This is a genomic window from Noviherbaspirillum aerium, from assembly GCF_008929045.1.
Lineage (GTDB): Bacteria > Pseudomonadota > Gammaproteobacteria > Burkholderiales > Burkholderiaceae_D > Noviherbaspirillum > Noviherbaspirillum aerium.
Window position 1 is genome coordinate 57,672 of sequence record NZ_VFAH01000004.1, and the last position, 56,746, is coordinate 114,417.

General features: G+C 58.9%; 55 protein-coding genes and 1 pseudogene (1 of these 56 running past the window's edge). 22 read left to right on the forward strand and 34 right to left on the reverse strand.

Features of this window, described 5'->3' with window-relative positions:
* Positions 1–135 precede the first annotated feature (135 nt).
* The gene (locus FH061_RS07845) at positions 136–858 is read right to left on the reverse strand and encodes a pseudouridine synthase (RefSeq protein ID WP_151634718.1); all 723 of its coding nucleotides are present in this window, start codon (positions 856–858) and stop codon (positions 136–138) included.
* A gap of 178 nt (positions 859–1,036) precedes the next feature.
* Between FH061_RS07845 and FH061_RS07850 the strand changes: the two genes are divergently transcribed.
* The 6 genes from FH061_RS07850 to FH061_RS07870 all read left to right on the forward strand — a co-directional run bounded on the left by FH061_RS07850 (position 1,037) and on the right by FH061_RS07870 (position 5,491).
* Entirely contained in the window at positions 1,037–1,531 is a 495-nt protein-coding gene (locus tag FH061_RS07850) for a hypothetical protein (RefSeq protein ID WP_151634720.1), read from the forward strand.
* Positions 1,528–2,610, forward strand: coding sequence for a GAF domain-containing protein (locus FH061_RS07855; protein ID WP_225984535.1), 1,083 nt, complete (start codon positions 1,528–1,530; stop codon positions 2,608–2,610). Before FH061_RS07850 ends, FH061_RS07855 begins: the two co-directional genes overlap by 4 nt.
* On the forward strand, positions 2,559–2,867 hold the full coding sequence (locus FH061_RS30905; protein WP_225984536.1) for a hypothetical protein: 309 nt from the start codon (positions 2,559–2,561) through the stop codon (positions 2,865–2,867). The genes FH061_RS07855 and FH061_RS30905 overlap by 52 nt, the downstream gene beginning before the upstream one ends.
* A gap of 143 nt (positions 2,868–3,010) precedes the next feature.
* Positions 3,011–3,973: a thiamine pyrophosphate-dependent dehydrogenase E1 component subunit alpha gene (locus FH061_RS07860; RefSeq protein ID WP_151634722.1), complete on the forward strand. Its 963-nt coding sequence runs from the start codon at positions 3,011–3,013 to the stop codon at positions 3,971–3,973.
* A 10-nt stretch (positions 3,974–3,983) separates the two neighbouring features.
* Positions 3,984–4,991 (forward strand): alpha-ketoacid dehydrogenase subunit beta, encoded by a 1,008-nt coding sequence (locus FH061_RS07865; RefSeq protein ID WP_151634724.1) that lies wholly within the window; start codon positions 3,984–3,986, stop codon positions 4,989–4,991.
* Between the two features lie 71 nt (positions 4,992–5,062).
* Positions 5,063–5,491: a heme-copper oxidase family protein gene (locus FH061_RS07870; protein ID WP_151634726.1), complete on the forward strand. Its 429-nt coding sequence runs from the start codon at positions 5,063–5,065 to the stop codon at positions 5,489–5,491.
* 120 nt (positions 5,492–5,611) lie between these two features.
* Here FH061_RS07870 and FH061_RS07875 read toward each other — a convergent pair whose 3' ends face one another.
* Positions 5,612–5,968 carry a hypothetical protein gene (locus FH061_RS07875; RefSeq protein ID WP_151634728.1) on the reverse strand — a complete coding sequence of 119 codons (357 nt, stop codon included), beginning with the start codon at positions 5,966–5,968 and terminating at the stop codon, positions 5,612–5,614.
* A 517-nt stretch (positions 5,969–6,485) separates the two neighbouring features.
* Between FH061_RS07875 and fnr the strand changes: the two genes are divergently transcribed.
* Positions 6,486–7,250, forward strand: coding sequence for a fumarate/nitrate reduction transcriptional regulator Fnr (gene fnr, locus FH061_RS07880; RefSeq protein ID WP_151634730.1), 765 nt, complete (start codon positions 6,486–6,488; stop codon positions 7,248–7,250).
* A gap of 89 nt (positions 7,251–7,339) precedes the next feature.
* Here fnr and FH061_RS07885 read toward each other — a convergent pair whose 3' ends face one another.
* The 12 genes and pseudogenes from FH061_RS07885 to FH061_RS07940 all read right to left on the reverse strand — a co-directional run bounded on the left by FH061_RS07885 (position 7,340) and on the right by FH061_RS07940 (position 19,954).
* Complete coding sequence (locus FH061_RS07885) at positions 7,340–7,585, reverse strand: hypothetical protein (protein ID WP_151634732.1); 246 nt, start codon at positions 7,583–7,585, stop codon at positions 7,340–7,342.
* A 185-nt stretch (positions 7,586–7,770) separates the two neighbouring features.
* Positions 7,771–8,325 carry a FixH family protein gene (locus tag FH061_RS07890; protein ID WP_151634734.1) on the reverse strand — a complete coding sequence of 185 codons (555 nt, stop codon included), beginning with the start codon at positions 8,323–8,325 and terminating at the stop codon, positions 7,771–7,773.
* 22 nt (positions 8,326–8,347) lie between these two features.
* The gene (ccoG, locus tag FH061_RS07895) at positions 8,348–9,742 is read right to left on the reverse strand and encodes a cytochrome c oxidase accessory protein CcoG (RefSeq protein ID WP_151634736.1); all 1,395 of its coding nucleotides are present in this window, start codon (positions 9,740–9,742) and stop codon (positions 8,348–8,350) included.
* A gap of 150 nt (positions 9,743–9,892) precedes the next feature.
* A complete protein-coding gene (gene ccoP / locus FH061_RS07900) occupies positions 9,893–10,825 on the reverse strand; it encodes a cytochrome-c oxidase, cbb3-type subunit III (RefSeq protein WP_151634738.1) in 933 nt (310 codons plus the stop codon).
* On the reverse strand, positions 10,818–11,000 hold the full coding sequence (locus tag FH061_RS07905; protein WP_151634740.1) for a cbb3-type cytochrome oxidase subunit 3: 183 nt from the start codon (positions 10,998–11,000) through the stop codon (positions 10,818–10,820). The genes ccoP and FH061_RS07905 overlap by 8 nt, the downstream gene beginning before the upstream one ends.
* A 2-nt stretch (positions 11,001–11,002) precedes the next feature.
* Positions 11,003–11,620 carry a cytochrome-c oxidase, cbb3-type subunit II gene (ccoO, locus tag FH061_RS07910; protein WP_151634742.1) on the reverse strand — a complete coding sequence of 206 codons (618 nt, stop codon included), beginning with the start codon at positions 11,618–11,620 and terminating at the stop codon, positions 11,003–11,005.
* Positions 11,621–11,648: 28 nt separating this feature from the next.
* Positions 11,649–13,076 carry a cytochrome-c oxidase, cbb3-type subunit I gene (gene ccoN / locus FH061_RS07915; RefSeq protein WP_151634744.1) on the reverse strand — a complete coding sequence of 476 codons (1,428 nt, stop codon included), beginning with the start codon at positions 13,074–13,076 and terminating at the stop codon, positions 11,649–11,651.
* A 336-nt stretch (positions 13,077–13,412) separates the two neighbouring features.
* A pseudogene (ccoS, locus tag FH061_RS30910) lies at positions 13,413–13,553 on the reverse strand (cbb3-type cytochrome oxidase assembly protein CcoS); the annotation flags it as partial.
* Between the two features lie 44 nt (positions 13,554–13,597).
* Positions 13,598–16,192, reverse strand: coding sequence for a heavy metal translocating P-type ATPase (locus FH061_RS07925; RefSeq protein WP_404822431.1), 2,595 nt, complete (start codon positions 16,190–16,192; stop codon positions 13,598–13,600).
* Positions 16,183–16,983, reverse strand: coding sequence for a sulfite exporter TauE/SafE family protein (locus tag FH061_RS07930; protein ID WP_151634750.1), 801 nt, complete (start codon positions 16,981–16,983; stop codon positions 16,183–16,185). The genes FH061_RS07925 and FH061_RS07930 overlap by 10 nt, the downstream gene beginning before the upstream one ends.
* 66 nt (positions 16,984–17,049) lie before the next feature.
* A complete protein-coding gene (gene hemN, locus FH061_RS07935) occupies positions 17,050–18,480 on the reverse strand; it encodes an oxygen-independent coproporphyrinogen III oxidase (RefSeq protein ID WP_151634752.1) in 1,431 nt (476 codons plus the stop codon).
* 295 nt (positions 18,481–18,775) lie between these two features.
* Complete coding sequence (locus FH061_RS07940; RefSeq protein ID WP_225984537.1) at positions 18,776–19,954, reverse strand: NAD(P)H-dependent flavin oxidoreductase; 1,179 nt, start codon at positions 19,952–19,954, stop codon at positions 18,776–18,778.
* Positions 19,955–20,338: 384 nt separating this feature from the next.
* Here FH061_RS07940 and FH061_RS07945 point away from each other — a divergent pair, with 384 nt between their 5' ends.
* Complete coding sequence (locus FH061_RS07945; protein WP_151634754.1) at positions 20,339–21,679, forward strand: NAD(P)/FAD-dependent oxidoreductase; 1,341 nt, start codon at positions 20,339–20,341, stop codon at positions 21,677–21,679.
* A gap of 101 nt (positions 21,680–21,780) precedes the next feature.
* On the opposite strand, the gene FH061_RS07950 is transcribed toward FH061_RS07945, so the two are convergent.
* Positions 21,781–22,263: a Spy/CpxP family protein refolding chaperone gene (locus FH061_RS07950; RefSeq protein ID WP_151634756.1), complete on the reverse strand. Its 483-nt coding sequence runs from the start codon at positions 22,261–22,263 to the stop codon at positions 21,781–21,783.
* Between the two features lie 206 nt (positions 22,264–22,469).
* Between FH061_RS07950 and FH061_RS07955 the strand changes: the two genes are divergently transcribed.
* From FH061_RS07955 to FH061_RS07965, 3 genes are read left to right on the forward strand one after another with little or no spacing between them, the layout of a single operon-like run.
* Positions 22,470–23,189, forward strand: a complete 720-nt coding sequence (locus FH061_RS07955; protein ID WP_151634758.1) for a response regulator — start codon at positions 22,470–22,472, stop codon at positions 23,187–23,189.
* Positions 23,186–24,547, forward strand: coding sequence for an ATP-binding protein (locus tag FH061_RS07960; protein ID WP_151634760.1), 1,362 nt, complete (start codon positions 23,186–23,188; stop codon positions 24,545–24,547). Before FH061_RS07955 ends, FH061_RS07960 begins: the two co-directional genes overlap by 4 nt.
* Before the next feature lie 17 nt (positions 24,548–24,564).
* A complete protein-coding gene (locus tag FH061_RS07965; protein ID WP_151634762.1) occupies positions 24,565–24,795 on the forward strand; it encodes a hypothetical protein in 231 nt (76 codons plus the stop codon).
* A 93-nt stretch (positions 24,796–24,888) separates the two neighbouring features.
* Here the strand turns inward: FH061_RS07965 and FH061_RS07970 are convergent, their stop codons facing one another.
* The gene (locus FH061_RS07970) at positions 24,889–25,893 is read right to left on the reverse strand and encodes a hypothetical protein (protein ID WP_151634764.1); all 1,005 of its coding nucleotides are present in this window, start codon (positions 25,891–25,893) and stop codon (positions 24,889–24,891) included.
* 97 nt (positions 25,894–25,990) lie between these two features.
* On the opposite strand from FH061_RS07970, the gene FH061_RS07975 reads away from it, so the two are divergent.
* The 5 genes from FH061_RS07975 to FH061_RS07995 all read left to right on the forward strand — a co-directional run bounded on the left by FH061_RS07975 (position 25,991) and on the right by FH061_RS07995 (position 33,288).
* Positions 25,991–26,833 (forward strand): M15 family metallopeptidase, encoded by an 843-nt coding sequence (locus FH061_RS07975; protein ID WP_225984538.1) that lies wholly within the window; start codon positions 25,991–25,993, stop codon positions 26,831–26,833.
* 15 nt (positions 26,834–26,848) lie between these two features.
* On the forward strand, positions 26,849–27,094 hold the full coding sequence (locus FH061_RS07980) for a hypothetical protein (protein ID WP_151634766.1): 246 nt from the start codon (positions 26,849–26,851) through the stop codon (positions 27,092–27,094).
* The gene (gene tssM, locus FH061_RS07985) at positions 27,070–30,822 is read left to right on the forward strand and encodes a type VI secretion system membrane subunit TssM (protein ID WP_151634768.1); all 3,753 of its coding nucleotides are present in this window, start codon (positions 27,070–27,072) and stop codon (positions 30,820–30,822) included. The genes FH061_RS07980 and tssM overlap by 25 nt, the downstream gene beginning before the upstream one ends.
* A gap of 29 nt (positions 30,823–30,851) precedes the next feature.
* On the forward strand, positions 30,852–31,847 hold the full coding sequence (gene tagF / locus FH061_RS07990; protein ID WP_192804961.1) for a type VI secretion system-associated protein TagF: 996 nt from the start codon (positions 30,852–30,854) through the stop codon (positions 31,845–31,847).
* Between the two features lie 589 nt (positions 31,848–32,436).
* Positions 32,437–33,288 carry an OmpA family protein gene (locus FH061_RS07995; protein ID WP_151634772.1) on the forward strand — a complete coding sequence of 284 codons (852 nt, stop codon included), beginning with the start codon at positions 32,437–32,439 and terminating at the stop codon, positions 33,286–33,288.
* A gap of 209 nt (positions 33,289–33,497) precedes the next feature.
* Here FH061_RS07995 and tssA read toward each other — a convergent pair whose 3' ends face one another.
* The 9 genes from tssA to FH061_RS08040 form a co-directional block, all read right to left on the reverse strand.
* Complete coding sequence (gene tssA / locus FH061_RS08000) at positions 33,498–34,634, reverse strand: type VI secretion system protein TssA (RefSeq protein WP_151634774.1); 1,137 nt, start codon at positions 34,632–34,634, stop codon at positions 33,498–33,500.
* Positions 34,634–37,414 carry a type VI secretion system ATPase TssH gene (gene tssH / locus FH061_RS08005; protein ID WP_151634776.1) on the reverse strand — a complete coding sequence of 927 codons (2,781 nt, stop codon included), beginning with the start codon at positions 37,412–37,414 and terminating at the stop codon, positions 34,634–34,636. The genes tssA and tssH overlap by 1 nt, the downstream gene beginning before the upstream one ends.
* 54 nt (positions 37,415–37,468) lie before the next feature.
* Positions 37,469–38,653 carry a type VI secretion system baseplate subunit TssG gene (tssG, locus tag FH061_RS08010; protein WP_151634778.1) on the reverse strand — a complete coding sequence of 395 codons (1,185 nt, stop codon included), beginning with the start codon at positions 38,651–38,653 and terminating at the stop codon, positions 37,469–37,471.
* The gene (tssF, locus tag FH061_RS08015; RefSeq protein ID WP_151634780.1) at positions 38,617–40,449 is read right to left on the reverse strand and encodes a type VI secretion system baseplate subunit TssF; all 1,833 of its coding nucleotides are present in this window, start codon (positions 40,447–40,449) and stop codon (positions 38,617–38,619) included. Before tssF ends, tssG begins: the two co-directional genes overlap by 37 nt.
* A 3-nt stretch (positions 40,450–40,452) precedes the next feature.
* Positions 40,453–40,962: a type VI secretion system baseplate subunit TssE gene (gene tssE, locus FH061_RS08020; protein ID WP_151634782.1), complete on the reverse strand. Its 510-nt coding sequence runs from the start codon at positions 40,960–40,962 to the stop codon at positions 40,453–40,455.
* 244 nt (positions 40,963–41,206) lie between these two features.
* Positions 41,207–41,713: an Hcp family type VI secretion system effector gene (locus FH061_RS08025; protein ID WP_151634784.1), complete on the reverse strand. Its 507-nt coding sequence runs from the start codon at positions 41,711–41,713 to the stop codon at positions 41,207–41,209.
* A 697-nt stretch (positions 41,714–42,410) separates the two neighbouring features.
* A complete protein-coding gene (gene tssC, locus FH061_RS08030) occupies positions 42,411–43,895 on the reverse strand; it encodes a type VI secretion system contractile sheath large subunit (protein WP_151634786.1) in 1,485 nt (494 codons plus the stop codon).
* A gap of 1 nt (position 43,896) precedes the next feature.
* Positions 43,897–44,406 carry a type VI secretion system contractile sheath small subunit gene (tssB, locus tag FH061_RS08035; protein WP_151634788.1) on the reverse strand — a complete coding sequence of 170 codons (510 nt, stop codon included), beginning with the start codon at positions 44,404–44,406 and terminating at the stop codon, positions 43,897–43,899.
* Positions 44,407–44,448: 42 nt separating this feature from the next.
* Positions 44,449–45,108: a tetratricopeptide repeat protein gene (locus FH061_RS08040; protein WP_151634790.1), complete on the reverse strand. Its 660-nt coding sequence runs from the start codon at positions 45,106–45,108 to the stop codon at positions 44,449–44,451.
* Positions 45,109–45,407: 299 nt separating this feature from the next.
* On the opposite strand from FH061_RS08040, the gene tssJ reads away from it, so the two are divergent.
* Genes tssJ through icmH form a run of 3 tightly spaced genes read left to right on the forward strand, consistent with a single transcriptional unit; the run spans position 45,408 to position 48,282 of the window.
* On the forward strand, positions 45,408–46,103 hold the full coding sequence (tssJ, locus tag FH061_RS08045; RefSeq protein WP_151634792.1) for a type VI secretion system lipoprotein TssJ: 696 nt from the start codon (positions 45,408–45,410) through the stop codon (positions 46,101–46,103).
* Positions 46,104–46,139: 36 nt separating this feature from the next.
* Positions 46,140–47,489, forward strand: coding sequence for a type VI secretion system baseplate subunit TssK (gene tssK, locus FH061_RS08050; RefSeq protein WP_151634794.1), 1,350 nt, complete (start codon positions 46,140–46,142; stop codon positions 47,487–47,489).
* A gap of 19 nt (positions 47,490–47,508) precedes the next feature.
* Positions 47,509–48,282 carry a type IVB secretion system protein IcmH/DotU gene (icmH, locus tag FH061_RS08055; protein WP_192804962.1) on the forward strand — a complete coding sequence of 258 codons (774 nt, stop codon included), beginning with the start codon at positions 47,509–47,511 and terminating at the stop codon, positions 48,280–48,282.
* Between the two features lie 204 nt (positions 48,283–48,486).
* On the opposite strand, the gene FH061_RS08060 is transcribed toward icmH, so the two are convergent.
* From FH061_RS08060 to mltG, 7 genes are all read right to left on the reverse strand, one after another.
* Positions 48,487–49,200: an ankyrin repeat domain-containing protein gene (locus FH061_RS08060; protein ID WP_225984539.1), complete on the reverse strand. Its 714-nt coding sequence runs from the start codon at positions 49,198–49,200 to the stop codon at positions 48,487–48,489.
* Complete coding sequence (locus tag FH061_RS08065; protein WP_151634797.1) at positions 49,200–49,979, reverse strand: TatD family hydrolase; 780 nt, start codon at positions 49,977–49,979, stop codon at positions 49,200–49,202. Before FH061_RS08065 ends, FH061_RS08060 begins: the two co-directional genes overlap by 1 nt.
* Positions 49,980–50,110: 131 nt before the next feature.
* Positions 50,111–50,626: a GNAT family N-acetyltransferase gene (locus FH061_RS08070; RefSeq protein ID WP_151634799.1), complete on the reverse strand. Its 516-nt coding sequence runs from the start codon at positions 50,624–50,626 to the stop codon at positions 50,111–50,113.
* A 27-nt stretch (positions 50,627–50,653) separates the two neighbouring features.
* The gene (locus tag FH061_RS08075; RefSeq protein ID WP_151634801.1) at positions 50,654–51,037 is read right to left on the reverse strand and encodes a PilZ domain-containing protein; all 384 of its coding nucleotides are present in this window, start codon (positions 51,035–51,037) and stop codon (positions 50,654–50,656) included.
* Positions 51,038–51,085: 48 nt separating this feature from the next.
* Entirely contained in the window at positions 51,086–52,129 is a 1,044-nt protein-coding gene (locus FH061_RS08080; protein WP_151634803.1) for a DNA polymerase III subunit delta', read from the reverse strand.
* 28 nt (positions 52,130–52,157) lie between these two features.
* Complete coding sequence (tmk, locus tag FH061_RS08085) at positions 52,158–52,766, reverse strand: dTMP kinase (protein ID WP_151634805.1); 609 nt, start codon at positions 52,764–52,766, stop codon at positions 52,158–52,160.
* Between the two features lie 31 nt (positions 52,767–52,797).
* Positions 52,798–53,808, reverse strand: coding sequence for an endolytic transglycosylase MltG (gene mltG, locus FH061_RS08090; protein WP_192804963.1), 1,011 nt, complete (start codon positions 53,806–53,808; stop codon positions 52,798–52,800).
* A gap of 145 nt (positions 53,809–53,953) precedes the next feature.
* On the opposite strand from mltG, the gene ygfZ reads away from it, so the two are divergent.
* From ygfZ to FH061_RS08105, 3 genes are read left to right on the forward strand one after another with little or no spacing between them, the layout of a single operon-like run.
* Positions 53,954–54,988 carry a CAF17-like 4Fe-4S cluster assembly/insertion protein YgfZ gene (ygfZ, locus tag FH061_RS08095; RefSeq protein ID WP_151634807.1) on the forward strand — a complete coding sequence of 345 codons (1,035 nt, stop codon included), beginning with the start codon at positions 53,954–53,956 and terminating at the stop codon, positions 54,986–54,988.
* Positions 54,989–55,010: 22 nt separating this feature from the next.
* Positions 55,011–55,304 carry a DUF4936 family protein gene (locus tag FH061_RS08100; RefSeq protein ID WP_151634809.1) on the forward strand — a complete coding sequence of 98 codons (294 nt, stop codon included), beginning with the start codon at positions 55,011–55,013 and terminating at the stop codon, positions 55,302–55,304.
* Positions 55,295–56,020 carry an NRDE family protein gene (locus tag FH061_RS08105; RefSeq protein ID WP_151634810.1) on the forward strand — a complete coding sequence of 242 codons (726 nt, stop codon included), beginning with the start codon at positions 55,295–55,297 and terminating at the stop codon, positions 56,018–56,020. The genes FH061_RS08100 and FH061_RS08105 overlap by 10 nt, the downstream gene beginning before the upstream one ends.
* Before the next feature lie 81 nt (positions 56,021–56,101).
* Here FH061_RS08105 and FH061_RS08110 read toward each other — a convergent pair whose 3' ends face one another.
* Together FH061_RS08110 and FH061_RS08115 are read right to left on the reverse strand one after the other, a co-directional pair.
* Positions 56,102–56,545: an acyl-CoA thioesterase gene (locus tag FH061_RS08110; protein ID WP_151634812.1), complete on the reverse strand. Its 444-nt coding sequence runs from the start codon at positions 56,543–56,545 to the stop codon at positions 56,102–56,104.
* A gap of 24 nt (positions 56,546–56,569) precedes the next feature.
* Positions 56,570–56,746 carry the final stretch of an alpha/beta fold hydrolase gene (locus FH061_RS08115; protein ID WP_151634814.1) on the reverse strand. Its footprint extends 720 nt past the window's final position, so the window shows 177 of its 897 coding nt (coding positions 721–897); its start codon lies beyond the right edge, outside the window; it ends in the stop codon at positions 56,570–56,572.

Sequence of the window (56,746 nt, forward strand, 5' to 3'; positions counted from 1 at the left end):
ATCCCGGACAGGTTGGTATTGGCATTGGCGCTGCGTTGTGACTTCTTGTCATGACTTGGTCATGTTGCGTCGTCCCGCCCCGCTCCACCAGCAATCCGCCTCGGCCTCGACCAGGCCGGTCATGGCGAAACCGTTCTAAGCGCCGGCAGGCGCGAGCAGTGAGAGCTTCTCTTCGTCGAGATAGCACCATTCGCCCTCGTCCAGGCTGAGACTGTCGAGCTCCAGCCTGCCGACCATCGTGCGGCGCAGGGCTTGGCAATGGTTTCCGGCGGCTGCCAGCATGCGCTTGACCTGATGGTACTTGCCCTGCTCCAGAACGATCTCGAGGCGGTGCTCGTCGAGCCTGCGGCAGGATTGCGCAGCCAGCGGCGCGGGCTCGTCATGAAGTTTCACGCCTGACAACAACTTTTCGATCAGCTCGTCCGTGACGGGAGCATCGGTCGTGGCCACGTACAACTTCGGCACATGACGCTTGGGGGAAGACTGGGCATGGATGAAGGCGCCGTCGTCGGACATCAGCAGCAGGCCGGTCGTATCATGATCGAGCCGGCCGACCGGCTGCACTTCGCGCCAGGTAAATTGCTCGGGCAACAGCGTCAGCACGCCGGGATGATGGCTTGGCTTGCGGGAACATTCATAGCCCGGCGGCTTGTTGAGCGCGATGTAGACATGCTGCCTGTATTCCCAGGTTTCGTCGAAAATGGTGAATGACAGGCCATCTGTCTCAAGGGAGGCACGGTAATCGGTGATGGTTTCGCCGTTGACGGCGACTTCGCCGTCGGAAATCAGCTCGCGGCACCATTTCCGGGTGCCGAATCCCTGCGATTGCAGGATACGGTCAAGGCTTTGTTTACTCATGGCGGAACTGTACCAGAAGCTTGGCCGCTTTCCCTCGCCCACCGCGGCCGGAGCTACGCCGAAAGCGCTAGAAAGATGGCGCTCTGGTGACTTGCGGCCTTGCCATGGGTATCATCCGATAACGGGACCCACGCGGTCTTCACTGCGCATACCAAGCGATCCACGAGCAGACTACGATATGTCAGCAAACCCTCCACTGATCGATCCCCAGCATGCCGACTTCCTGCAGAGCGGCGTGTCGCTCTCCGTCGGCGCCTGCGACAACCAGCGTATGCCGACGCTGGCCCGGGCCACGGGTTGCCGTCTTTCCCCGGACCGCAGGCAGGTGACGATATTCATTTCCGCCACCCAGGGCGCGCCGGTGCTACGCTGCGTACGCGAAAACGGCGCCATCACGGTCGTTTTCAGCCGGCCGTCAACCCACAGGACGGTACAGATCAAGGGCAAGGATGCGGTGGTTGGCGGCCTGCTGGCCGGCGACCTGGATATCGTGGAGCGCTACCGCAGCAGCTTTGCGCGGGAACTCGATCCGCTCGGATTCGATGAAATCCTGATCCGCACCCTGCTCGCCGCACCGCCGGCCGACCTGGTCGCCGTGACGTTCACACCCCTCGAAGCCTATTCCCAGACACCCGGGCCGAACGCCGGCGAGCCTCTGAAAGCGCAAGCATGATCATCCAGCTCGACGCCATACGCGGTTGCCTGGAGGGCGTGATCCCGGGCACGATGGCCACCGTCTCCGCCGACGGCATGCCGAACGTGGCCTACCTGTCGCAGGTGCAATTCGTAGACAGCCGGCATGTCGCCATGTCCTACCAGTTCTTCAACAAGACGCGCCAGAACATCATGGTCAATCCGCGCGCGACGCTGGTGGTGACGCATCCGGCGACCGCAGCGCAATACCGGCTGGCCATCGAGTACCTCCGCACCGAGACTTCCGGCCCGCTGTTTGAAAGCATGAAAGCCAAGCTGGCCGGCATCGCCTCGCAAACCGGCATGACTGGCATATTCCGGCTACTCGGCTCGGATGTGTTCCGTGTGCATGACATCCAGCAGGTGCCGGGCGAGACCGTGCCCATGCCGCCGCCGCAGCGCAACCTGCTGTCCGCCCTGCGCAATGCCAGCGAGCGGCTGTCCGCCTGCAGCGACCTCGACGGCCTGCTGTCGGAAACCCTGGCTTGCCTGCAGCAGCAGTTCGCCATCGACCACACCATGATTCTCATGCTCGACCAGCCCGGCGAGAGGTTGTATACAGTCGCCAGCCATGGCTACGAATCCTCCGGCATTGGTTCTGAAATTCCCATGGGGCAAGGCGTGATCGGCGTCGCCGCCCGCGAATGCGCGCCGATCCGCATCAGCCACATGACGACTGAATACGCCTACAGCCGGGCAATCCGCGAAAGCGCCGAGGGCAGCGACTGGGCTTCCGCGCTGGAGACGGAGATACCGCTACCCGGACTCTGCTCGCCGCGCAGCCAGCTGGCCGTGCCGATCGCCGCCGGACAGCGCACGCTCGGCGTGCTGTATGTGGAAAGTCCGCAGGACTTGCGCTTTACCTATGATGATGAGGATGCCCTGGTCAGCCTGGCGCGGCAGCTGGGAATGACGATTACCCATCTGCAGAGCGCTGCCGACTGCAGCGACGAAACGCCCGCGCCCGCCGAGGTGCCCGCGCCGCGCGACGGGGGACACCGCTGCCGGTGCGGCATTTCGCCGGAAATGATTCGGTATTTCTCGGCGACGATTACCTGATCAAGGGGGTGGCCGGCTCGATTTTCTGGACCTTGCTGCGCGACTATGCCGACAAGGGCCGTACCGAATTCACCAACCGCGAGCTGCGGCTCGATTCGCGCATACGCTTGCCGGACGTCAGCGACAATCTCGAAGCGCGCCTCCTGCTGCTCGGCAAGCGCCTGGTCGAACGCGACGCTGCGATGCGTATTGAAAAAACCGGCCGAGGCCGCTTCCGCCTGCGCGTCGACCGGGCGATTTCATTGCTCCAGGAATAGACAATTCATCCCTCAGGCTGCGGCTTTCTTAAAACTTCATTCAATAATTCTTAAAAAAACCTTAAGCCCCGCCAGCACCGATTCTGCCGCCGCTGCCTGCAGTAGACTTCGTCCCCATCCCGCGTTTGAAAGGAAGGACGAACATGAATCGGACGACAGCAAGCCGCAGCCCTGCATCCATGCTCGAATGCATGATGCTGATCCGCGCCTATGAAGAAAAGACCGCCGAGATACAGGCCTCCGGCGCCGCCGCCGGCACCTGCACCTCGGTCGGCCAGGAAGCCTCGGCGGTGGGCGTGGTATCGGCCCTGCGCAACGAAGACCGCATCCTGACCAATCATCGCAGCGCCGGCCATCTGATCGCCCGTGGCGCCGATACCGGGCGCATGCTGGCCGAAGTCATGGGCCGAAGCACCGGTTACTGCAAGGGCAAGAGCGGCTCCCTGCACATATCGGCGAAAGAACTCGGCGTGGTGCTGACTTCCACCATCGTCGGCGGCGAACTCTCGCTGGCCACCGGCGTCGCGCTGTCGAAGACCATGCTCGGCGAAGCCGGCATTGTCGCCTGCTTCTTTGGCGACGGCGCCGCCGGCGAAGGCATCTTTCATGAATCGCTCAACCTGGCGATGGTCTGGAACCTGCCCATTCTCTACGTCTGCGAAAACAACCAGTGGCAAGCCTACGTCCACCGCGAGGAAACCATGACCGGCGACCATGTGAGCGCTTGGGCGAAAGGCTACGGCATGGAAAGCCGCACCGTCGACGGCAACGATGTCGAAGCCGTGCATGCCGCAGCGCTCGAAGCGGCAGCGTATATCCGCGAAACCGGCAAGCCCTATCTGCTGGAGACCTACACCTACCGCCTGCGCGGACATTTCGAGCCGGATGATCAGGCTTATGTCGACGCACAGGAGCTTGCCCGCTGGCGCGAAAAGGATCCGCTGGCTTTGATGCGGCAGCGCCTGCTTGCACAAGACATACTGGGCACGGCCGACATCGCCGCCATCGAGGAGCGCGTGCGGGCGCAGGTCGAACAGGCCGCGCGATTCGCGGCCGCCTCGCCCTTCCCCGAACTTTCCGAACTCGCCACCGACGTCTACGCCTGAGGAGCCTTGCATGAACAAGTTGACCGTGAATGATGCCATCGGCCAGGCGCTGGCCGAGGAAATGCGGCGCGATGCGCGCGTGATGATGTTCGGCGAGGGAGTGGCCACCAAGCGGCCCGAGCTGGTGAAGGAATTCGGCGGGAAACGGGTGCGCAACACGCCGCTGGCCGAAGGCATCATCGCCGGCACCGCCGCGGGCGCCGCCGCCACCGGCTTGCGCCCGGTAGTCGATTTGCTGTTCGCGCCCTTTCTGTGCTTCGCAATGGACGAGATCGTCAACAGTGCCGGCAAGCTGCGCTATCTCTCCGGCGGACAGTTCGAGTTTCCGATGGTCGTGATGGCGATGACCGGCGCCGGCTGGACCGTCGGCGCGCAGCATAACCACAATCTCGAAGCCTGGTTCGTGCATAGTCCCGGCCTGAAAGTCGTGATGCCCTCCAACGCCGCCGACTTCAAGGGACTGCTCAAGGCCGCCATCCGCGACGACAACCCGGTCCTGTTTTTCGTCGATCTCGCCCTCGGCTACGCGCCGGGGGATGTCCCGGAAGATGAGCATGTCATCCCGCTGGGCAAGGCTGCCGTCGCCCGCGAAGGCAGCGATGTCACCATCGTGAGCTATGCCAAGATGGTCGGCAGCTGTCTCCAGGCGGGCGCCGAGCTGGCCGCGCAAGGCATCTCGGCCGAAGTGATCGACCTGCGCAGTCTCAAACCGCTGGACGAAGAAGCGATCCTGCGCTCCGTGCGCAAGACGGGTCGACTGCTGGTTGTGCATGAAGCGAGCCGCTTGTGCGGCGTCGGAGCGGAAGTCAGCGCCATCGTGGCGGAACACGCCTTCGATGCATTGAAGGCGCCGGTCGCGCGCCTCACCGGCCCCGATGCGCCGGCGGCTTCAAGCTATCCGCTGGAACAGGCATTCCTGCCGCGGCCGGACGCCATCGCCGCGGCCGCGCGCAAGCTGGCCGGCCATGCGCGCTCGCACGCACTGCACATAGGCGAGCCGGAGATTCTGAGCATCTGAGCATCTGAGCATCTGAGCATCAATGCGTCAAAACCATCACTGCCACTCCCCCAACCCCGGAAGGAAATACCATGAATACCACCGCATCATCACTTCACACCGACCATGGCGGCACCCGCGCTTTCTCGCCGGTCGGCATCATCTGGCTCAAGCTGGCAGTCGTTTATCTGATCATCGGCGTCGGCATGGGAATCATGATGGGCGCGAGCCGCGACTTCACCATGCGCCCGGTTCATGCGCACATCAATCTGCTCGGCTGGGCGACCATGGCCCTTGCCGGCCTAATCTACAGCGTATTTCCGGAGGCGGGCCTGAGCAAGCTGGCCCGCTTGCATTTCTGGCTGGCCAACCTCTCGCTGCCAGTCATGGCGGTTGCCCTCGGCCTCGTCATTACCGGTACGACGGCGCTGGTGCCGGTGCTGGCCGCGTCGGAGATCGTCGCCGCGCTAGGCATCCTGGTGTTCGCGGCGAATCTGTTCATCAATCTGAAGGCACGCTGATTGCGCCGCCGACCGAACCGGCTTCCGGCTTTCCGTTGCATGCCCTTGTCTGACCAAGGGCAAGGGCTTCAATCAAAATACCGATAGCCAGTCACGCTGACATAGCCGGTTTTCAACTTTCTACAGCTGGGAAGCCATGTCGAAAACGAACCTCCCGGCCGACAAAAGCTGGTCCAGCGGAATCTGGGAAATCTTGTCGCCCTTTAACATGCTGGAAAAAGCACTGTATGCCTTGTCATCCATTCCGAAGGCACTCTTCATCTGGTCCTTCATTGCATCGACTATGTCATCCTTCATTTTGTCCGGCATGCCCTTAAACAGATTCTTGAATCCATCGACCAGACCGGGTTTGCCATTTTTTCCCAGGAGATCCGCTTCGTTTTTTCCATTCTTGAAAAAATTTGAAACCTGGTCGAGAACTTCTCCGCCCGCCTTCTTAGCCGCCGGGCTGTTTGCGGCATTGGGAAGGTGGGACACCGCTGCGCGTCCGAGTGCTCCGAGTGCTAATGGGAGGGCCATTTTTAATCTCCTTTAGTTAAAACGGCGTGATTCAAGATATCTCAGAATTAAGTGGCATGGCGATCAATCCGGTTCCCGCAATGCCACGCAAGATCTGGGGCGGGCTGCTATCCCGCCCTGACCTGCAACCAGCATCGATGCCAATCCGGCGCCAGCAATCCCGGTTTCTCCGTAAGCTCCGACGCCTCTGTTCCCGGATATCGACTCCCGCGCCCAGGACGACATGATCACGCCGTCCACATGAAAGGCCGGACCGAGTCCACTGGACGCATTCCCGCTTGCGAGAATGCATGCCGACCTCGGAACGACCCCGCAAAGCCGGCAAGTGCGGGAAAACCCGCCCGTGAATTGGAGCGCGCGTGAATCTGCTTTTTCACCGCCAACATGGCACAGCGCTTGCTTTACAGGTGGCAGACAACTCGGCCGCGACGGAAAACCCCTCCTGCAGCGGCCAGCATCCAAGGATCAAGCCACCATGACACAAGCACAAGCCCTCGTCCGCCAGCCTGCCGCCGCTTCCCGCTCCCGCGAGATCAGCGCCCGTTGCTCCGCCTGCAGCATGCATCAGATCTGCCTGCCGATGGGCTTGCAGGAAAAGGACATGGACCGGCTCGACCAGATCATCGGACGCCGCCGCAGGATTCCTCGCGACAGCCATCTGTACCGGGTCGGCGACCCCTTCACCAACCTGTATGCGATCCGCCTCGGCCACTTCAAGACCCACCAGGTCAATCCCAGCGGCGACCAGCAGGTCACCGGTTTCCAGATGGCTGGCGAATTGCTCGGGATGGACGCCATCAGCACCGAACGGCACCACTGCGACGCCATCGCGCTGGAAGACAGCGAAGTCTGCGAAATCCCGTTTTCACGTCTTGAAGGCTTGTTCGGCGAGATGCCGCAGCTGCTGCACCACTTCCACCGGATGATGAGCCAGGAAATCACGCGTGAGCAAAGCGTCATGCTCCTGCTGGGCAACATGCGCGCCGAACAGCGCTTCGCCGCCTTCCTGACCAATCTGTCATCGCGCTACTCGATCCGCGGCTATTCCTCGACCAGCTTCCAGTTGCGCATGACCCGTGAGGAAATCGGCAACTATCTGGGCCTGACCATTGAAAGCATCAGCCGCCTGCTGTCGAAATTCAAGAAACGCGGCTGGATCAAGGTAAGCAACCGCAACCTCGAACTGGTCGACCCTGCCATCCTCAAGGCGGTTGCCGCCGGCACCCAGACCTGCGCCTGACGCGGAACGCGGCCGGGTCAAGAAGGACTCGGTCGCACGGCATGGTACGGCGCAGGATCGGTATTAGGCCTTTCCCTGCGGGCGCGGGCTCAGATCCTCACGCGCCGGTTCCTGTCGTTGGGAACATTGAGCAGATAGCAGGTCAGCATGCTGGCCAGGCTGCAAAACATCCAGAAACAAAAAAATCCCAGGGTGTAGATTCCGAGCGGGCTCATTTCCACATGGGCGCCGCCCAATGCCATGTCGCGCGGGTCGAATAAAGAAAAGAAAAAACCCTCGGCCACAATAGCGACCAGAAACGACGGCCACAGCACTGCCATGATCAGTCTTGCCATTGTCACCTCCTCCACCGGCCTGCCCATGCAACATGGACAAGCCTTGTCATTCATTAACTGATCCGGCCTGTCGAGTCCGGTTCATTTTCGCCGCGAATTCCCGGATTCGGGAATCCGCGCTTGGAACACTCGCAAAATCGGGAATGGCGCAGCCGCTCTTCCGACTCCGACAACCCCGTTTCCCGTCAATCCGCGTGATACGCGGTCAGGCTGACCGAGCGCTGCACCGGCCAGTCCCACACATCATGCACGCGCCAGTTGCGCTCCGCGCCTTCCAGCGAGACCTGCCAGCGAGCCCGATCCAGCATCGGCAGCGCGGCGCTGAAATTGCCCTCGGCATCCGGCCGCACTTGCAACAAGACATCCTTTTGCGGCTGGGTGGAGTGCACCAGCTTGATGGTGAGCGGTCCGCCAACCGGCTGGCCGAGACTGCGCACGCTGCCGAGCAACTGGCCGGACGACGCGTCATAGCGCATGGTGGCCTGAAGCTTCATGCTGGCAGCCACCCGGTCGCGGCTCAGGTCCTGGTTGATGGCCTTGCCCTGCTTGTAATAGTCGTCGACCACCAGCGCATCCTGCCTGGTGAATGCGATCCAGGTGGTATGAATGCCCGCGATCACGACGATGATCGGACCCAGCATCAGCAGCCAGGGCCAGCGATGGGCGTACCAGGGGGCGGCGGATGTTGCGGATGCTGCCGTTCTTGCCGGCGCCGGCCGGCGCGAATGTTTCGATTGCATGACTTGCTCCTTCACTGATTCATTAACGCGGCACGATGAATACCGCTTGTTCTTCCACCTGCAGACGCTCGTCGTCGGCCGCCTTGAGCTCGAACCAGATCTTGTTCGAGCCCTTTTCGCCCTTGCCGTGGGCAATGCGCACGCGCACCGGCACCGCACGTGAAGCGGTCGGCTCCAGCGTGACCTCGTCTTCGGTGACCAGCGCGATGCTGTCGATGCCCTTGACCGAAATGCGATAACGGTGCGTCCGTTCATCGGTGTTCATGATCTGCAGGCGGTAGACGTTTTCGATCATGCCGTCTTCCACCTCCCGGCCCATGGAGCCGCGGTCGCGGATCACGTCCAGCTTGACCAGGTCGCGGCTGATCAGCGACCCGAAGGAAAACGACATCACCAGCAAGAGGATGGCACTATAGATCAGCACGCGCGGACGCAGCACACGCTTGCGGATATCGGCGCTGCCAAGCCCCTTCTCCATCGCATTCTCGGTGGCATAGCGGATCAGTCCGCGCGGGGCTCCGGTCTTGTCCATCACCATGTTGCAGGCATCGATGCAGGCGGCGCAGCCGATGCAGTCCGACTGCAGTCCATCGCGGATATCAATGCCGGTCGGGCACACCTGCACGCACATCGAGCAATCGATGCAGTCGCCCAGCGCCGCCTTGCTGGCATTCCTGCCGCGCGCGCCGCGCGGTTCGCCGCGCTTCTGATCATAGGTGACGATCAGCGTGTCCTTGTCGAACATCGAACTCTGGAAACGGGCATAGGGGCACATGTACTTGCACACCTGCTCGCGCATCCAGCCGGCATTGCCGTAGGTGGCAAATCCGTAGAACAGGATCCAGAAGCTTTCCCAGGGGCCGAGATTCAAGGTCAGGACTTCATTGCCGAGCGTGTGCACCGGCGTGAAATAGCCGACGAAGGTGAAACCGGTCCATAGCGCCAGCAAGCCCCAGGCGACATGCTTGGCCGACTTGCGCGCAATCTTTTCGACGCCCCATGGCTGCCTGTCGAGACGCATGCGCGTACTGCGGTTGCCTTCGATCTTGCGCTCTATCCACATGAAGATCTCGGTATAGACCGTCTGCGGACAGGAATAGCCGCACCATACGCGGCCGGCCACCGCAGTGAACAGGAACAGCGAGAAGGCGCAGACGATCAGCAGCAGCGCGAGATAAATGAAGTCCTGCGGCCACAACACCAGGCCGAACAGATAAAACTTGCGGGCGGCGAGATCGAACAGCACCGCCTGCCTGCCGTTCCACGACATCCACGGCAATCCGTAAAACACCAGCTGGGTCAGCCAGACGCACACCCAGCGCCAATTGGCGTACAGGCCCTTGACTTCGCGAGGATAGATTTCCTGGCGGGCCTCGTACATCCTGATTACCGAAACCTTCACAGCAGGTTCGCCCATGGCTTCAACTCTTTGACTTTTCAACGTTTCAATGACCAGCTTGCCGCTTGCCATTTGCTTCTTGCTTCCTGAAGCCGGCGCGTCTGCGCCGGCCGTAGCTCGCATCGAAGGTGCGGATCAAGACGGCATGCCGGGATCCGCACCACCCGATCATTTTTTCGCGGTAACGATCGAGGTGTCGTTCGACAGGCTCCAGACATAGGCGGCGAGCAGATGGACCTTGCCTTCGCCGAGGAATTCGTTGAAGGCCGGCATGCTGTTGGTACGCCCCTTGCGGATGGTCTCCATCACGGTTTCCGCGCTGCCGCCGTAGAGCCAGACCTTGTCGGTCAGATTGGGCGCCCCTAGAGCCTGGTTGCCCGCGCCGGTCGAGGTATGGCAGGCGGCGCAGGCGGCGAACTTGTCCTTGCCGAATGCGACCTTGATCGGATCCGAAGTGGCGCCGGACAGGCTGAGAACATAATGCGCAACATTCTCCACGTCCTTGTCCGAACCGAGGGCCGCCCCCATCGGCGGCATGTTGCCATTGCGGCCGTGCATGATCGTTGTCTTGATCACGTCCGGATCGCCGCCGTACAACCAGTCCTTGTCGGCCAGGTTTGGAAAGCCCTTGTTGCCGCGGGCGTCCGAGCCGTGGCACTGCGCGCAATAGGTGAGGAACAGGCGTTCGCCGATGGCATGGGCCTGCGGATCGGCAGCCACGGTTTTCAAGTCCTGCTGCTGATACTTCTCGAAGATCGGACCGTAGTCGGCGTCGGCTTTTTGCAGCTCTTCCTTGTAGGCGCCGACCGATTCCCAGCCAAGCTTGCCCTTGAAGGAACCCAGGCCCGGATACAGCACCAGGTAAATCACGCCGAACACGATGGTCAGGTAGAACATCCACATCCACCAGCGCGGCATGGGATTGTTCAGTTCGGTCAGTCCGTCATCCCAGCTGTGGCCGGTGGTATCGGCTTCCTCGCCCTCGCGGATGACGATCTTCACCTTGGCCTGCGACCATAGCAGGATGGCGCAGCCGGCGATGCCGAGGACGGTGAGCACCGCGACATAGATGCTCCAGAATTCGCTTGTAAAGTCAGCCATGTTGCTTCTCCGATGCAGCGGTGTCGTTATCGTCCGCAAACGGCAGTTGTGCCGCCGTGTCAAAATCCGCGCCGCGATGCGCGCCGTAGGTCCACCACACGATCCCGATGAAGCTCAGGAAACTGAGCACCGTGATCAGATTGCGCGCATCGAAAATGAATTGTTCGAAAGTCATGATTACCTCTTTGCCTTGATCTGGATGCCGAGGCCTTGCAGATAGGCGACCAGCGCATCCTGTTCGGTCTTGCCGTCCACTTCCTTGGCCGCATTCGCGATTTCCTCATCGCTGTACGGATGGCCCAGGCGGCGCAGCGCCACCATCTTCGGCGCCACCGACTGCGGGTCGAGCTTGGTCGTTGCCAGCCATGGATAGGAAGGCATGTTCGATTCGGGCACCACGTCGCGCGGATTCATCAGGTGGGTGCGATGCCATTCATCGCTGTAGCGTCCGCCGACGCGCGCCAGGTCCGGGCCGGTGCGCTTGGAGCCCCACTGGAACGGATGGTCATAGACGAACTCGGAAGCAACCGAGTAATGGCCATAACGTTCGGTCTCGGCGCGGAACGGACGGATCATCTGCGAGTGGCAGTTGTAGCAACCCTCGCGCACGTACACGTCGCGCCCGGCGAGGCGCAGCGCCGAGTAAGGCTTGAGTCCGGCGATCGGTTCGGTGGTTGATTTCTGGAAAAACAGCGGAACGATCTCGACCAGACCGCCAACGCTCACGACGAGAACCACCAGCGCAATCAGCAGCCAGGGATTCTTTTCAATCCATTCATGAGAAAACTTTTTCATTGCTTACTGCTCCTGTTTCAAACCTGGTTCAGGCGTGTACCGCGAGGGTGGAAGGAATACCGGCTGTCACTTCCTTGCTGTCGCGGACGGTCATGAAGGTGTTGTAGGCCATCATGATCATGCCGGTGAGGTACAGCAGACCGCCGCCGAAGCGAATCACGTAGTAGGGATAGGTTGCCTTGACCGATTCGACGAAGGTGTAGGTCAGCGTGCCGTCGGCGTTCACCGCGCGCCACATCAATCCCTGCATCACGCCGGCAATCCACATCGCGGCGATGTACAGAACGATGCCGATGGTGGCGACCCAGAAATGCGCATCGATCAGGCGCACGCTCCACATCTGTGTCTTGCCCGAGAGGCGCGGCAGCAGGTAGTAGATCGAACCCATGGTGATGAAACCGACCCAGCCGAGCGCGCCGGCATGCACGTGGCCGACGGTCCAGTCGGTGTAGTGCGACAGCGCATTGACGGTCTTGATGGACATCATCGGGCCTTCGAAGGTCGACATGCCGTAGAAGGACAGCGACACGATCAGGAACTTCAGGATGGGATCGGAACGCAGCTTGTCCCATGCGCCGGACAGCGTCATCACGCCGTTGATCATGCCGCCCCAGCTCGGAGCCAGCAGGATCAGGGAGAACACCATGCCGATCGACTGTGTCCAGTCAGGCAATGCGGTGTAATGCAGATGGTGCGGGCCCGCCCACATGTAGGTAAAGATCAGCGCCCAGAAGTGCACGATCGACAGGCGATACGAGAAGACCGGCTTGTCGGCCTGCTTCGGAATGAAGTAGTACATCATGCCGAGGAAGCCCGCGGTCAGGAAGAAGCCCACCGCATTGTGGCCGTACCACCACTGGATCATGGCATCCTGCACGCCGGCATAGGCGGAGTAGGACTTGCCCATGCTCACGGGGATGGCCGCGCTGTTGACCAGGTGCAGCAGCGCGACAGCCAGGATGAAGGCACCGAAGAACCAGTTGGCGACGTAGATGTGCGGCACCTTGCGCTTGACCAGCGTGCCGAAGAACACAACCGCGTACGAAACCCAGACCGCCGTGATCAGGATGTCGATCGGCCATTCGAGCTCGGCGTATTCCTTGCCGGAGGTATAACCCAGCGGCAGGGAAATGGCGGCGGCGACGATCACTGCCTGCCAGCCCCAGAAGGTGAAGGCTGCGAGTCCGTCGGAAAACAGCCGGACCTGCGATGTGCGCTGCACCACATAGTAGGACGTGGCGAACAGCGCGCAACCGCCGAAGGCGAAAATCACGGCATTGGTGTGCAGCGGTCGCAGGCGACCGTAGCTCAGCCATGCCGTGTCGAAGTTAAGAGCCGGCCAGGCAAGCTGCGCGGCGATGAAAACGCCCACCAGCATGCCGACCACTCCCCACACTACCGTCGCGATCGCGAATTGCTTCACGACTTTGTAGTTGTAGTTTTGTGATGTATCCACGTACGATCTCCAAGGTTGCTAACACGATGGACGCAGAGTACGAGTTCGCCCCCCCAAAAACCTTGACCTGAGTCAAATTGGTCCGGATGGCCGAAAATAGTTGGAAGGCGTTGCGGGGATGCAGCGGAAACGTCGTTCTCGCCTTGCGAACAAAGGCGAAAACGACAAGAAGGGGAAGCCTGAGGCAGGCTTGGGGAAGGCTTGATGTGCCGATTATTTAGGCAATGCGGTGCCTGCCATGTTGCCCGGCGACGTTGCCGCGCCATCTCGCAGGGTGTCTTCCCTGGCGGGCTTGTTGTCTCTGTTGCCAATGCTGTTGCCAATGCCGTTGCCGGTGCTGTCGTCATCCTGCAGGATGCGCATGCCAGGACCGACGAGGTCGTCGAATTGCCCGCCGTCGGAAGCATTGAAAAAAAGCCAGATGGTGAAGAACACCACCAAGACACTCATCGGAACGAGCAGGTATAAAGCTTCCATGGTGTTTCTCCTTCAGGTTGCTGCAAGGCTTGCGATAGTGGCATTCATGCATTCGCCACGGCGGCAGGCGCCGCCACTGCGGTTTCCGCAGCACGGGTTTCACGAGCCGGCACCGGCACTGGCTTCGGCACGCGCCGCAGCCGCAATGCATTGATGATCACCACCGCCGAGCTGAGCGACATGCCGATCCCTGACAGCCAGGGATTGAGCACGCCGACGGCCGCTGCAGGAATCGCCAGCGCATTGTAGATGCTGGCCCAGGCCAGGTTCTGGCGGATGACTGCCATCGTCTGCGATGCCGCGCGCATGGCATCGCCTACCGCGTCGAGCTGCGCGGAAAGCAATACTGCATCCGCGTGCGTCTGTGCGAGCACCGCACCGCCGCCCATGGCGAAGGAGACATCCGCCGCGCGCAGTACCGCCGCATCATTGACGCCGTCGCCCACCATGGCGACGACCGCGCCCTCCTGCTGCAGCGCTTGCACAAATGCCAGCTTCTGTTCCGGCAACTGTTCTCCAAGGGCCTGATCGATGCCCAGCCTGAAAGCGACCGCATCCGCGGCATCCTGCCTGTCGCCGCTGAGCAGGATCACCTGCTTGCCGAGCGACTGGAATTGCCGCACGACCCGCGCCGCATCCTCGCGCAATGCATCGGCAAGGTCGAACCGCGCCAGCCAGCCATCGCCGCACCCAAGGTAGACCGGCGTGACATGCGCTGCCGGCGGCGCTGCTTTACTCCCCGGCATGGTTGCCGCCGTTGGCAGCTCGCCTGCCAGTTCTTCAACATAAGACAGGCTGCCAAGGCGAAAACACCTGCCGGCAAGCACGCCTTCCACGCCCTTTCCAGCGGCGTTGCGCAGATCTTGCGCCGTGGGCATCGGCGGGCTTGTGCCGTTCGCAGTTTCCAATCCTGCGGCGTCGATGAGTGCCTGCGCCAATGGGTGGGTGCTGCCCGCCTCCAATGCCGCCGCCAGCTGGAGACAGCGAGCGGTATCTTGAGTGCCAAGCATGACGCTGCCGGCGAGCGCAGGCTTGCCCCTGGTCAGGGTGCCGGTCTTGTCGAATACCACATGCGTGGTTCGATGCAGCGTCTCCAGCACATGCGGCTGCAAAACCAGCACGCCCTGGGAAACCAGCCTGTCGGTGGCCGCCGCGAGAGCGCTTGGCGTCGCCAGCGACAAGGCGCAGGGACAGGAAACCACGAGAACGGCAATCGCAATCGGCCACGCACGGGCCGGATCAAGGGTTTGCCAGGCAACGAACACCACGACCGCCAGCAGGAGAAGCGCCGCGACGAACCATGCCGCCACCTTGTCGGCCCAGAGGGAAAGCCGCGGCTTTTCCTGCCCTGCCCTTTCCACCAGCTTGACCAGCCGCGACAGGGTGCTTTCTCGCGCCGCTTTCGTGACCTTCACAATTACCGGCTGGCTGGCGTTCACCGCGCCGCCCGGCAATGCATCGCCGGCCTGCTTCGGCTGCGCATCGCTTTCGCCGGTGAGCAGGGAGACGTCGATCGCGGTCGCACCTTCGACAAGGACCGCGTCCGCCGGAAAGGCTTCGCCCGGTTTGACCAGAACGAATTCGCCCTCGGACAAGCGTGCGGCCGGCACGACTTCCACCGTGCGGTCTTCGGGATATGCCGGCATGCGGGCCGCCGACGCCGGCAGCGCCGACTGCAGTCTTTCCAGCCCGGAGGCGGCCTTGCGGCGAGCAATGAATTCCAGATAACGGCTGCACAGGAGCAGGAAAACGAACATCGTTACCGAGTCGAAGTAGACATCGCCGCCGCCTTCCAGCGTCGCCGCCACGCTGCCGGCAAATGCCGCGCCGATGCCGAGCGCGACCGGCACATCCATGCCGAGCACGCGGTTCTTCAAATTGGTCCAGGCGCCGCGGAAGAACGGCAGCGCGGAATAGCACACTGCCGGAATCGTGAGGAAGAGGCTCGCCCAGCGCATCAGGGCTTCCATGTCGGCATCGAGCGTGCCGTCGGTGGCGAGGTAGACCGGCACCGCATACATCATCACCTGCATCATCGACAGGCCGGCGATGAACAACTGCCGGAACAGGGTCTTGCCGGCGCGCTGCATCTGCTCTTCATGCCGGTCGGCATCGAAGGGATACGCCATGTAACCGACTTCCCGCACCGCCAGCAGGATCGCGCTCGGCTTGCATGCCGCGGGATTCCAGCGCACGTGCAGCTTTGCCGTGGCGACATTCAGGTTGAACGAAGCCACGCCCGGCAGGCGCGCCAGGCGGCGTTCGATCAGCCAGACGCAGGCGGCGCAGCGAATGCCCTCCACCGAAAAAACGGCCTCGCATGCCTGTGCACCTTCGTCCTCGGCGGCGAACTGCGCGACGATTTCCGGAGCATCGTAAAGCCGCAGCTCATCGGGCACCAGAGACGCATCGGCCGCGTTCGGCGAATAGCCCTGGCGATTGAGATAGTAGTCGGACAAGCCGTTTTCGACGATCGTCCGTGCCACCGTTTCGCAGCCTGGACAGCACATTGCGCGTTCGACATCGGCGATGCGCACGGTCCAGTGAGCAGATGCAGGAATCGATTGGCCGCAATGAAAACAGGCATTTGCCTCGACCGGCGCATAGTCGGGTTTTGCAGCTGAGGCCGTCATTTCCATCCTCCCGAATGCATGCCATGTCCGGTGCTTGCGGCCGGCGTAATGCACACCGCATCGAGCCAGCCGGACGGCAAGCCGTGCACGGCGCGCGCCAGACCGAGCAGGCCGAAGGCGAGCACCAGCAAGCCGCTTGCCATGCGCACGCGGGACGAACGGGTCCACTGCTGAAGCCGCGCCCCGAGGAGTCCGATGCCCAGCAGCATCGGCAGCGTTCCGGTACCGAATGCCAGCATGATGGACGCGCCATTGGCAGCCGATCCGCTCAGCATGGCGCTCAGCAGGACGCTGTACACCATGCCGCAGGGAACCCAGCCCCACAAGCCGCCGAGCGCGAACGCCTTTCCCGCGCTGTCTACCGGCAGCAGCTTGCCGGTCAGCGGCTGGATCCGGCGCCAGACGACCTGCCCGGCGGATTCCAGGCGTGCCAGTCCGCTCCAGCTTCCCATCAGGTAAAGTCCGAGAGCCACCAGCATCAGGTTGGCAAGCCAGTAAAGAATGATCTGCAGCGATGACATGACGGCGAGCGTACGCGCCCCCTGGGCGATGCCGCCGGCGATGGCGCCGGCCAGCGCGTAGGAGGACAGGCGGCCGGCGTTATAGGACAGCATGCGCAGGCCGTCTTCCAGCATCGCCGGGCGGGCGAGCACCGCACCCTGCGCATTGGCGATTGGAATGACGCGACGTCCGGAGCCGGCGGAAAAGGCGCTGACGATGCCGCCGCACATGCCGATGCAGTGAACGCTGCCCATCAGGCCGACGACGAAAAAGGAAATCAAGGAAAGCTCGTTCACTGTGTACTCATTGCCCCGTGGCTGAAATGGCCCTGTAGCTGAAGCTGAAATCCGCGTCCTGCGGCATCAGATGGTCTTGGAATAGCGCAGGCGATCCGGCTTCACTTCCTGCTTCCGGTTCAGATGGGCATCAAACACCATGCAGATGTTGCGGATCAGCAGCCGCCCCTTCGGGCTGACGGTCAGCCAGTCGTTATCGATGCTCAGCAGGCCGTCTGCCTCCATCACGCGCAGCTGCTCCAGCTCGTTCTGGAAATAGCTTGCGAAGCTGATCGGATACGCAAGCTCCAGAGATCGGATCGACAGTTCAAAATTGCACATCAGCATCTGGATGATGACTCGGCGCAGCAGGTCGTCCACGGTCAGCCGGGTACCGCGCGCAATAGGCAGTTCGCCCTGCTCGATGCGCTCGTAATAGGCATCGAGCGTTTTTTCATTCTGGCTGTAGGTCGAGCCGACGGCGCTGATGGCCGACACGCCGACCGAGATCATCTCGGCTTCCGCATGGGTGGAATATCCCTGGAAGTTGCGATGCAGCCTGCCCTGGCGCTGGGCGATCGCGAGATCGTCGTCGGGCTTGGCGAAATGGTCCATGCCGATGTAGACGTAACCCGCCGAGGTCAGCCGCCGGATGCACAATGACAGCATGTCAAGCTTGGTTTCGGCGCTGGGCAGCTCGTCTTCATTGATGCGGCGCTGGGGCTTGAACAGCGCCGGCATGTGCGCATAGTTGTAGACCGAAATACGGTCGGGGTTGGCGGCGATCACCTTGTTGAGCGTCTGGTCCATCGTCATCAGCGTCTGCTTCGGCAGGCCGTAGATGAGGTCGATGCTGATCGAACGGAAACCGGCCTCGCGCGCTGCGTTCATGACGGCCAGCGTCACTTCTTCCGGCTGGATGCGGTTGACGGCCTTCTGCACCTCGGCGTCGAAATCCTGGACGCCGAAACTGATGCGGTTGAAACCCTGATTGCGCAAGGCGCGCACGCGTTCCGGCGTGACGGTGCGCGGATCGATTTCGATGGAATATTCGCCATCGTCATCGTTGGCAAAACGGAAACGGCTGCGCAGATGGGTCAGCAGCTCGCCCATCTGTTCGTCGGAAAGATAAGTCGGCGTGCCGCCGCCAAAATGCAGCTGGGTGACGACATTGAGGTCGCCGACGAGCTTGCCCTGCATGTCGATCTCCCGCTTCAGGTAGGTCAGGTAGACCTCGGCCTTGCTGCGGTTCTTGGTGATGACCTTGTTGCAGGCGCAGTAGTAGCAGAGCTTGTCGCAGAACGGGATGTGCACATACAGCGACAGCGGATTGCGCGCGCCAAGCGCGCGCACCTGGTTGACCGCCTGCAGGTAATCGCCCATGCCGAAGGTATCGGCGAAACGGTCGGCGGTCGGATAGGACGTATAACGCGGACCCTGCCGGCTCAGCTTGCGGATCAGCGCTGCGTCGAACTGGACGTTGGGAACTTGGGGGATTGCTGTTGCAGGAACTGCCATGTCGGACTCCGGCTATCGCGCACCCAAACAATTGGGCGCACCTAGAATGGCTGGCAGTGTACGAGTCCAGGGTCGTTCGCAACATTGATCCAGGTCAAAACGCTCCGGATTGGCGAAACGGGCTGCGGCGGCGTGAAGACTTGGCGTCAAGATTTGCCTGCATTGCGCTCCTGGCAATCGCCGTCATGAAACGACATGCCAATGCGGCAATGCAAAGACGAGAGAAGGCCCGGATGCGCCGCGGGCAGATCCGGCGGCGCCTGGTGGTGCATCGGATATCGCTTGTCGCCCGGCTTTATGCGGCGGCACGCTCCGTCGATACTGCTGAAGAATCGCTGCCGTTCAGCAAGAATTCCATCAGTTCACGCACCGAACGGATCTCGCTGCCGAAGGGCAGCCGCTCGGAGCCGCGGAAGAACAGGCCGCGCTTGACATCGCCCTCCAGCGCGAACGCCAGTCGGGTGTCGATGCAGAATTGCCCCGACTTGGCGATGCCGTCGCGCAGCCCGCACTGGTGCAGGCAGTCGAAGCCGACCGTGCATTCCTTCGGTCCCGCCTTGCGCTGCAGTTTCTCTTCCTTCTCCAGGTAATTGGCGAGCCAGGGCGTGCGCACCCCGCGCGCCGGCAGTCCTGCCACGCTCATGAAGGTGACGATGTCTTCCGGCTTGGCTTCGGCCAGCACTTTCTTGAAGTTGACATGCGCATCGCCTTCCGTCGTGACGGCGAATGCAGTACCCAATTGCACGGCGCTTGCTCCCATCGCGAGCAGCGCACGCACCTGTTCATGACTGTTGATGCCGCCGGCCGCGACCAGCGGAATGGATTCGCGCTCCAGTCCGAGTTCGCGCAGGACTTGCTGGGAAGCTTCGAGCACGGCGGGAAAGGCGAAATGCGGCTGGTCGACATCCTCCATGCGGGCCGCGCCGAGATGTCCTGCCGCATGCCGCGGGTTTTCAATCACGATGGCATCCGGCAGACGGTTCTTGCGCATCCATTTCTTCAGCACCAGCGCCACGCCCCGGGCATCGGAAAGAATGGGCATGAGCGCCACGTCGGGATGGTCCGCGGCGAGTTCCGGCAAGTCCAGCGGCAGTCCGGCGCCGACCACGACGGCTTGCGCTCCGCTCTCGCAAGCTTGCCTGACATAGGCAGCGTATTCGGCCACTGCGCGCATGATGTTGACGCCCACCATGCCCTGGCCGCCGGCGAGTTGCAGCGCGGCCTTGATTTCCCGGTCCAGCGCCGTCAGATTCGCCTTATCGATCAGGGTCTTGTCGCGGCTCTTGCCCGTGCCGGCCATCAGGTCGGGATGATGCCGCCGCAGGTCCACGCTGGAAATCGTGCCGACGCCGCCTAGCGCCGCCACGCTGCCGGCGAGACGGTGCGCGGAAACACCCACTCCCATGCCTCCCTGTACGATGGGAAGCAGGCTTCTTCCCTTGATATGAAGCGGTTTCAATGTGGTCTGTAACACGGCGTTTTCCCAGTCAAAGCGGTCTAAAGGACGAGCGAATGTAGCAAACGGGAAATGCAATGTATTTGATCTCAGTCAATTATTTCCAAGCGCTCATCAGGACGCGCGCATGAAGGCTGGTTCATGCGGATTGCGCGCTACGACATGCGGTCGCGTCAAGGTCCGGGCCGAAGCCGCGAACTCCACGGCTGCATCGATGTCACTTTAATCAATCGCAATATTATTAACTTCACAAGCTGCGGCTTGAAATCGGCCGCCAGCGAGCGCGTCCGAACGGACAGCGGCGGGTTCGAACAGACGGCGTGTCTGAACAGACAACGGAACAGGACGAGGCGCAAGGACAAGCCACAATATTCCGGCGGCATGCCGCCGCTGGATTACTTCATGGAGGACAGTTTGAGTCAGACAGGAAACGCAGCGCTTCATCGCATCACGATCGTCGGCGGCGGCGCCGGGGGGCTTGAGCTCGCGGTGCGCCTGGGCAAGAAGCTGGGAAAGAAAAAACGGGCGGAGATCACGCTGGTCGATGCTTCCCGCACCCATCTGTGGAAACCACTGCTTCACCAGGTCGCGGCCGGTACGCTCGACACGCATTCGGATGAACTCGAATATCTTGCCCTTGCCCGGAACTATCATTTCAATTTCCGGCTGGGACGCATGGATGGCCTCGATCGCGCCGGCAAGGAGATATTCCTTGCCCCGATCTATGACGAAAACGGCGAAGAGATCCTGCCGCGCCAGTCCATTCCCTACGATACGCTGGTGCTGGCACTCGGGAGCCAGACCAATGACTTCAACACGCCCGGCGTGCATGAACACAGCATCATGCTGGACTCGCCCGAAGCCGCCGAGCGCTTCCATACCCGCCTCATCAATTCCTGTATCCGGGCGCAGGCCAGGCCCAAGACATCAGGCCAGGAACGCTTCACCGTCACCATCATCGGCGGCGGCGCGACCGGCGTGGAATTGTCCGCCGAGCTGCACATGACGGCAAAGATCATCACCAGCTACGGCCTTGCCAACTTCGATCCGGAAAAGGATCTGAAGATCGTGATCGTTGATGCGGGACCTCGAATCCTGCAGGCTCTGCCGGAGCGCCTGTCGTCTGCCGTCACGCATGAACTCAAGGAACTCGATATCGAGGTGCATACCAGCGAGCGCGTGACTGAAGTGACGAAGGAAGGCGTGCGGATGGCGAGCGGCAGGTTCATCCCGAGCAGCATCGTCGTATGGGCCGCCGGCATCAAGATCGCCGATTTCATGAAGGAGCTCGGCGGGCTGGAAACCAACAGGATCAATCAGCTCGTCGTGCACCGGAACATGCAGACGACGCGCGACCCGTCCATCTTTGCCATCGGCGACTGTGCGGCTTGCCCGATGGAGGACGGCAAGTCCACCGTTCCGCCGCGCGCGCAGTCAGCCCATCAGCAGGCCAATACCCTCGCCAAATCGCTAGTGCGCATGCTGCAGGGAAAATCCCTTCTCGATTTTCATTACCGGGACCATGGCTCGCTGGTCTCGCTGGGCAACTACAGCACGGTCGGCAGCCTGATGGGAGCGATTGCACGCGGCTCCGTGTTCATCGAAGGCAGCATTGCCAAGTGGATGTACTGGTGGCTGCACAAGAACCATCAGATCACCGTCAACGGCTGGTTCCGCACCTGGCTGCAGACCTGGGCCGAAACCATCAATTGGGCGCGCAATCCGCGCATCAAGCTCCATTGAAGGGACGCGGGAGCGGCGATTCGCCTCTCCCGCTGCCGGGCTGCCCGCCCCCTCCGACCGTGCGGGTGAAGGCGACACCGCTCAGGCAAGACGCCAAACGATCAGCGGGCGCCGCCATGATGGCCGTCAGGGCCATGATGGCGCGAGCGGCCATGAAACTTGAATTCCTCGTTGAAAATCTTTTGCTGGTCTGGCGACAGCACTGCATAGAATTCCCTTGTGGCGGCGAGCCGCTCGGTCATTCTCTGTTCCGCCTGCTTCATGAACGCCAGCCTCTTTTCCATGCGGTCCGGCACGCTCAGTTTTTCCATTTCCGCGCGGTCGGGACGCTGCGGCATATCGCCGGGGCGCATCCTGGCGACATAGGCGTTCCAGGCGATTTCCTGGTTCGCGTTCAGAGCGAGTTTCGCACGCAGCTCGGCCTGCCGCTTCTCCATGCGTTCACGCATCTTCTCGGGTGAACGTTCATGATGGCCGGCTGCCTGCCCGCCGGGAGAGGGCTGTGCCTGCACTGCCAGCGCGCCGGTGCCGATGCCAGCGGCAAGCAAGGTGGAAACAAGGGTTTTATGGATGCGTTTCATCATGATTTCTTCCTGAAGTGATCAGTGCCTTATGCACGGGATCCATCGTGACGCCGGCGTGTATCGGCAGCATGTCGGTGTTGGCCATTGTTGTAGCGGCAAGTACGCAGCGTCGGAGAGTTTGTATCGTTCTGTATCGGGTATTGCAGGGGAAACACCGCGATACAATTGCGGTACCCCGACCCGTTCGAACTTGCCATAATCCGCTCATGGAACATCCACAAAAAATTCTGATTGTCGACGACGACCGCGAGATCAGCACCCTTCTGGCGGAGTATCTGGAAAAGAACGGCTACCGCGCCGTGACTGCCGGCGACGGCAAGGCCATGCAGAAAGCCTTGCAGGAGCACCGTGTCGATCTGATTGTCCTGGATCTCAACCTTCCCGGCGAGGACGGCCTGACCCTGTGCCGCAACCTGCGCAGCCATTCCGCCATTCCAGTCATCATGCTGACGGCGCGCGGCGAACCCGTCGATCGCATCCTCGGCCTGGAAATGGGGGCCGACGACTATGTACCCAAGCCTTTCGAGCCGCGTGAGCTGTTCGCCCGCATACGCAGCGTGCTGCGACGCACCCAGGCCCTGCCGCCGCATATGCAGACCAGCGAGTCCCAGCAGATCAAGTTCGCCGGCTGGACCATGGATGTCACCGCGCGCCATCTGATCAATCCGGCGGGCGTCGTGGTCGCGCTTTCCGGCGCCGAATACCGCCTGCTGAAAATCTTCCTTGATCACGCCAACCGCGTGCTGAGCCGCGACCATCTGCTCAACCTGACACAAGGCCGCGACGCCGATCCTTTCGATCGATCGATCGACCTGCAGATCAGCCGGCTGCGGCAAAAACTCGGCGACGACGCGCGTTCGCCCCAGATCATCAAGACGGTGCGTAATGAAGGTTATGTGCTGGCCACGCAGGTCGCCAAGGAATGAAAACACTGTTGCAGTCGATGACGACCAGGGTATTCCTGATGCTGTTCATCGGTGTCGTGCTGAGCACCCTGCTGTCGTTCGGACTGGCGGCCAGGGAGCGGCAGCGGATGATCGGCCAGTTCCGGGACTTTCATGCGGTGGAAAGGATTGCCCAGTTCGTGCTGTCGCTGGAAACCGTGCCCGCCCACCTGCGTGAGCCGTTTTTCACGGCGGCCACCGGCGTCGGCATGCGCGCCGAAATTGCCAGCGGCCAGGAAGCCGTCAAGGAACCGCGCTCCACCCTCGCCGGCATGCTTGACAAGCGACTGCCGGAAGACTATCGGATCGTATCCACGCCGGCCACAGCGGCGGACTGCGCATCGACCGGGCGCGGCATGCGCCGCCCGCCCGAGCAGCGGGTCAGCTGCGAAGCCATGCTGATCACGTTGCACGACGGATCCAGATTGCGGATATCGGTCCTGCCGCCGCGCCCGCCTCCCATGGCTCCCGGAATCGATTTGCAGACCTATGCGGCACTGCTGCTGGCAAGCATAGCGGTCGTCGCCGCAGTGGTGGCCCGTACGGCGATGCGTCCTCTCAAGCAGCTGGCCGAAGCGGCGACCGAACTCGGACATGACATCGAACGTCCGCCGCTGCCGGAGCGCGGGGCGACGGAACTGCGCCAGGCGGCGGCCGCCTTCAATGCGATGCAGTCGAGGATTCGCAGCCATATCCGGCAGCGCGCCCACATACTTGCCGCCATCACCCACGATCTGCAGACACCGCTGACACGCCTGCGGCTGCGTCTCGAAAAGGTGGATGACGCCGAATTGCGGGACAAGCTGATCAGCGACCTGTCTGCCATGCAGGGCATGGTGCGCGAAGGCCTCGATCTCGCGCGCAGCATGGACTCGGCTGAAGCCATGCAGCGTCTCGATCTCGATTCGCTGATCGATAGCGTCTGCGCCGATGCCACGGATGCCGGACAGCTGGTCCATGTCAATGGCGTCACCGGGGCGTCGTTGATGGCCAGGCCGATCGCGTTGCGGCGCTGCCTCACCAATCTGCTCGATAATGCGGTGAAATACGGATACGAAGCACAGGTCAAGGTTACGCGAGAAGGGGGAAACGCCGTCATCTCGATCCGCGACAAGGGCCCCGGCATTCCGCCCGGCGAGTTCGAGAAGGTGTTCGAGCCCTTCTACCGGCTCGAGAGTTCACGCTCCCGCCATACCGGCGGAACAGGCATCGGACTGACCATTGCCAGAAACATCGCCGAACAGCACGGCGGCGGCATCTCGATGCGCAATCATGAGGAAGGCGGTCTGGTGGTGACCTTGTTTCTTCCGCTCGGGCATGCCGCGCCTGTGCAAGGCTGAATGTTCGTGGTTTGGGCGTGATGGTCAAAGTCCAAAGCCAGAAGCGTTTTGACATCGCCCAGGCTGCGTTTGATAAGCATTGCGAGCAGTTCAGGTTGGCGCCGAGGAGCGCACGCGTACGCAAGGTACGCCGAGCACCGCAGGCGCCAACCCGGATCGCGCAGCAGCTTATCGACACAGCCTGGAGCGTTTTCGCCTTGACCGGGCTGGTCGAGGCCGAGGCAAATTGTCGCTGGAACAAGGCGTGACGGCACGACATGGCCAGGCCATGGCAAGGAGTCACAACGCCGTGCCGGCGGCAATGCATCCGGGATCTGCATGCAGATCAGGAGGAAACCGATCTAATGCGAGTTTGCCGCATTACTGATCGGGCATGCGGCGTCCCTGCCCCAGAGTCCGGAACATATCCGGGCGCGGCAGAGGTGGCCTTCGATCAGCCCAAGCGTCCCGCAACGCTTCACCAAGGATTCCGTTGTGTCCCCCTGAGTACGAATCACCACATCCGAATTCGCCCCGGATGCGCCCAAGCCTGGATTCGCTTCGCGTGCACGCGAGCTCATACGCGTGGCGGTATCCGCAGTCCTGTCGCTTCCATTCGTCTGCCCCTGCTTATTCGGGACCCGTGACAGGAGGGCCGCGATCAGATCCACATCCGTATCCTTGCTTCTTGCCTTTTCCGATGCGCTTGCGCTTCTTTTCATAGCTATCCGGGTCGGGCGTTGACCCGACTGGCTTGCCCTTAGGTTCCGGTCCCGCAGCCGTGACACTTCATGCGGTTTCACGGTCTTTACCGCAGGCTTGCGTGCCAACTGCTGCGCGGCGGCACGCTGCGGGTCAATGACATTGCGGTGGACGTTTTCCTTGCCTGGGGCATAGGAAGATGCCGGCGCAGGCGAAACCTCGGTGGCGGGCGGCTGCGCTGTATTGAGCGCAAGCGACTGATGGAACGCAGAAGTACCGGACATATCCAGGTCACCGAATCCCGGGGCCGCCATATTCGCAGCAGCGCCGTCCGGTGCAGTCGCCGCGACGCCCTCTCCTTTCTCTCCACCTGTTTTTTCGCTGCTCTTTTCTGCCGTGTCCTTCGCCGAAACTTCATGGATGACCTGCTCCTGCCGCGGACGCTTCTCTTCCTGGTAACGGCTGAGCAGCAGCCCCACCGCTACCAGAAGGAATGTTCCAGCCAGGAAGATGAGTCCGCCTTGCAGCAGCCGCTGCTTACCCGCTGGCGGCTCCAGCGCATCAAGAACGTGAAAGACCGCATTCGTATCGCGCAGGGTTTGATCAGCTTCATACAGCGCATGACGCTCTTTCGGGTCGGGTCTGGCGGAATGGGGCTGGTTCATATCGTTAATCGGGACAGACATAGAAATCATTTTTAATGACGAAAATGCAATATTACCAATACAATATTGTCTTGTTTGCAATTATTAAGAACTTTGTGTGAATACTGCCACGCCGCTCCTTTTGCTCGCTTTTACCTACATGATCACGATCGCCGCGACAGGCTGGCATGTGCTTGACAGAAAGCGCCGCACGTCCATCCGTGCATGGTTGCGTGATCATGCGACATACAGCGGGGTATGGCTCGGATACCAGATCAGGCGGTTTACCAATCTGCCACGCGCTGCCTGGCGCACGACAGTTGCCGCTTCCGATACCGCGGTCACAGGAATGCGGCCACATCGACGCATGCTGGGCTTATGCATGGTGTTGGTCCTGGCGCCGGCCGGCCTGCTACTCATCTTCGCCAATTTCACCCATCTGCATTCCTATGACGACGCCACACTTCATCGCGATCCGGTAGTCGCCTCGCTCCTCGACGGCGAACAACTTGTGCCTCCGGCTGCGCTTCCACCCGCAGTATTCATCACGCCGGAAGCAGGCGCAGACCGAACGGAGCTCGCGACGGCGAGCCGCGAATGGATGCTGCTTGATCCGGATTTCCGACAGCGGCTCCTGCTTGTGTTCCGGGCGCTGGAGCGCCATGGCTATCGGATGGTCCTGCTTGAAGGTTATCGCAGTCCGGAGCGGCAGCAAATGCTGGCGCAACTCGGCCCGCATGTGACCAATGCGAAGGCTTTCCAGAGCTATCACCAGTTCGGGCTAGCGGCCGACAGCGCCTTCTATCGCAGTGGACGGCTCGTGATTAGCGAAAAAGATCCCTGGGCAATGGAGGGTTACCGCCTGTATGGCGAATATGCCGAATCATTCGGTCTCGTCTGGGGTGGACGCTGGCAGATGCGTGATTTCGGACACGTGGAACTGAGGCGCGGCCGCTCATGACATTGATATTAAAACGTGGTCGTCGCCATTCAACAACGCAATGTTGTCATCGTGCCATCATCTAAGTTACCATTCTTGCAATTATTAATTTTACAACTTTGCCCAGGCGACAATTTTGCCGAGGTTGAGCCTGTCCCTGCCAAAGACTTTTTTGCCGTTGCCCGGGTGTCTGAAGGCTTCATCAAGTTTGCGAACCCGCTCCCGATTGCACCACCGGCTGTATTGGAATTCCATTCATGCTCAAGCTGTACACCTTTCTGACGAGCTTCCGTACCTTGTCCATTGTCGGCACCTGCCTGGCCCTTGCCGCCATCTCCCTGTTCGCGGCCTATCTTCAAATTCCGCCGCTCTGGACCTTAGTTCTGCTGGCTGCAATTCCGCTCGCGTGGCTGGTTTACTTCCTCCTCAGGCGCAGGCGCCTGCGTGGCGCCGGAAGCAATATCGACGAGCTTTTCAGGCAGGCGGGCGAAACCGCAACAAAAAATACGCCTCCGGATCGACGGGATGAAATCGAAATTCTGAGGACGCGACTGGCGGAAGCGGTACGCACCATCAAGGAATCAAAGCTGGGCCTTACCTCCGGAAGCGCCGCGCTCTATGAGCTTCCCTGGTATATCGTGATTGGCAATCCCGCAGCAGGAAAAAGTACCGCGATTGCACATTCAGGCTTGAACTTTCCTTTTTCCGACAAGGCCGGCCGAGCCGTCCAGGGTATCGGCGGCACGCGCAACTGCGACTGGTTCTTCACGACCGAAGGCATCCTGCTCGATACCGCAGGACGCTATGCGATTGAGGAAGAAGACCGCAGCGAATGGTTCGGCTTCCTGCGCCTTCTGAAGAAATACCGTCCCAAAGCACCCATCAACGGCATTGTGATCGTCGCCAGCATCGCCGAACTTGTCACGTCGAGACCGGACGCGACCATCGCCCTTGCAAAGCAACTGCGCCAACGCGTCCAGGAACTGACGGAACGGCTTGAGCTTTTCGTGCCGGTCTACGTTGTCTTTACCAAAATGGACCTCGTTGCCGGCTTCGTCGACTTCTTTGAAGATGCGAATTCCGATGAGCGAAGCCGCGTCTGGGGCGCCACCCTTCCATACGTAGCGGACGGAAGCGCAAATGCCGTAGCAAGCTTCGACCAGCATTTCGATCATCTGTCCGACGGACTGCGGGAATTGGGCACGACACGCATGGCAGCCAATCGCGGACAGTCGGTCAGCCCGGGCGTGCTCAGCTTTCCACTGGAATTCGCCGGCCTGCGGCATCATCTGCGCAGCTTCATTGCAACACTGTTCGAAGACAACCCCTATCAGTTCAAACCCATTTTCCGCGGGTTCTATTTCACCAGCGCGACACAGGAAGGTAGTGCCATACATTCCGCCGCCACGCGCGTTACCCGCCAGTTCCGCCTTTCCGAAGGACGCCCGCTTTCCGCCAGCATCGACTCTCGAACCGGCTTCTTCCTGAAGAATCTATTCTCATCGGTCATCTTCACCGACAGGCAACTCGTGCGACAGTACGCAAGCAGGAGAAAACTGCTGTTTCGGCAAACCATGTTCTACGGCGGAGCACTCGCGCTCGGCCTGTTGATCGCCGCCTGGACCTGGTCGTACCACACGAATCGTCAATACCTGCGCAATATACAAGCCGATCTCGACAAGGCGGTAAAGACGCAAGCCATCAAGACGGACCTCGGTTCGCGCCTGGAAGCGCTTGAAATATTGCAGGACCGCCTGGAACAGCTTTATCAGTATCGACGCGACAAGCCCTTGCCCCTCGGGTTCGGTCTCTACCAGGGCGAACGTATCGAACACAAGCTGCGCGGTGAATATATGGCCGGGCTTCGGCAGGTCATGCTGGCTCCCGTGGCAGACAACCTGGAAAAATTTCTTTCCGCCGCTGCAGTTCATCCAGCCGGAACGGCAGACTCCGCGCAGGAACCCACGCCAGCGGAAAAGCAAGCTACAGCAGGGTTGGCGAAAACGAAGGTGCAGGCGCCAGCCACTCCTTACATGGAACAGTCTGCAAGCAGCGCCGACGCCGTCTATAACGCCCTCAAGACCTATCTCATGCTCGCCAATCGCGACCGGGTCGACGCCAGCCATCTCGGAGACCAGCTCACGCGCTTCTGGCGCGACTGGCTGGAGGCGAATCGCGGAGAGACCCCGCGTGAACAGGTCATCCGCAGCGCAGAAAGGCTGATTCATTTTTACCTTTCCCAGGCCGGAGAGCCGGATTTTCCGCTCGTCGACAACAAGCTCGCGCTTGTGGAAGAGGTTCGGGAACAGCTGCGCGAGTCGATCAAGGGTACACCGGCAAGACAACGGGTTTACAACGAAATCAAGATGCGTGCCTCGACACGCTTTCCGGCCCGCACGGTCGCCGCGATCGTCGGCGAAGAGCATCGTAGGTGGATGGTGGGAAGCCATGCGGTGCCAGGCGCCTTTACACATGAAGCCTGGGATCGGTTCGTCGCCAACGCCATACGGGAGGCCAGCACTTCGACGTTGCAGAGCGCGGACTGGGTTCTCAAGACCGCGGCCCGCGACGACCTTACACTGGAAGGAAGCCCTGAACAGATCGAGCGCGATCTCACCCGTATGTACAAGTCCGAATATATCGGTGAATGGAAGAAGTTCATACAGGGAGTTGCCATCAACGACTTCGGCAATTTCGAAGGTGCGGCTGCCGCACTGAACAAGCTTGGGGATCCAGCCTCGTCTCCCATTACCACCCTGCTGCAGACGGTGCACAGTGAAACCTCCTGGGACAATCCTTCAGCCATGCAGCAAGGATTGCAGCAAACCCGAAATGGCATGATGGACTGGTTCCGCACCACAATACTCCGCAAGACGCCGGCGGAGCTGCACAAGACAGTGCCGGCGAACGTCGGCAAGGCGGTCGAGAATCAGCGGGGAACGATCGGCAAGGAATTCTCTTCGATCGCAAGGCTAATGTCCTTGCGCAGCGAAAACAAGGAAGCAGCATTGGTGACCGGCTATCTTGATCATCTGTCGAAGGTACGGTCGCGTTTCAACCAGATCGGGAATTCCGGCGATGTTGGTCCCGCCAGCAGGCAGCTGATGCAGGCGACCCTCGACAGCAACGGCTCCGAGCTTTCCGATACCTTGAGATACATTGATGAAAGCATGTTGACCGGCATGGCGGACGGTGAACGCGCCGCCATTCGTCCCTTGCTTGTGAGGCCGCTGATGCAAGCCTTCGCAGTGATCGTGTTGCCTGCCGAGACGGAAATCAACAGGACATGGACTGCGCAGGTTCTCGAGCCGTTCAATCGAGGGCCGGCTGTCAAGTATCCATTTTCACCGCAAGCAAAGATTGAAGCCACGCCGGCAGAAATCTCGCAGATATTCGGTCCTGACGGCGCGATTGCGAAGTTTCTGCAATCCCAGCTCGGGCCACTCGTCATCCGACGCGGCGACACCATCACCGCACGAACCTGGGGGGAAATCGGAATTCGCCTGAACCCCGCCTTTGCCGCCAACATTAACCGCTATGTCGGCAATCCGGCCGCATCCGGTGCGGCATCCGATGCCAGTTCCACTCCGGTTACGCGTTTCCAGATGCGTCCCTTGCCTTCCCCCGGTCTGCTGGAATATACCATCGAGATCGACGGGCAGACCTTGCGCTACCGGAATGGGCAGCAGGAGTGGTTCAACTTCATATGGCCATCCTCCAGCGGCCAGCCCGGCGCCCGGATTGTCGGCGTGGCGACCGATGGACAGCGCGTGGAGATCAGTGACTTCCCCGGCAAGTTCGGCCTTGAAAAATTGATTAACGCCGCGCAAAGGAAAAAACTCGAAGATGGGGGCTTCGAGCTGACATGGAGTGCGGGAAAGCACAGCGTCAATGCCGGGTTCAGCCTCATCAGCGACACACGAAGCCAAGGCCTCGCTACTGGGAGCGGCAGCGAGAACGGACTGCGTGGCATGCGTCTACCCGCCACCGTAGTTGGCAATCCAGGTTGATTCGCGAAGGAAGGGAAAAGAAAACTCTAATGATGCGAGCATTCGACAAATCGATTTTGAATAATTCAAGCAGCTTTTACTTCGGGAAAATTCCCTCGCGCAGCGATTTCGTAAAAAGCGCTTCTGGTACAAAAGTCATCAGCCTGATGGATCAGTGGATTGCCCATGGAATGGAAATGCTGATGGCAATACCCGACTGGAAGGTATCATTCGATAATGCCGGCCCTTTCGATTTTCTGTTTCTCGGAATGAATCGAAAGCATGCAATCCAGGGAACTCTGGCACCGAGCCGCGACGCATCGTTCCGGCGTTTTCCATTGGTCGCAGCTACATCCTTCGAGCTTGCCGATCCTCTGCGATTTCTGCGGCTGGGTTCCTTGGCCCTGGACGCAACCTGCCAAAGCAGGCGCAATCTGATGCATCATGCGATAGAAGCCCTCGACATGCCAGATTCGCTCGACCTGCTTACTGCGCGCCTGCCAGAATCTGAATTTCAGATTCGGAATGCAGAATCACGTTGCGCGACTTATCTTGCGAAGCAATCCATTGCCAGTCTGAGCGCAATGCTGGATTCGGAGGGAAGTCATGTCTCGTTGCGCCAGATGATCCTAACGCTGGGCAACTTGCTGAGTCCCTTGCGCGCCTCGTCCACAGAGCCGACACAAAAGGCACTCGCATTACCGCTCCCCCGCCAGGAAAATCAACGCATCGACGTGACGACATTCTGGCTGCAGCTGATTTCCATTTCCCTGCGCGGAAGCTCCGCAGAGCTGAGTCTCTTTTCCGGCCGGCATCTCGGTTGTCCCCGTCTCATCATCGCTTTTACCGGAGTAACGCCCCTGATCTTTCAAGCGTTGTTCGATGAACACGCTGCGAAAGGATATCTGATCGATCTCGCGCAAACGGATTGGAATGAGTATCACGATGCCGCATACCCATCGTTCGCTGCACTGTCCAGCCATCTCAAGCACCATGAGCTTTCCGCTCAACAGCTTGTTGCAAGTTACCGCAATACCTTTGGATAGCACGTCGGGATCTACCATCCCATGGCTCATGAAATGAAAATCACGATCCTTCAACAATGCTTAAAGTGCATAGGTCCTGACTGGCCCGGGCTATGCATGATAATCGTCGCGAGCGATTCGAGGTTGAGTGGCGTTGATGAGCGGGAGCGCCCCCGGACGGACAGTACGCCGAGCATTACAGGCGCCGACCCGGACTCGGACCGAACTGCAGCTTATCAAATACAGCATGGACGAGGGCAAGAGTATCTGCTCGCAGCACGAAGCCTGGTGAAGCGACGTGCCGAGACCGGCGCCCTTCGATCCATGGAAAAAATGGCAAAGCGCTCCCACACATTGCAGTGTCACCACCGCATTGTCCAGGCTAGTCAGTCTCGACAGGACGAAAGCGCCCTAGTTTTCCCGTCCTTAAATGCCGTGCCACGGAATCTGCAAGGCGTCGCCAAACGGTACCAACCGCCACGTTCATGATTCACACAAAATTCTTAAAGGTGCAATTGTGGCGTGACCGCCGTGTTCCTCCAGCGTCCGGCAGCCGCCCTCTTCATCGTTTCTTCTCACCCTCCGTAGCGAATTCCTTTTCCACATTCACATGTTCCTGAATCGCCTTCCATCATCCGCCGTCGCATCAACTGCACGAATTGCACCAACTGCAGCTATTGCACCAATTGCTGCCACGTTCCTTATTCTTGGCATGGCATTGCCACGACCGATACAGGCGGATACCGGCACGGCTCAAAAGGTCCAATCCTCAAACCGAATTGTTGTCTCGGGCGCGGTCCCGGATGACGCAACCAGGCAACGAGTGCTGGCAAGCATACAACGTGTATATGGCGAAAACATGGTCGTCGATCAGATCAGTGTGGAGAAGGTACAGGCACCGATGGACTGGCTGCCAAACCTGGAGGCGATGATCACACCACAACTCAAATCGGTTTCGAAAGGCACGCTCGCAATTGAAGGCACAGACGTATCCATACGCGGCGAAGTCGGTAATGAACCGACACGCCGGAGCATAGAAAACAGCCTTGCAGGAGCAATGAAGTCCGGATACACACTGAAAAACGGACTCCGAGTATCCGCGTCGAGCCAAGTGCTGCTTGATCAGACCCTGGGCGGCCGGGTCATCGAATTCGAGAACGGCAGTGCTCTGCTCACCGCTTCCGGAACGCGGATACTTGACGAAATGTTGGATACGATCAAAAAAATGGCTGGGGTGAAAATAGAAGTGATTGGCCACACGGATAGTATCGGCAATCCAGCTTCAAATCTTGCCTTGTCCCGGGCGCGTGCTGACTCGGTGAAAACCTACCTCGTCACGAAGGGCTTTCCTCCGGAATTGATTGGTACGAGCGGCATGGGAGCAAACCAGCCTGTAGCAAGCAATACCAGCGAAGACGGACGTAAGCGAAACCGAAGAATAGAATTCCGCGCTGCACAATAAAGGGAAAGACAGAAAATCCTGATGAACTGCTTCGCCGTCACCAGGATTACAAGCAGTCATACGCCGCCGTCCATATCCAGGCATAGGCGTTCCATAACACCACGATACCTGAATACTTGAGAGTATTCGGGATAATAGCCCAGCCAGCGGAATGCGCCGCGACGGCGTTCTGTCGTTATCGGCCCCTGGTTTTGGCGGCGATGCCAGGTTTATGCGCCGGTCGAGTTTCTGTCATCTTCTGCACCAAGCATTTCTTCCAGGTGGGATAGCACGCCTTGATCCTTCACCACGCTTCTCAGCCATAGATGCAACGGCATTGCCGACCAATGCAAGGCTTTCTCCGCCAGATAGGCAACGGGAGAATGAGGTTCAGCGTTCCTGAAATAGGCGGCAACCTGCCGAAGCGCTTCGACCGCCTCGTTACGGCTGCCAATCCGGCCTGAAGCCAAACCGTCCCGGACCGGCGGCAAAACATCAGGAACACTGCGGGCCACGCCTGCCGACTTGTCGTTTGTATTCAGACTAGCCGTGTGGCCATGCTCGAGACTCATCTCTTCATCATCATATGTCTTGCCCAACCCCAGACTTTTGCCAATAGCATGAATGCGTGCCTGCACCGCATCGACACTTTCCGCCAATGACTTGATTGACGGCGCTGCGTCGCCAAGGATTTCGCCAAGATGGCCGGCAAACGCCTGCACCAGTTTCTCGCAATGGTCAATGATTTCCATCTGCTCAGAAAAATACCGATGCTCAGTGGCGGAAACGGCATTGGCAAACCTTTCCAAGGTCACGCGTTCCTGCAGGTCAGGTACGGAATCGGGATGGCGTTGCAATTGCAGTTGCAGATTGACCGCGTTTTCGTAATCCATCAGGCTGAATCTGCCCGTTCCGCCGTCAGTCAAAGGCACACAGCGGATCAGGTACGCCGCGCGCTGGATAAACCAGGATGTTGTCCCGACGCGCCGCTCATCGTCGCCGTCTTCACCGCGAGGATGGATATGCGCGCCGAACTTTTCAAGGAGACCGATGTTTATTTCCAAACCGCGCCGCAGTCCGGCGAAGCCCTCGGTCTTGATCAGCCCCTCCGTCAGCCAGGCTGCGACACGCATGTCCTTGGTTTTCGCTCCGAGCAGAGCCTGGCATTCGGTAACGACAGCCTTCCAGTCGGCCTGCTTCAATGCGGATTCCCATTCGCCGTAATCAAGCGTCGGATCGTCTTCGCGACGCGCTTCGTGAATACGATCAAATTCCGGGGAAAATGAAAAGTCTTCGCCGCATGGCTTTTCATCGGAAACAGGCGACATCAACTCGATCACCGATGCGTCCATCAAAGATTCGTCCATCACGCCAACCTGTATGTGAATTTCCCGGACTTGGCAACGCCTACGCGAATCGACTTTATTGCCGTCCCTTCCGCCATTGCCTTCAGCAACATACCGGCGATATCAGGCAGGAGCGTTCCGTTGAGGATGTTGTCTATATTTCGAGCACCGGAATCCACCTCGACACAACGGGCAAGAATTGCTTCGACAAATTCCTTTCCAAAGGAAAGTGAAAGCTTATGATTCCTCGTCAGGCGTTCACTAATGCGACTCAGCTTCAGCTTGATGACAGTTGAAAGCACTTCATCAGACAACGGATAGAAGGGCACTATCCTCATCCGCCCGAGAAAGGCCGCCTTGAAATTCTTGTAAAGACTCGGACGCAGCTGCTCCTCCAGTTCATCCTGCGATGGCAACTCCTCTGCAGGCTTGTTAAGACATGCCTGCATGATAGCTTGGCTGCCAACATTGGAGGTCAGGATGATAATGGTGTTCTTGAAGTCGATTTCCCGGCCTTCCGCATCCTCCATGACGCCCTTGTCGAATACCTGAAAAAACAGCTCCAGGACATCGGGATGCGCCTTCTCAATCTCATCAAGCAACACCACACTATGCGGTTTGCGCCGAACCGCTTCCGTCAGTACACCGCCCTCACCGAATCCGACATATCCTGGAGGTGAGCCCTTCAGCCCGGATACGCTATGTGCCTCCTGATATTCGGACATGTTGATCGTGATCAGATTTCGCTCGCCGCCATACAGAATATCCGCCAGTGCAAGCGCCGTCTCCGTTTTGCCGACACCCGACGGTCCCACGAACAGAAATACCCCCTTGGGCTTGCCAGGGTCTTCAATGTTGGCGCGTGCAGTCTTGATCCGTCGCGCTATCTGCTCGAGCGCGTGCGTCTGCCCAATGACCCTTGCTTCAAGCAAATCACGAACATTCAGTACCGTGGCTATCTCATCCTTGAGCATCTTTCCTACCGGAATTCCGGTCCAGGAGGATATGACATCGGCAATCATTTGCGCATCGACACAAAACGGCACGATCAGTGTTTCGTCCTGCCCCCCTTTCAGTTCCACCAGCACCTTCGAATATTCGGCGAGAATCTCCTTGCGATGTCCGTTGCGCGCAACTTCGCCTCGCGTCGGCGCTGAGTCAAGCGAATAGATATTTGTCGACAAAGCCGCTTCATCGCTACGGGAAGGAGCGAACGCATTGATATCCGAGTTGGAAACACACCCGTTCTCCCTACCGATGGTTGAATCTTCCAGCCTTTCGCGCAAGCCGGTAAGCCTTGCAACCAATTCTTTTTCGCGAGCCCAGCGGCGCTCAAGCTCAGCCAGCCTTTCCCTCTCACGCTCGCGCCCTGCATGCAGAAATTCGAGCCTGTCCGGCTCCGGCGCCTCGATGGCTGCTTCCCGCTCCACCATGGATATTTCTTCCTCCATTGCTGCAATTCGGCTGCGCGCCTCAATGAGCGCAGCCGGTGCCGCGTCTCGCGCCAGCGCAACCTTGGCGCAAGCCGTGTCAAGCACGCTGATGGCTTTATCCGGCAGCTGACGCCCCGTTATATATCTTGACGACAGGCGCACCGCCTGTGTGATGGCATCATCAAGTATGCGGACCTTGAAATGGTCTTCCATCCGCAAGGAAAGCCCTCTGAGCATTGCACATGCTACCGGCTCCGACGGCTCCTCGACCTTGATCGCTTGAAAACGCCTTGCAAGCGCGGAGTCTTTCTCGAAATATTTCTTGTACTCGCTCCATGTCGTCGCTGCGATAGTACGCAGTTCGCCCCGAGCAAGCGCAGGCTTCAACAGATTGGCCGCATCATTCTGACCGGCCTGGCCACCTGCACCGATCAAGGTGTGCGCTTCATCAATGAATAGAATAATCGGATGGGGACTTCCCTTGACTTCGTCGATCACGCCGCGCAAGCGGTTCTCGAATTCTCCCTTCACACTGGCGCCTGCCTGAAGCAGGCCGAGATCGAGGACGTGCAGCTCGACATCCTGCAGCACGGTTGGAACATCACCGTCCGCCAGCCGCAGGGCAAGCCCTTCGACCACTGCCGTCTTTCCCACCCCTGCCTCGCCGGTCAGGATGGGATTGTTCTGCCGCCGCCGCATCAGGATGTCGATCATCAGACCGATCTCCTTCTCGCGTCCGATCACGGGATCGATCCTTCCGTCCCTTGCCCGCTGGGTCAGATTGTCGGTGTACTTGTCAAGCGAAGGCGTGCCCCGCTTTCGCGTGCCGGCGCTGTCCGTGTCGTGCACCGACGTGCCAGCAGACAGGGAAGTCGCCGGACTAGTTGAAAGTGATTCGGGAAAATCGCGAACAATGTCATCAAGCTTATGCTTGAGCTCATCCAATGGAAAAGTTGAGAAATGCCGGCTGGAGCGGATGGCATATTGCGCCACGCCAGGCTCGGTCAATAAAGCAAGCAACAGGTGGGCACTGCGGATGGCGGTACAGTGAGAATCGATCGATGCAATCAGCCAGGCGTGTTCGAACAGCGTTGACACGCGCGTGGAAAACACCGGCGTCCGTCCATTTCCCGTGCGAAATCCCTCGATCTCGTGATCAAGATCGTCTTCGAGCGCCGCAGAATTAATACCATAGTGCCGCACCAGATAATGAAAATCACTCTCCTGCTTGCCAAGCAAGGCAATGAAGAGATGTTCGAGATCCACTTCATATTGCCCTCGTGCGACGCAGAGATTTACGGCCTCGGCTGCAGCATTTTTGCAGAGCGGGTTGAGTTTGCCGATCAGGACTTTCAGGTTAGCTGTCATGAATTTGTATACAGGTTAATACCGATGGTGGGCGTCATTGTGTGAGCCGTTTGTTTACTCAATGCCTTGTTCCGTATTCAGGAGATAGGACGCGTCATCTGGATCCGACGCCCTGCCTCGGGCTTGCATCCAGCTTACCCATCCGAGCAGCACTTGCCCGCCCTCCTTCTGCAATCGGGGACTCGATATGTCACGTTTGTCCAGGATCAGACGCACTTCACAGTCGTATGCAAGGCCTTGCATGAGCCGAAAGAGCCGTGCAAGATTACGGTGGCCCTGCGCACCGGGCAACATGTCCAGAAAGCTCGCCTTCCGCATCGGCCCTAGAGTAAGACGAATTCTCGACTGCCGGTCCCAGACGCGACCGCCGCAAAACGCGCTTTGCCCCAGGCTTGCGTGGCGGATGCCGAGACTGGTTCGCTCCTCTTTCGGCAATTCCATCCACTGTCCGATAAACTCCGCAATCTTTGCCGGCACCCGGAAATAATCTGCAACCACTCGGGCAAACCAATGCGCTGATCGCGGGCGTTCCCGTATCGCCGCCACGTAATAAGCCAGTGTTTCGTCTGCGATGCCTTCTCCGTCATTTGCAATCCTGTCCCTCGTTGCGGCGAAACCCAAGCCGCCGAGACTCAACACAAGAGGAACGAAGCGATTCCTTCTATCCGCTTCATATTGCAAATGCAGGCGGTATTTCATCCAGCTTTGATAGAACAGCGAGACAGCGCGACTGGTGAAAATATCCATGAAAGCACGCGTCGTCGTATCACGTTGGAACAGGACTCTGTCTGCAACATGCTGGGTGTAATGGCGCGGCAAAACACCGGAAGGTCCGACGAGGCCCATGAATGCAGGCGTCAGGGTAGCCTTGTAAAATCCTCCGGTCTTGTTCGGGGCTTGCCGGGAGAGCATGACGTGACGACCGCCAGACCGGAGTTCCCCTTGCAACGTCGATATGCCTTCGTCTGTCATATCTGCCAATTGAAGCGGCTCGGCCGCCTCCTTGCCTTCGCTTGACCATTCAAGCTGGAGTGACTCAATCTCGCTTGGCGGAAAGCCAAGTGAAATCGAATTGCGGAAGCGGATCGCCTGTTCCAGTATCGAACTGTCACCTTGTTGCGTATGACGCCGCTGGTAGGACAGCAGCAGACGAATTGCCTGGAAAAACTCGAAGCGGTAAGGCTCCTTTTCCAGCTGTTCTATCAAACTGGCGCCAGATCGCCACATCGTGGAGGACATTTGATAAGCTCCTTTCCAGTTTGCCTGGAGATAATCGTCAATCTGGTAAAGCTGTTCGTATGTATGTAGAGTCCGAAGAAGCGGTCCAGAATCTGCGCAAACATGAACAGGCCGATGCCCGCATAATGTGTTTCATCCACGGTCAGGCGTATCTCGATACCGCGCACCATGACGGGAAAGGGGTTTCCTGGAAGTCGCGTGACCGCGCCGCGGTGAACGATGCCGACCAGTCCATCGATTTGATGGCGATTGATGGCTGAGCCTGACACGTCATAAAGCACCAGAATTTCCTTGAGCGCATCCAAACCCTTGCCGTCCAGCGAAAAATGATTCAGGCTCAGTTGCGAGATGAACCTCCATTGCGCCCCACGCCCTTTCTGGAAACAATAGCTTGGTGTCGGCCGTCGCAACAGGCGGACCAGCTTGACAGGCAAGTCGCCCTCGGCGAACAAATCGCCGTCCATCAGACCGAACGGCAATTGCGACGGCAAATCCCGATTGCTGCACGACACATCAATGCTGAGAGTGCTGTGTCCGATGCGGTCCGGCTCCAGATCGGAGTCGACCAGCGTGATTTCCATGAAGTCGCTGCGATTCGCCGGGTAGCTGGCATGCCAGTATCGAGCCGGGCCATCATGTGCCTCGCCATGACGGATGGAATAAAATGGCCTGAAGTCTTCCGCCTTGTCGCTCCTGCTGTCGCCGTGCAGTCGGCACACGCGGCGCAGCTCGAACACTTCATAGGCGTCGGGATGCCGGTTATCGATAATGACCGGATACGTCGTGGTGGTCTCGGTGACCCTTATCGGTTCCGCATTGCGTGAAAACAGGTTGACGACCGGTGTGCAAGCCAAAAGGAAATTCTCCTTGCCCAGCCGGTCGAGCAGATGCGCTTGTGCATCCTGACCTATGCCTTTCGCGAGACCGAACCGGATGTCGATCTGACGCTTGCCGGCAGGCAGGCGAGCGATAGCGCGTCGCAGATCGATATCGATAAAGTTGAACTTCTCCGGGAAGGCAAAATACTCCAGCAGCAGCTGATACGCGCGATGAAACCGGACGTCGTCGTCGAGAAGCGCTTCATGCTCCTGAAATCCTACTGGCTGGAGAGCGCTTGCAGGAAGCTCTGCTATTGCCGAGCTATCCGGATCCGACACCCAGATGCCTTTCAAGTGCCCGAACAAGGCTATTCGGACGGCCGCTACAACACCCGGTTCGCCATTCAGAAACAGTCTGAGCGGCTTACCACACAAAGATTGAAGATCGGGACTATCAGGCTGGCCCTCCAGCCGTATCCTGATGGCGGCAACCGATGAGGCAGCCACGTCGGCACTTAAGCCGGTTCCATCGACTACCTGTTCAAATTCGACTCGCGCGATATGGACTGGTAGCAGATCGACTTCGTAGGCTGTTCGAAAACGGCAGCTTACTCCCTTCACCGGACGGGTATGCAACTGGGTATGCCTGGGAATCGACAGCGGTGCAGCAGTTCGATCCGCGCCCGCGCCTGCATCGAAATGCGCGATGGAAACCGAGGGAAACGGACGCAGAAACTGAGGAAACGCGACCTGCAGCAATGCCTCTGTAAACTCGGGATACTCGTCATCCAGCTTGCGGTGTATTCTGCCCGCCAGAAGTGCGAAGGACTGGATCATCCTTTCGATATGAGGATCGTCACAAGTCTCTCCCGAAAGCAGCAGGCGCCCCGCGACTTTGGGATAGCGCTCAGCAAATTCCCGCGACGTGCGTCGAAGAAAGGTGAGCTCGCGTTCGTAATAAGGGAGTAATTCTTCCATGGTCTACCGGGTCACGGAACGGTTCGTTCTGGTGACGGAATAATTCGATGTCGCAGGATGCAACAAGGCGTCAAAGTGCACTGGCTCCATTGATGGATGTACCACCAGCAGCGCGTGGATCGTGAAGCGCAGACGGTTGGTCGTGTGATTTTCGACATCCAACGCAATTTGGATTTGCTTCAATCGGCGTTCATGGATCGCAATGGTGCGCTCAAGAGATCGGCAGATATGATTGCGATCCGCCGGATTGGCCAGACTGCGCCCGACGAAATCGCCCATCCCGTAACTGCAGATCGACTTCAGCGATTCCGGATACCACTTGAACAGTTGCTCGTTCATTGCACATCGGCTATTGAGCAGGGCTTCCAGGTCGCGTGCGACGGAATCCTTGATCTCCTCGGCGGTTATCTGGCGCAAGGTATCCGACTCGCTTCTTGAACGAGGAGCATTGTCGGACAGCCGGTCAAGCAGGGTTGGGCGATACTTCGCCTTAGAGCCAAACAACTTGTTCATGGTATTCCACTCGAATTCCTTGGAGGGCGTCTGCCCGAAGCAGCGAGGATGCCCTCACTGAACATCGTTTCAACGCCATAGATCATGGAATGCACCTGCAAGAACCAGCGGCATACAGCGTCACAGAGGATAGGTTTTTCATATAAGACCGGGAATCAATGCCGACCGACGCCTGTTGCAACAATCCGATCGCGCGATCTGCTCGTACGGCCGGCATGCATTCCCTGACTCGAAAAAACAGGGATCAAACGGCTTCAGTCGCCTTGTTCTTTGCCAAGCTCCACATCTGCGGGTTGCTGCCACCCTTCTTGCCGTCGATGCCTTGAACGGTGTACGTCCATTTCACGGACGCGTATTTCAGCGCCAGTGTTTCGGTCGGCAGCCCTTCTTCCTGGACGGCCGGTGTTACTGATGCAACGATCACATGATTAAGCACGATCTCGAGATACTTGACCTTTTCCTTGCCATTGGCGCGCATGAATTCAATGGTTACCTTGTTGAAGGTATCGCCTTGGCTGCAAGCCAGCCAGAGAGAGGGACTGGTGGAATCAATATCTTTAACGAACATCATATCGCCGTGTTCGCAGCGTTCCGCAGTGTGGCCGCCCGATGTACTTGAAGTCGCGGACTTCGGCTGGCGAATCAGATGGCTCCATGAATGTGCTTCGAGCCATTTCTGGTGTCCTTCGTCGCGTGATTCGCCTTCGATTTTCGTGTCGCCACCCTCGAACTTCAGATAAATGTCTTTCATGCTTCATTACTCCTTTAAAAATGCGCATCAATGCGCGTGAAAAATCCTCTGGCCGACTCTCATGTCATCGGTGTTAACTCAGGTACGTCAACTATGCGGTACGATTTGTCATCAGGACGAGTTCGCCCGGCCATCATGAATTTTCATTCAGATGGAATTAAGTGGATTTGCAATACGGCTTAAGACGATGCCGAGTTCTTTGCGAACCAGCATGGTGGGCAATATGCATTGCCAAACCATTTCGAACACCATCGCATGCGTAACGCTCGAGAGGTAACGCCGTCAACAACGCATCCTTCTACTGGAAGGTTCCAGGCCGGCTTCTACAGCATCTTCATGCCGACCACAACCCAGTACGGATCTCACCATACGCCATTCGGACTATGCTAGTGGTGCGAGTCAATAAGCTGTTGATCAAACGGTGGATGAGAATCATGCTGATACTGTGTCAAGAATGTGCGCAGCGATCGACAAAGGCGCGGCATTGCTGTGCTTTCTTCCTTGTCTCGACATGATTTCACCACATTATCTTTCAATAAATTTCCAACTCACACCACTAGGTGAGGCATGCCTCCGGTCGAATTTCCTGCTCACGGAATCCCTCTCGAATGCAGATGCGCGTGGTAGGGATTCATGCGTCCATGTACCAAGTTTCGAAAAGACGTTGACGGGCGCCTAATTCCCTAACTCACAACAACTAGGATTTCGCCGACTGCGGCAATTCGGCAACCAGTCTCAGGGAAACGCTCAATTCATCAAGCTGGAAATGCGGACTCAGGTAAGTTACTGCCCGATATACGCCTGGGCGCCCCGGAACCTCATCCACCTTCACCGAAGCTTCGCGCAACGGATACTGGGCTTTAATTTCCTGGGATGCGGAGTCGTCCATGACGACATATTGTGCAAGCCAGTTATTGAGAAACTGTTCAACGTTGGAAGCTGCAGCAAAGCTGCCTATCTTGTCGCGCATCATGGACTTCAAATAATGCGCTATCCGGCAGGAGGCAAATATGTATTGCATTTGTGCCGACAGAATGGCATTGGCATTCGCCGCATCCGTGTTGTACTTCTTTGCCTTTTGCACCGACTGGGCTCCAAAGAACGCGGCATAGTCGGTATTCTTGCAATGAACCAGTGGGATGAAGCCAAGGTCGCTCAGCTCTTTTTCCCGGCGATCGGTGATGGCAATTTCCGTCGGACACTTCAGCGCAATCTCGCCATCATCGGTCTTGAATGTATGGGTAGGCAGATCCTCGACCAAGCCGCCGCCCTCCACCCCTCGAATGGCGGCACACCAGCCGAAATGTTCGAATGCGTTCGTCAGTCTGGCGGCGAACGCATAGGCGGTGTTCACCCACAAGTACTTGGCATGGTTGCTTCCGTCGACATCCTCAATAAAATTGAAGCCTTCGACTACCGTGCCCTCTTTAGGATGGTATGGCATGCGACCGAGGAATCTCGGTACTGTCAGGCCCACATAACGGGAATCCTCCGATTCGCGGAAAGATTTCCATTTCGTGTATTCGAGCGTATCGAAGACTTTCGCCATATCGCGCGGCTTGCCGAGATCCGCGAATGACTCCAGACCCAGCAATTCCGGCGAGGCGGCCGATATGAACGGCGCATGCGCCGCGGCGGCGACGTGCGACATCTGGTCCACGAAATAAACATCTTCGGGTTGACGGGTTATCTCGTAGTCGCCTATCAAGGCACCGAACGGTGCGCCGCCGAAGGTACCGAACTCTTCCTCGTACACTTTCTTGAACAAGGCACTCTGGTCGAAGTCAATCGCATTATTGAAGTCACGAATCAGGTCGCGCTTGGTTACATTGAGCAGCTTTATTTTCAACGTTTCGCCGGTTGCGGTATGCTTGCACAGGTAATGCAGTCCACGCCAGGTGCCTTCCATTTTCTGGAACTCCGGTGCGTGAAGGATCTGACTGAGCTGTTCGGAAATCAGACCATCCAGTTGGGCGACTCGTGCATCGATGGTTGCTGAAAGATTGCTGGAAATGATCACGGTGCCTTCCAGCACCTGGCTTACCAGTTCACCGATAAGGTCTTTTGCACGTGCGCGTTCATTATCCGAACGTGCGACCTTGCTCTCGTTGACCACCTTGTCCAGCAGGCTTTCTTCCACCACAGCTTCGGTCGCTGTGGATAAGGGAGCTCGCACTTCCATTTCAGTCCTCCTTGTTCCGTGTTTCCTGACCAAGCCGCTGCAAGCTTTCGGTATTCGCCAACACTTCGCTCAGCACATCTTCAAGCTTGTCATTACCGGCGAGCTTGTTTCGGAGGTCGGAAAGTTTGCTGCGCGCTTCCAGCAACTTGCGCAGAGGCTCGACCTGCTGCACGACAGCTTCGGGACGAAAGTCCTCTATCGAACGGAACTTCAGATCGACACCGAACTGACCGCCTTGTTCGCTCAGAGTATTCTCTACACGAAACACGGCACGCGGCTCTATGCCCTTCATGACATCGTCAAAGTTGTCGACGTCAACATTGACGAATTTGCGATCCTTCAGTTTTGGCAACGCATTTTCCGAACTTCCGGAAAAATCGCCCATCACGCCCACCACAAAAGGAATTTCCTTCTGCTCGATCGCATCTCCGATTTCCACGTCATAAGTAAGATGGACGCGAGGAGGACGAATCCGCTGCAATTTTTTCTGTACGCTTTCCTTCTTTGACATAAGCGTTTCCTTGTATTCTGTGTCGGTAAAAATCAAGACCTGTTACTTAAGGGACTTGAAGGGATCGTTCGGCGCGGCTGCGGCATCCCGAGTATTCGGAACGACAGGGCCTCCGCTGGACTCCTTGGGGACTGCCGTCGGACGAGCAGGCTTCGCCTTCGGTCGGTTTGCCGCAGGAGGAGTTACACGGACTTCTGTCGACGGCAGGGGGACAAGTGTCTTCTCACCGATCGCCGTTCGCAGAGAATTCGTTAAATTTTCCGCCTCCGCCCGCGCATTGGCACCGACGCCAGCTGTCGGCCGCAAGCCTGCAACCGCCCCCGCGGCAACCCTGAGCCCGCTGACCACAAGCAAGCTTTTCGCCTCCTGGCTCGAGGCATCACGCTGCAGTGCCTCATTGGCCGCAAGGATGGTCGATGGATAGTTGCCGGCATCAAACCAGATGTTGGCAATTTTCAGCCATGGAACGGCACTGGTCGGATAACTGCGCGCCCCCTGAGTCAGCAGTACAACCGCATGCTCCTTGTTGCCCTTGGCGAGTTCTGCCTCAGCTTCGCGCGTGACGGTCTCGAGGCTTGCCGCTGCCCTGGGACTTTCCGTTGTTTGCGTGGCACAGCCGCCAAGCAGCGCAGACGCCGCTAAAAGACAGGCCAGTCCCGAGCGGACTCCGATTCGTAGTGCCAAATGGCGCGGTTGGTACATCCCTGATCTCCATTGAAAAACTAACTGATGACTCCACTCGTCCCGGTCATGTCGTGAACCATTGAAGGATGCATGCCCCGCAACGAATGACCGGCGCGCCTCGCACTTCGGGCACACCTTACAAAGGGCAATCGCATCTGCATTTCGAGTTACCGCAGGCGCCAAAACGCTCGTTGCAATTAAACAATGTTGCAATTTCCGTTAGCACATTGATAACGTCTCAGATATACTAACCGAAACATTGATTTAATGACAATTATTTTTTGATACGTTTGGAAATCGTCCAACGAAATTTGTGGATGCTCGAATATTCAACAATGCACAAGCCTCCGTCTTTACGTCTCAGTCCTTATTGCGTTCACACTGGCTCTTCAAAAGCAGGATGCCGTTCACCAGGCAGATTGATCGTGCAATTGCTGCTTGCGCTGTTTTGCGCCTTGGTACAGTCCGGCTGCGTTAGCACGGCCAATGGAAATACAAAGCCGGGAGCCGATACGCTCCTGGGAAGCCTTGCCGAACTGCTCGGCAATAAACAGAAGGCGGAGCAACTCCGCATGGCGGAAATTCGCCTCGAAGCCTCAAAGGATGCGAATGCGGATGAACATGGCAATGGCCTTGCAACCGTTTTGCGCGTCTACCAGTTGCGCAATGCCGTCGGCTTCCTCTCGATACCTCATGGCGTCCTTCTTGATGCGCAAAGCGAACGCAACATGCTGGGCAATTCCATGATTGAAGCGAGAGAGATCACTTTGCTGCCGGGACAATCGCTTCGTTTCACGGAAAGCCTCACCGAAGATGCAAGCCATCTCGGATTCGTTGCTCTCTTTCGCAAGCGGTCCGGGCAACGGTGGCGGTTGGCATTTACTTCGGCTGACGCAGCTCGATCCGGTATTGTCATCGGCGTGCATGCCTGTGCCATGACTGCCACCGGGGCCACGCCACTGACCACCAGCACGGAAGATGCGCTGCTGCTGAGCGCGGCGCCCTGCAGATGATCCCATCACCTCCATCACGCAACCACTTTCAAGACAATGAGCAGTTCACCAAAAATTCTTTGGGGCGAAGGCCTCTTTCTCAGGCCACAGCATTTCCAATGCCAGGATCTCTATCATGAGGGCCGGCTCGCCGAACTCGGACGAGCCGTTCACCCTTATCTCTGGGGACTGCAGGAAATCGCTCTGGACACCGCCGCGCTGGCATTGGGAATCCTGCGCATCACCAAGCTCAGGATGGTGCTGCCCGACGGCGAGTTTATTCATGCCCCCGACGTGGATGAATTGCCGGCCGAAGTCGACCTCCGCCAGTTCGACGATATGGGGAACGGCATCGTTTTTCATATCGGCTTGGCTCATTTGCGCGAGCATGGTCCCAATTTTTCATCGGAGCCGAGGACGGATGCGCAGGCGCTCCGGTTTTACCAGCATGATCATGTGGTAGTCGATCGCTATACCAGCGCGATCGAAGCCGATATCACTGTCCTGAAAAAGAAGCTGCGGCTGCTGAGTGATCGTGATAACCGCGAGCGCTATGTTGGCGTGCCATTGCTTCGGATACGCCCGCGCCCATCCGGCGGATTCGAACTCGACGAAGCCTTCATGGCTCCATCACTTTCAATACAGGCATCCACGCCGCTCTTCCGCATCCTGCGCCGGCTGCTTGACATGCTCCAGGCGAAGGCGCAGGCATTGTACGGATATCACCGCGAGCCGTCGCGGAACGTGGTTGAATTCCGCTCCGGCGACATTGCCTCATTCTGGCTGCTCCATACCGTCAATGCGGCGGGGGCGTCACTACAGCATTTGCTGCAGCACCCGGGCTTGCATCCCGAACGACTGTTTCAGGAATTGCTGGGACTTGCCGGGCAACTGATGACGTTTTCCAAGGCATATGGCCTGCCGGACCTGCCCAGTTACCGGCATGATGCGCCCGGACCCGCCTTCCACCGGGTGGATCACATCATTCGTGAACTGCTGGAGACGGTCATCTCGTCCCGTTACTTCCTGATTCCGCTGACGGAGGTCAAGGCATCCTTCCATCTGGGTCGCGTCGATTCGGAAAAAATCACCAGCAATGCCGCGTACTATCTCTCGGTTTCCGCGGACATGCCGCCTGCGGAAATCGTCGAATCCGTTCCCCAGCGCGTCAAGCTGGGCGCTCCGGACGATGTGGAAAAAATGGTGTCGTCGGCAATGCCGGGTATCCGCCTGATGGCCGCGCCCCAGGTTCCGGCGCCCATCCCGGTACGGCCTGGCTGCTATTACTTTTCAATCGATCCTCATGGAGCCTTGTATGAGCGCATGCTTGCCTCGAACACCATCATGATTTATGTGCCCTCCGGTTTCCGCGCGCTCAAGCTGGAATTGTTCGCCGTTACCCAATAACTCTCAAAGTGAAAAGACCATGCAAAAGGATGTCGCCATCCCATCCCTCTACGGGAATACCATCGCCGACTATCGCGAACCGCCCGGCGCGCCGCGAACGCTTGTCGACTTGCTGCATGACGGCTTTTATCTCCTTCTGCTGCTGAAGAACAGATATTTCCCCGGCGATGCGGCCTCGTTTTCGACCGATGTCGAGCTGCTGCTCGACCGCTTCGAGCAGGATGCCCGCCAACTGGACGTCTCTGCCGACGATGTCTATGCCGCCAAGTATGCATTTTGCGCGGCAATTGACGAAGCCGTGCTCGGCGCTGACATGGCGATTCGGGATGAATGGGAGCGCTCTCCCTTGCAGTTGAAACTGTTCGGCGATCAACTGGCGGGCGAACAGTTTTTCAAGGAACTTGACGAGGTACGCCGGCGCGGCACGTCCAGCGTGCAGACGCTCGAAGTCTTTTACATGTGCTTGCTGACCGGGTATCAGGGCAAATACACCCTGGAAAGCAAAGAAAAACTTGATTACCTGATTGCCACGCTGGACAAGGAAATCGCCCATCTCAAGGGAAAACGCGCGGTATTCGCCCCTTTCTGGCGAGCTCCCGACAGCGTCGCACACCTAATCAAGGCGGAAATACCGATGTGGGTCATTGCGGCGGGATTTGCCTGCGCGGGCATGGTCGGCTATGCAGGATTGAACTGGGCGCTGGCAGCGCAGGTGAACGGCACATTGGGCAAGTACTACGACCTTGTCAAGCTTGCGCCGAAGCTGGCGCATATCATCATCAGCTTGCCGTAGGTCCGATGAATCAGGGGCCATCGATCAGACGTCGTTGCAAGTGCAGCTGAGCGTGCAGCATTTCACCGCTCCGGCGCAAAATGCTGCAAGTTCAATACGGTCCGATGAACGGATATTCTTCCACACCATTTGGCGCCTTCACAGGCTGGAGCCTTCGTCGATTGCAACGCAAGCAAACGGCCCCCCCCAACACTTCTCCATCATCTATTGCAGCTTGCCCAACTTCCTTAACCGAAATGTCAAACCCTCGGCAATGTCCTTGAATTCGTATTTGTTGGCGAAATCAATGGCACTCATGCCCAAGTCATTCTTGAGGCTCGCATCTGCTCCTTCATCAAGAAGAAGCTTGACGGTCAGGATATGTCCGGCCCGCGCCGCCATCATGATAGGTGTTGTCTTGTTTGGCGATTCGGCATCGATATAAGCCGATTTATCCAGCAGCAGCTTGACGATATCGTTATTGCCAACGAAAGCGGCGTAATGCAAAGGCGTCCAGCCGGGTTTGTTGACTTCCGCGCCGCGTTCGATCAAGCCCTCCACCGCACGGAGATTTCCCTTGAGCGCGGCAATCATTAATGCATTGTCGCCGTTGAATGCCTTGACTTCGAAGTCAATCTGCTTGGACTGCAGCAAGACGTCCAGTACAGCTGTCGAATTCTCCCGCAGCGCGATCATCAGCCCCGTTTCGCCGCGCTCGGGTTCGATCAGGTTGGGATCGAGACCGCGAGCAAGCAGAGAGGCAACCGTCTTTGCGTCATCCAATTTGACTGCCCGGAAGAAGTCATCATAAGCGCCGGCACTTGCCCTCCTCGCAATACCGACACCAAGTATGCCTGCGCCTACCGCCGCGAGGATGCTGCGCCTCATATCCGAGATGCCGGCTCTGATCATCGTTACTCCTCTCCTCTTCTGCCACATCAGCGTACTATCCTGAAAAGACTGAAAAAATTGTCCGTGGTTTGCTGCGCGACACGTTCCAGCGGCTCCTCTTTCAGTCGCGCCAGGAATTCCGCGACATGGCAGACCAGACCGGGTTCGTTCATTTTTCCGCGGTGCGGCACCGGTGCAAGATACGGCGAGTCGGTTTCGATCAGCATGCGCTCCAGCGGTACGGCAAGCGCGACTGCCTGCAATTCCTTTGCACTCTTGAAAGTGACGATTCCGGAAAACGAGATATAAAATCCCATCGCCATCGCCGCCTGCGCGACTTCCAGGGATTCGGTGAAACAGTGCATGACACCGCCGGCGCCACCGGCGTTCGTGCCCGCGCCTTCTTCCTGCATGATGCGGATCGTATCCTCGGCCGCTGCCCTGGTGTGGATGATCAGGGGTTTCCCGGTGACGCGCGATGCGCGGATATGGGCGCGGAAGCGTTCGCGCTGCCATTCGAGGTCACCCTGAAGGCGGTAATAGTCGAGCCCCGTTTCTCCGATGGCGACGATTTTCGGATGGTCGGCAAGACGCACGAGTTCATCCACGCTAGGCTCGGGGGTTTCCTCATAGTCCGGGTGCACGCCGACTGATGCGAAAACATTCGCATGCTGCTCCGCAAGCGCGAGCACCTGGGGGAAATCAGGAAGGTCAACCGACACGCACAGGGCATGGGTAACCCGATTGTCGGCCATCTTGCTGAAGATGTCGGGCAGTCGGGCGGCGAGTTCCGGAAAATTGATATGGCAATGGGAATCGATATACATGGCGCGTATTTTACGCTGTCATGCGGTGACGCACCCGCCGCCGCCCGCTCCTTTTGCGGGAACGCTGCATGTGAAAAACCGCAACAGTGCGATGCACCCGTTTGCCTGCCCGAATTTACTGGGCGCAACAGTCAGGCAATGCGCTTGCCCATGATGATCAGGTCACGCTCGATGCCATCGAGTGTCGCCACGCGCGGCATGTCGGCCCAGCGCTCGAAGCCGAATGCTTCGAACAGTTTCAGGCTCGGAAGATTATGGCCGAAGATAAAGCCCAGAAGAGTATGCACGCCGATGGATGGCGCATGCGCGATTGCCTGTTCCAGGAAATACCGCCCCAAGCCCTTGCCGCGCGCATCTTCATGGATGTAAATCGACAGTTCGGCCGTGCCTGAATAAGCCGGGCGGCCGTAAAAATTCGAATACGACATCCAGCCGAGAATCGCGCCTTCCTGCTCGACCACCCACAGCGGACGGCGTTCCGGCGTATGCTCGGCAAACCATTGATGCCGCGATTCCACGCTGACCGGTTCGGTATCTGCAGTGACTTCCCGAGACGGCACCGTGCTGTTGTAGATATCCACGATGGCGGGAAGATCGTCGAAACGGGCGAGGCGATGGGTATAGGGAGTATGGGACGGTCGGGACATGAAACGGAATGAAAGTTGTTGAATTTGTTATAAGGTATGCGTGGCCCGGGAAGAACGCAGTGCCGCGCCGAGCAATTCCTCGATGCGGGCCTTGACGCGCTGCCCGCTCTCGTCGGCAGAGAAATGCACTCCAATACCCTGGGCCTTGTTGTTGGCCGCGCCGGCGGGGGTTATCCATGCCACCTTGCCCGCAATGGGATACTTGGTCGGATCGTCCATCAGTGTGAGAATCAGATAGATCTCATCGCCGATGCGATACGGCTTGGAGGTCGGAACAAAAATGCCGCCGTTATTCAAAAACGGCATGTAGGCGGCATAGAGTGCGGCCTTCTCCTTGATTGGCAAGGAAAGCACCGATGGGCGCGCAACCGCCGCAGCGGTCGCTTGCGCAGTCGCAGGAATATCAGCCATGGCGGTCCTTCATCCGGAATGAATGGAGTATCAGGGATTCAGCGAACATCATCGAGCGGTGTCAAATAGCGATGCATAATCGAGCAGCATGTCTTCAATGAACAGTTTTGCCGAAAGCGGATGGCCCGCAACGGCGCGCCTATCCTTTATCGATTTCAGCACACCCAGAAGATCGCTCATTTCGACGCGCTGGGCCAATGCACCGATTTCCTTCTGGTAACGAGGATAATACCGGATTCTTTCCGCAAGTTTTAATGAAAACATGTCGTAAAGCCAGCGCTGCGTCCAGGACACAAGGTCGTTGAGCGGAATCTTCTGCATCCGGTCCGCGGTTTTCAGCGCGGTCTCCACGCCAGGATGGGCGAGCGTACGAAGGAATTCGTCCATCACCTCGCGCACGTCGCTTTGTGCAAGCGCCTGTGCGGCAAGCGGCGCACCGCCCTGTTCGGCCAGCCAGACATCGGCATCATCCACCCCCTTGTCGCGCAGCCATGCCAGTGCCTGCTGCGGAGCCGGCATGGCCAGAGCGAATTTCCGGCAACGGGAGAGAATGGTCGGCAGCAGGCGATCGATGCTGTTGGAGACCAGCAGGAACATTGTCGACGGCGGCGGTTCCTCCAGCGTTTTCAGGAGCGCGTTGGCGGCTGCCGTGTTCAAGGCTTCCGCCGGATACAGAAGAATGACACGCATGCCCTGGCGATGCGTGGAGATGTTCATGAAATCGGCCAGTGCGCGGATCTGGTCGATCTTGATCTCCTTTGAAGGCGCCTTTGCGCTCTTGGCCTTCTTGGGCTCGGCGGCGTCGGCCTCCTCCCCTTCAGCCGCCTCGCTTTCATCCAGCAGTTCCGGTCGGACGCGGCGGTAATCGGGATGGCTGTACTGGGAAAACCAGCCGCAGGAGTCGCATTGGCCGCAAGGATGGCCGCCGGATGCCGGCGACTGGCATAAAAGGGATTGTGCAAAACGCTCCGCGAACAAGGTCTTTCCGATGCCTTCGGCACCGTGAAAGAGAATGGCATGCGGCATGCGCTCGCTCAGTTGTTGCAATTGTGCCCAGGCGTCGTCCTGCCAAGGAAAAAGTGGTGAAGTCATATGCGGCTGCCCTTTTTGCTTCCTGCGATTACAGCTTCGCCGCGATTTCCCGCAATTCCTGCCGGATGACGTCTATCGGGCGCGTGGAATCGACCACCCTGAAGCGTTGCGGAAACTGGCTTGCCCGGTGCAGATAAGCTTCGCGAGTTGCATTGAAAAACTCGGCCTTTTCCTGTTCAAACTTGTCGAGTTCGCGGGTGGCATCGAGACGCGCGCGCGCGACATTCAGCGGCACGTCGAACAGCAAGGTCAGATCGGGTTGGAGATGTGGATGCACCCACTGCTCCAGGGAGACGAGCTTTTCCAGCGCGAGCTTGCGGCCGCCGCCCTGGTAGGCGAAGCTGGCATCGGTGAATCTGTCGGAAATCACCCAGTCGCCGCGCTCAAGCGCCGGTTCGATGACCTGCGCCAAGTGTTCGCGACGGGCCGCAAACATGAGCAGCGCTTCGGTTTCGAGGTGCATCCTTTCGTGCAGCAGCAACTCGCGCAGCTTTTCGCCGAGCGGCGTACCGCCGGGCTCGCGAGTCATGATCACCCGCTGTCCGCGTTCCTTGAGCAGGTCGGCGAAAAAAGCGAGATGGGTCGACTTGCCGGCGCCGTCGATGCCCTCGAAAGTAATCAGTTTGCCAAGTGTCATGGTGCGGTGAATCAAATGTGTCTACTCGGCATTATCGCTGGTATTTGTTGACGGCGCGGTTGTGGTCGGCAAGATTGTTGGAAAATTCGCTGGTGCCGTTTCCCCGCGCGACGAAATACAGCACATCCGACTTCGCGGGATTCAGCGCCGCCTCGATCGATTCGCTCCCAGGCAGCGCAATGGGCGTCGGCGGCAGACCTGCCCTGGTATAGGTGTTGTAGGGCGTGTCGGTTTCCAGGTCGCGTTTCCGGATGTTGCCCTGAAACTTGTCACCCATGCCATAGATGACCGTCGGATCGGTCTGCAGAAGCATGCCGCGCCTGAGGCGGTTGACGAAGACTGCCGCAATCATGTTGCGCTCGGAGCGCTGGCCGGTTTCCTTTTCAATGATCGACGCCATGATCAGCGCCTCATAGGGCGACTTGTAGGGGACCGCAGGGTCGCGCCGGGCCCAGGCATCGTTCAGGCGCTTCTGCAGCAAGGCATAAGCCTGCCTGTAGATCTGCAAGTCGCTCGATCCCTTGGCGAAGCGGTAGGTGTCAGGAAAAAACAGGCCTTCGGGAGCGGAATGATCCGTCGTGATCCTGGCCAGCAGTTCCTTGTCCGACAGCGATGCCGTGTCGTGCTTGAGCGCAGGATGCGCGGCGACCGCCGCGCGCATCTGCCTGAACGACCACCCTTCAATGATCGCCAGGGCCTCCTGGGCAAATTCGCCGCGCACCAGCTGGTCGATCAACGCAAGCGGCGTTGTCCCCGGCTTGATTTCATAGTGTCCGGCCTTCAGCCGGGGCGCCTTGCCTGTCGCACGCGCCAGCAATTCAAACACAAGGGGATTGACCGGGACTCCCGCGTTGGAAATCTGCTCCGCGGTGCTGCGCACGCTGCTTCCCGGCTTGATGGTGAATTCAAGCGGCTGCGCCCCGGTCCCGACGATCGGCTGGTAGGCAATGAAGGAAACGACGCCTGCGGCGAGCGCTGCCAGCAGAACGATAAACAAGAGAAATTTTTTAATCAAAACCGTACTTTCATCCAATGTCGGCATCGCCCCGAGCCCGCCAACTGCGGCGCCGTACCGCCGGAGTATAAAACACAGGCGGCGGAGCAGCCTTCGAACAGGATTTTCGAGACATCACTATAATCAAGCAGAAATGATAATGGTTATTTAATCAATCACTAAGACTCGATCTATGAATACTTGGTTGCAATTCCTCGCTGCGAACGGCGCACGCATTGATGAACATGATTCGTCGATCCAGTTCGATCGCACATCGGCGCTTGCCGAGTTGCCGCGCATCTATGTCGCACCGCTGACCGATCAGGGATTGATCTTACTGAACGGCGACGATGCCGCAAGCTTCCTGCATAACCAGATCACCAATGATGTCGAGCATTTGCCGCCGACCGAAGCGCGCCTGGCCGGGTATTGCTCGCCGAAGGGGCGCCTGCTGGCATCCTTCCTGATGTGGAAGAGCGGCCAGGACATCTTCCTGCAGCTCTCGCGGCAGATACAGGCACCGGTACAGAAACGCTTGCAGATGTTCGTGCTGCGCGCCAAGGCAAAACTGGCGGATGCCGCAGACCAGCAGGCATTGCTCGGCATCGGCGGCACCGGTTGCGGCGAGCTGCTTGCTTCCTGGTTTCCAGTCCTGCCTGCACAGCCTTTCGCCAAGATCGATTCGGACAATGGCAGCCTGATCCGGCTTCCGGATGCCTTCGGCAACCCGCGGTACCAATGGATCATGCCGGTCGCGTCGGCATCCGCCCTGTGGCCGGACATCGCCGTGAAATCAACCCCGGTCGGAACGGACGTCTGGCGTCTCGCTGACATTCATGCCGGCATTCCGCAGATCACCCAGCCGACCCAGGAGCAGTTCGTGCCGCAGATGATCAACTTCGAACTGATCGGCGGCGTCAACTTCAAGAAGGGCTGCTATCCCGGACAGGAAATCGTCGCGCGCAGCCAGTATCTCGGCAAGCTCAAGCGGCGCATGCTGCTCGCTTCCGTGGCTGCCGAGGTCAAGGCAGGCATGGAGGTATACTCGAGCGCCGACCCGGACCAGCCCTGCGGCATGGTAGTGAACGCGGCGCCCAATCTTCACGGCGCAAGCGACATGCTGGTGGAGATCAAGATCGCCGCGGCGGAGGAAGGCTCGGTGCATCTGGGCTCGGCGCAAGGCCCGGCCCTGAGCTTCTCCAGCCTGCCCTATGCATTGCCTGCCTGAGCCGGGCCGAGCAGCGGCGGCAATGTCGACCGACCTCTTCATCTACTACCGCGTACGCGACGAAGATGCGGCGGCGCTGCTTCCTCGCGTCATGGCACTGCAGCAATCGCTAAAGCAAGAATGTGGTATCGTCACCGGACTCAAGCGCCGCCCTGAAACCCGCGACGGCAGGCAGACATGGATGGAGATCTACCTGTCGGTACCCACCGGATTCGAGGCCAGGCTTGAACAAGCATTGTCGGATCAAGGACTGTCGAGCTTGATCGATGGTGCGCGCCATACCGAACATTTTGTGGACATATCTACATGTGCCTGATCGTTTTTGCCTGGCAGGTGATACCCGGCGTTCCGCTGGTGGCAGCGGGTAACCGTGATGAATTCTTTAGCCGGCCTACGGCCACGGCCACATGGTGGACCGACCATCCGCACATCTTTGCCGGCAGGGATTTGCAGGATGGCGGAACCTGGATGGGTATTTCGCGCAACGGGCGGTTTGCCGCCATCACCAATGTGCGCGATCCATCGGTCAAGCGCAGCGGCGCGCCTTCGCGCGGAAAGCTGGTGGCGGATTTCCTTGCCGGCGCATCGGCGCCCGGAGAATACATCGCCGGACTGACGGCGGATGCGGGCGAATATAACGGATTCAATCTCCTGGTCGGCGACGGAAACGAACTCGTCTGGTACTCGAATGCCGCGGTGCAGGACGAGCGCAATGGCAAGCCCCTCGCGCCAGGTATCTACGGCCTGTCCAACGGCTCGCTTGATGCGCCCTGGCCGAAAGTGGTGAGAACCAAGGCGCAATTCTCGAGCCTGATATGCCAGGGCGCTCCGGAAGACGCCTATTTCGAGATGCTGACCGACACAACCCGGGCGCCGGACTGCCGACTGCCGAAAACCGGCGTGAGCCTGGAATGGGAACGCGTGCTGTCCGCGGTCTGCATCCAGTCACCGGAATACGGCACCCGCACCTCGACGGTGGTCCGCCTGTTCGCCGACGGCAGCGCGGCGCTCGATGAGCGCCACGTGCAATAACCACTTCACTTTCCGAAACGCTTCACTTTCCGCGAGCCGACTTCAATCCCAGGCCATCTCCTGGCCTGGGACAGGCATCATTCAGGACGCCGCGATTTCCGGCTGCAGCTTCTCCATGCGCTGAATGGTGTCCTTCCACGCTTGCGGCCACGCCACGCCCTTGCGCAGCTTGGTATCCGCATAGACATAGACCAGCTCGCCTGAAATCAGGTGCTGGTCGCCGAGATGAATTTCCACGATGAAGCGCGCGGATGTGCGGCCAAAGGCTGCGCAGCGCACGCCGATGTCGAGCACGTCGTCGAAACGCGCCGGCGCCTGGTACTCCACAGTCGCCTTGCGCGCAAACATCTCGCGCCCCTCCTCCGCCTGCTGCATGACGGTCGGCAGGCCGGTCTCCCGCCAATACTCCGTGAAGGCGACATCGAAATAGGTCAGGTAATGGCCGTTGAACACGATGCCCTGCATGTCAACCTCGGCCCAGCGGACGCGCAGGGAATGGAAAAAGGAAAAGTCTTGGCGTGCCATAGTGTATTTGAATCGGTATTTGAATCAATCAGTCAGAAAGCCGCGGATCAGGCGATTGATGCGTTGCGGCTGCTCGTGGATCACCCAGTGCGAGCCCTCCGGTATACGCTCGATCTTCAAGTCATCGACCACGCCATCGAGGCCGTCCACCAGCGACTTCGGCAAGGCGATATCCTGTTCGCCCCAGATTACCCGCGTAGG

What these genes read in the sequence shown, in the direction of transcription:
- FH061_RS07865 (WP_151634724.1), top strand. Translation starts at nt 3,984, where the DNA reads ATGAACAAGTTGACCGTGAATGATGCCATCGGCCAGGCGCTGGCCGAG.
- FH061_RS07905 (WP_151634740.1), bottom strand. Translation starts at nt 11,000, where the DNA reads ATGACTTTCGAACAATTCATTTTCGATGCGCGCAATCTGATCACGGTG.
- FH061_RS08110 (WP_151634812.1), bottom strand. Translation starts at nt 56,545, where the DNA reads ATGGCACGCCAAGACTTTTCCTTTTTCCATTCCCTGCGCGTCCGCTGG.
- FH061_RS07950 (WP_151634756.1), bottom strand. Translation starts at nt 22,263, where the DNA reads ATGATGAAACGCATCCATAAAACCCTTGTTTCCACCTTGCTTGCCGCT.
- tssH (WP_151634776.1), bottom strand. Translation starts at nt 37,414, where the DNA reads ATGACAGCTAACCTGAAAGTCCTGATCGGCAAACTCAACCCGCTCTGC.
- tssA (WP_151634774.1), bottom strand. Translation starts at nt 34,634, where the DNA reads ATGGACGAATCTTTGATGGACGCATCGGTGATCGAGTTGATGTCGCCT.
- tmk (WP_151634805.1), bottom strand. Translation starts at nt 52,766, where the DNA reads ATGACACTTGGCAAACTGATTACTTTCGAGGGCATCGACGGCGCCGGC.
- FH061_RS07845 (WP_151634718.1), bottom strand. Translation starts at nt 858, where the DNA reads ATGAGTAAACAAAGCCTTGACCGTATCCTGCAATCGCAGGGATTCGGC.
- FH061_RS08075 (WP_151634801.1), bottom strand. Translation starts at nt 51,037, where the DNA reads ATGGCTGATATTCCTGCGACTGCGCAAGCGACCGCTGCGGCGGTTGCG.
- FH061_RS07960 (WP_151634760.1), top strand. Translation starts at nt 23,186, where the DNA reads ATGAAAACACTGTTGCAGTCGATGACGACCAGGGTATTCCTGATGCTG.
- FH061_RS08040 (WP_151634790.1), bottom strand. Translation starts at nt 45,108, where the DNA reads ATGTACCAACCGCGCCATTTGGCACTACGAATCGGAGTCCGCTCGGGA.
- FH061_RS07995 (WP_151634772.1), top strand. Translation starts at nt 32,437, where the DNA reads ATGTTCCTGAATCGCCTTCCATCATCCGCCGTCGCATCAACTGCACGA.
- ygfZ (WP_151634807.1), top strand. Translation starts at nt 53,954, where the DNA reads ATGAATACTTGGTTGCAATTCCTCGCTGCGAACGGCGCACGCATTGAT.
- ccoP (WP_151634738.1), bottom strand. Translation starts at nt 10,825, where the DNA reads ATGGCTGACTTTACAAGCGAATTCTGGAGCATCTATGTCGCGGTGCTC.
- FH061_RS08070 (WP_151634799.1), bottom strand. Translation starts at nt 50,626, where the DNA reads ATGTCCCGACCGTCCCATACTCCCTATACCCATCGCCTCGCCCGTTTC.
- icmH (WP_192804962.1), top strand. Translation starts at nt 47,509, where the DNA reads ATGCAAAAGGATGTCGCCATCCCATCCCTCTACGGGAATACCATCGCC.
- FH061_RS07945 (WP_151634754.1), top strand. Translation starts at nt 20,339, where the DNA reads ATGGAGGACAGTTTGAGTCAGACAGGAAACGCAGCGCTTCATCGCATC.
- tssF (WP_151634780.1), bottom strand. Translation starts at nt 40,449, where the DNA reads ATGGAAGAATTACTCCCTTATTACGAACGCGAGCTCACCTTTCTTCGA.
- hemN (WP_151634752.1), bottom strand. Translation starts at nt 18,480, where the DNA reads ATGGCAGTTCCTGCAACAGCAATCCCCCAAGTTCCCAACGTCCAGTTC.
- tagF (WP_192804961.1), top strand. Translation starts at nt 30,852, where the DNA reads ATGATGCGAGCATTCGACAAATCGATTTTGAATAATTCAAGCAGCTTT.
- FH061_RS07955 (WP_151634758.1), top strand. Translation starts at nt 22,470, where the DNA reads ATGGAACATCCACAAAAAATTCTGATTGTCGACGACGACCGCGAGATC.
- FH061_RS08105 (WP_151634810.1), top strand. Translation starts at nt 55,295, where the DNA reads ATGTGCCTGATCGTTTTTGCCTGGCAGGTGATACCCGGCGTTCCGCTG.
- FH061_RS07860 (WP_151634722.1), top strand. Translation starts at nt 3,011, where the DNA reads ATGAATCGGACGACAGCAAGCCGCAGCCCTGCATCCATGCTCGAATGC.
- FH061_RS07885 (WP_151634732.1), bottom strand. Translation starts at nt 7,585, where the DNA reads ATGGCAAGACTGATCATGGCAGTGCTGTGGCCGTCGTTTCTGGTCGCT.
- FH061_RS07970 (WP_151634764.1), bottom strand. Translation starts at nt 25,893, where the DNA reads ATGAACCAGCCCCATTCCGCCAGACCCGACCCGAAAGAGCGTCATGCG.
- FH061_RS08080 (WP_151634803.1), bottom strand. Translation starts at nt 52,129, where the DNA reads ATGACTTCACCACTTTTTCCTTGGCAGGACGACGCCTGGGCACAATTG.
- mltG (WP_192804963.1), bottom strand. Translation starts at nt 53,808, where the DNA reads ATGCCGACATTGGATGAAAGTACGGTTTTGATTAAAAAATTTCTCTTG.
- FH061_RS08025 (WP_151634784.1), bottom strand. Translation starts at nt 41,713, where the DNA reads ATGAAAGACATTTATCTGAAGTTCGAGGGTGGCGACACGAAAATCGAA.
- FH061_RS07890 (WP_151634734.1), bottom strand. Translation starts at nt 8,325, where the DNA reads ATGCAATCGAAACATTCGCGCCGGCCGGCGCCGGCAAGAACGGCAGCA.
- FH061_RS07855 (WP_225984535.1), top strand. Translation starts at nt 1,528, where the DNA reads ATGATCATCCAGCTCGACGCCATACGCGGTTGCCTGGAGGGCGTGATC.
- FH061_RS08065 (WP_151634797.1), bottom strand. Translation starts at nt 49,979, where the DNA reads ATGTATATCGATTCCCATTGCCATATCAATTTTCCGGAACTCGCCGCC.
- tssG (WP_151634778.1), bottom strand. Translation starts at nt 38,653, where the DNA reads ATGTCCTCCACGATGTGGCGATCTGGCGCCAGTTTGATAGAACAGCTG.
- tssE (WP_151634782.1), bottom strand. Translation starts at nt 40,962, where the DNA reads ATGAACAAGTTGTTTGGCTCTAAGGCGAAGTATCGCCCAACCCTGCTT.
- tssJ (WP_151634792.1), top strand. Translation starts at nt 45,408, where the DNA reads ATGCTCGAATATTCAACAATGCACAAGCCTCCGTCTTTACGTCTCAGT.
- FH061_RS07925 (WP_404822431.1), bottom strand. Translation starts at nt 16,192, where the DNA reads ATGGAAATGACGGCCTCAGCTGCAAAACCCGACTATGCGCCGGTCGAG.
- ccoG (WP_151634736.1), bottom strand. Translation starts at nt 9,742, where the DNA reads ATGGGCGAACCTGCTGTGAAGGTTTCGGTAATCAGGATGTACGAGGCC.
- tssK (WP_151634794.1), top strand. Translation starts at nt 46,140, where the DNA reads ATGAGCAGTTCACCAAAAATTCTTTGGGGCGAAGGCCTCTTTCTCAGG.
- tssM (WP_151634768.1), top strand. Translation starts at nt 27,070, where the DNA reads ATGCTCAAGCTGTACACCTTTCTGACGAGCTTCCGTACCTTGTCCATT.
- FH061_RS07870 (WP_151634726.1), top strand. Translation starts at nt 5,063, where the DNA reads ATGAATACCACCGCATCATCACTTCACACCGACCATGGCGGCACCCGC.
- fnr (WP_151634730.1), top strand. Translation starts at nt 6,486, where the DNA reads ATGACACAAGCACAAGCCCTCGTCCGCCAGCCTGCCGCCGCTTCCCGC.
- FH061_RS08060 (WP_225984539.1), bottom strand. Translation starts at nt 49,200, where the DNA reads ATGTGGCAGAAGAGGAGAGGAGTAACGATGATCAGAGCCGGCATCTCG.
- FH061_RS07850 (WP_151634720.1), top strand. Translation starts at nt 1,037, where the DNA reads ATGTCAGCAAACCCTCCACTGATCGATCCCCAGCATGCCGACTTCCTG.
- ccoO (WP_151634742.1), bottom strand. Translation starts at nt 11,620, where the DNA reads ATGAAAAAGTTTTCTCATGAATGGATTGAAAAGAATCCCTGGCTGCTG.
- FH061_RS08100 (WP_151634809.1), top strand. Translation starts at nt 55,011, where the DNA reads ATGTCGACCGACCTCTTCATCTACTACCGCGTACGCGACGAAGATGCG.
- tssC (WP_151634786.1), bottom strand. Translation starts at nt 43,895, where the DNA reads ATGGAAGTGCGAGCTCCCTTATCCACAGCGACCGAAGCTGTGGTGGAA.
- tssB (WP_151634788.1), bottom strand. Translation starts at nt 44,406, where the DNA reads ATGTCAAAGAAGGAAAGCGTACAGAAAAAATTGCAGCGGATTCGTCCT.